The organism is Sinorhizobium prairiense, from assembly GCF_029201645.2.
GTDB classification, from domain to species: Bacteria; Pseudomonadota; Alphaproteobacteria; order Rhizobiales; family Rhizobiaceae; genus Sinorhizobium; species Sinorhizobium meliloti_A.
Map to the genome: position 1 here is coordinate 1,598,658 of NZ_CP104133.1, position 57,671 is coordinate 1,656,328.

Below are 57,671 nucleotides of genomic sequence, written 5' to 3' on the forward strand. Positions count from 1 at the left end.
ATGAGATGGCGGGGCGTTGCCTCGGCAACTGCGGTTTCTCCGGCAAGCTTGGATGCGCCGTAGACGCTGAGCGGAGCCGGTGTGTCGCCCTCTGCATAGCTCCCCTGTTTGCTCCCGTCGAAGACATAGTCCGTCGAGATATGGATGATCGGCACTTCGAGGCATGCGGCCGCCTCAGCGACCGCGCCGGCCCCGAACGCGTTGGTCGCGAACGCCGCCTCCGGCTCGCTTTCGGCCTGGTCGACGGCCGTATAGGCTGCTGCGGAGACGACGAGGTCCGGCCGGCACCGCTCGATCGCCGGCAGGATCGTTGCCGGCTCCGTGAGATCGAGATGCGGCCGCCCGATCGTGACGACTTCCACGCCCGGCCAACGACTAGACCGTTCCACCAGGCTGAGGGCCAACTGCCCCTCGCAGCCGGTCACGGCAATTCTCACGCAACGCTCCGATGCTGCTCGCCGATGCGGGCGCCGGAATAGCGCTCGCGCCGGATCGGCTCCCACCACCACCTGTTTGCGAGGAACCAGTCGACAGTCTCGCTCAGTCCGCCCTCGAAGCTCCGCTTCGGCCTCCAGCCAAGCTCACGCTCGGCCTTCGAGGGATCGATCGCATAGCGCCGGTCGTGACCGGGCCGGTCCGGAACAAGGGTGATGAGGTCCCGATAGCTATGACCGCCCTTTCGCGGCGACCGGGCGTCGAGCAGATCGCAGATGCATTCCATGACCGACAGATTGTTGCGCTCGGCACGGGCGCCGATATTGTAGCTCTCCCCTGGCCTGCCCCGGCTTATGACCAGTTCCAGCGCAGTCGCATGATCGTCGACATGGAGCCAATCCCGCACATTCGCTCCCGAGCCGTAGAGCGGCAACGGCTTCTCCTCGATGGCGTTGATGATCGTCAGGGGATCAGCTTCTCGGGAAAATGGAACGGGCCGTAATTGTTGGAGCAGTTCGAAACGACCACCGGAAGGCCGTAGGTGTGGTGCCACGCACGTGCGAAATGATCAGCTGCCGCTTTCGAGGCCGCGTAGGGGGACGAAGGTGCGTAGCGCGTCTCCTCGGAAAAAATCCCGCGGTTGAACGGAAGGTCGCCGAAGACTTCGTCGGTCGAGACATGATGAAACCGGAAGCGCTCTCGCTCCTCGGTACCGAGGCCCGACCAGTAGGCCAGTGCGGCGTTGAGCAATCGCACCGTGCCGAGGACATTCGTCTCCATAAACGGGTCGGGGCTCTCGATCGAGCGGTCGACATGGCTCTCGGCAGCAAGATGCATGATCGCATCGATCCGCTCCCGGCGCATGATCTGCAGCAGAACCTGTTCGTCGCGGATATCGGCCCGGTAGAAGGCATAGTGCGGATCGCTTTCCACCGCCCGTAGCGATGCAAGGCTGCCGGCATAGGTCAGCTTATCGACATTGACGACGCGCTCGGCCCCGCTTCGGATCAGATGCCGGCAAACCGCCGATCCAATGAAACCCGCGCCACCCGTTACCAAAACTCGCATGGTTTCTCCCCTCATGCGGTGAACTCGAAAACAATGGATTCGTGGAGCAATGGTGCGTTCCTGTCCTTCGCGGACAGTTGCAGATGGTCGGTAGCGGCAGGCCAGCCTATGCCGATCTCGGGATCGTCGTATCGGATCGACCGCTCATGCTCAGCGCTGTAATGCTCGCTCACCTTGTAGAGGACTTCCGTTTCCGGCTCGAGCGTGACGAGGCCGTGGGCGAAGCCGACAGGCACCAGAATCTGGTTCCATTTTTCGGCCGAGAGTTCGAGACCGACCCATTTCGCGAAGGTCGGCGAACCTTTGCGAATGTCGACCACGACATCGAACACCCTGCCTCGAACGACCCGAACGAGCTTTGCCTGCGCCTTGGGCGGGAGCTGATAGTGCAGGCCGCGCAGCGTGCCCGCAGCTGCGGAATAGGAATGGTTGTCCTGTACGAAGGTCTCCGCGACGCCGTTGGCGGCGAGGGTCTCCGCATTGTAGGTCTCCGAAAAGAAGCCCCGCTCGTCGCCGAGCCTGTGCGGGACGATCTCCAGGACCCCGTCGAGGCCAAGGGGCCTTACCTCAAGCATCCGAGAGCTCCCTGACCCGTCGCCGGAGATAGATCGCATAGTCGCTTTTACCGAGCAGGGCGGCACGCTCGAGCACCTGATCCGCCGAAACGTAGCCGAGCTCGAAGGCGATTTCTTCCGGGCACATGATCTTGACGCCCTGCCGGTGCTCGATCGTGCGTACGAAGGAAGCGGCATCGTGCAGGCTGTCGTGCGTGCCCGTATCGAGCCAGGCATAGCCTCGCCCGAGGCGGCAGACGTGAAGGTCGCCGCGCTCCAGGTAGGCCCGGTTCACATCGGTGATTTCCAGTTCGCCCCGCGCTGAAGGTTTGATTGAAGAAGCGATGTCAAGCACGCTGTTTTCATAGAAATAAAGGCCGGTCACCGCCCAGCTGGATTTCGCCCGCTCCGGTTTCTCCTCGATCGTCACGGCCCGTCCGGTCTCTCCGTCGAAACTGACGACGCCGTAGCGCTCGGGATCATCCACACGATAGGCGAAGATCGTGGCACCGCTCGACCGGGCCGCGGCATCGCCGCAAAGCTCGGGCAGGCCGGCACCGTAGAAAATATTGTCTCCGAGGATAAGCGCCACGGAGCTGTTGCCGATGAAATCCCGGCCGATGACGAAGGCTTCGGCGAGTCCGTTCGGCTCCGGCTGCTCGGCATAGGAGATCGCGAGGCCGAACTGGCTGCCGTCCCCCAGCAGCTCCTCGAACAGCGGCCGGTCCCTGGGCATGGTGATCACCAGTATCTCGCGAATACCGGCCAGCATCAGCATGCCGAGCGGGTAATAGATCATCGGCTTGTCATGGACAGGGAGCAGTTGCTTCGAAACCGAGATCGTCACCGGGTACAGCCTGGTTCCCCGGCCGCCCGCAAGGATGATGCCCTTCATGCGCCCACTCCGGTCGAGGCCATCATCTTGCTTGCGCTCCTGCGCCGTCGCCCGGTCCGATCGCCGCGGGGCCGACGGGACTGAGCTTGCCGCAGCGCCAGAGGCTATAGGAAGGCTCGGTGTCCCAGTCGTAATAGTAGGCAGCCGTCAGCCGGCCTGCCTCGATCAGTTCGCCGAAGGTCGCGCGCATGACCTGGATCGCCTCCCCTCGCGATCGATCGTCCACCGGGCAGGAGCGTGCCTTGTTTGCGATCCCCCATTCCGTGACCCAGCAGGACTTGCCGGTTCCCGCGGTCCGGCAGAAATCGAGAATGCTTCTGACCCGCGCTGCAATCGCTGGCGCGGCTTTCCTTCCGGGGTAGATGTGGATGCCATAGGCATCGACCAGACTGTCGATGCCGCGTTGACGAAGGAGCGCGACGAATTCGCCGGGATCGAGCCTTTCCATCCCGCGCCTGTCGGCTTCTGCGGCGCTCATATCCGAGAGACCGGCGGAAATGACGGCTGCGTCGCGGCTATGTACGGTTTTGCGCAGCTCCGATCGGCTGATCTCCAGCGCCTTGACGTAGTTGTCGAGGCCGCGTTCAAACCTTGTCCGCTCCCGTAGCTCGGCGATGCTGCGCGGTGACCGGACGCCCGGCTCTCGATAGACGGCAAGATCGCCGTTGTAGCCGGCATAGTTGATTTCATTTCCCGGCTCGATCGCCACAAGACGCACGCCGAGGGCATCGATGCGTTGAAGCGCTTGCCGCAACTCCCTGCGATACCGAACAAGATCCAAATCCGACAGTCGATAGACGTCCCAGATACGGCGATGGCCCGTTCTCGGTCTGAGGCTCTGGGGATAGTAGCTTTTGTTTCCCAGCTGAATCTCGAGAAGGATGCGCAGACCCAGGCGGTGGGCGATTGCCAGCGCCTCTATGCTCTTGTCCACCGGACGCGAAAGCGAAAGCCGGACATCCGTCGCGCCGCTGGCGGCGATGTCCGTCAGTATTCTCGCCTGGTCGCCCCGGGGCAGCCAGGCGAGATTCATCCGATTGACGCCAATGCGAGCCGCCGAAGCTTCATCGGCATGCGCGGGTGCGGAAAGCGTCAACAAAGCGCCGAGGAGCAATGCTGCTGCTCCTCGCTTCGCCGAAGTTCCGGGCCGCAAACCGCTGCGCACTATCCCCGGAATTGCTCTAGAGCCCGACATGCGCCAGAGCATTGCGGAAGTTGGTCTCACAGGCCGAGTACCGGTCGATGACAGCCTGCGAATCGATCTTGGAAAGGAAGCTGGCAAGATAGGCCTTCCTGTCCGGCTCCCGGTTCCAGACTGCCGCCTCCATGTAGGGGAAGCCGATGAATTCCAGCATTTCCCGCATGCGATCGTCGACCGCGATCATGAGCGACGGTACGCCCGCCTGCATGCCGATGATGCAGCCGTGAAAACGGCGCCCGAAGCAGAGATCGCGCGCGGAGACCCAGCTTCGCCATTGATTGGTGTCGAAGAACACCAGAAGCTCGTGTTTGCGCTGCCATTTCTCCGAATGCTTATAGGCGGTCTGGCCGGTGATGCGCCCGCTTGCTCGGTCGTAGACGGGCAAGTCGTCGTCCACGGGAAGGGAGAGATTGTAGGCGACCACCTCGTCCTGGACGACGTAGCTCGCGACGCTCTCCGGTTTCAGCAGCGCGTGGGCATCGACGATCGTATCGGCCACGCTTCCGAGATAGCCTCCGAAGGCGATCTTCTGGGAGGAAGCGAGATCCGGATTGGCGAGCGCGGCGAGCGAACGCTTCATCTCGGCCGGCGCGAAGAAGAGCGAGGGGCAACCCGTCGGCTTGACGAACTTCATCCCCTGCTCTCTCAGGAACTCGGCCGTGAAATAACCGCGCGTGAGGAAGAAGCTCTCTTTGTTCCTCAGCACTTCCAGGAACTTGAGCGTGCCGGCAGGCAGGTTTTCCTTGAGCCCTTCCCGCCGCTGGATACCGATCCCCATGATCACCACCGGCATCTTCAGTTTCTCGAACACTTCCGCTTCGAGATCCGCCGAGTAGCCCGGGCGCAGGAGGTTGGCCGAAGCGAAGACGCAGATGTCGAATTCCTCGTTGAGGCTTTCATAAGCCTCGTCGGAATTCCTGTTGTTGACGAGATGCCAGAAGGGCAAATAGGTGACGTCATGCCCGCGCAGGGCATGGGCTGCGCCCTCGCCGATCAGATAGTTGCCGGTATTGGCGATCTTCTTGACCTGATCGATCAGTTCCTTCTTGGTTCTGACCTCGTCGAAATAGGGTCTGTGCCGAACCTCCGCGCCGGACACGCCCGAGACGGTTCGCTGCAGATAGGACGGGATTCCCGTAAGCAAGATACGCATCGATTACACCTGAGATTAGAGCCTGCAAACGCTCGCGTAGATTTATTGCCCGATCCCGATCTCCCGGAGAGCCGAGCGGAACGTGCGCTCGCGATCGGAATATCTGTCGACCAGTTCGGAAGCATTGAGCCCGGCCAGGTGGTCGGCGACGAATTCGGCCCGGTTTTCCGCCTTGTCGACCTCGACTGCGTCGATCGCCGGCAGGCCCGTGTAGCCGAGCATTTCGCGCATCCGGTCGTCCACCGCCACCATCAGGCTCGGCACGGCCGCCTGCATCGCGATGATCGAGCCGTGAAAACGCCGGCCGAAATTGAAATCCATGGAAGACGCCCAGGCACGCCACTGGTTCGTATCGAAGAAGGTCCGCACGTCGAAGGGCGTTTTCAGTCTTTCAGTGCCCGGATAGCTCAGTTCCCCGAGCATCGTGCCGGAGGCGGAGTCGTAGACCCGGCCGTCGCCGTTCGCTTCGACGTTCATGTCGAAATGGAGGAACTCGTCCTGGATGACGTATTGGGGCCGCGAACCCTCGGGCGCCAGCGCCGCGGCGTCGACGATGCAATCGTGGTTGGCACCCAGATAGCCGGAGAAGATGGTCCGCGCCTTGCCGACCGGTACATTGGGTAGCTTCTTCAGCGAGGCGCGCATATTGTGCGGCATCAGATAGATGGAAGGGCAGCCCGTCGGCTGCACATAGGAGAAGCCCTGGTCCTTCAGGAAACCGGCGGTTTCGAACCCGCGCGTCAGGAAATAGTGCTCACGCTCCTTGAGAACGTCCAGAAGCCGCTTCGTACCTTCCGGCAGGCTGTTTTCAAGGTCTCGGCGGTTCTGCAGGCCGATACCGAGCATGACGATCGGCATCTTGAGCTTGCCAAGCACTTCCGCTTCGGCATCCGCAGACAGGCCCTTGCGCAGAAGGTTCGCGCAGGTGAAGACGCAGATGTCGAAATTGGCGTTGAACTCGTCGAGTCCGACGCCGTTCTGGCTGCAATTATAAAGGTGCCAGAACGGGACCTGCTTCGCATGCGGGGCAATCGCGCGCAGCGCCCCCTCGCCGATCAGGTAATTTCCCGTATTGCTGATATTGCGAAGCTCCTGGAGAAACTCCTCCTTCGTCTCGGGCTGTTTCTGTCGCTCCGAATAGGAGACGGACAATCCCTGGGCGCCGTTGGCGAGGCGCGTGTAATGACCAGGAATTCCCGTCACGAGGATCCGTGGACGCATGCAATCGACCCTTCTTCTTGAAACCGGCGGGGCCTCAGCCCACGGCCGCAACTCCGGGATTGGATGCTTCGCGCCCACGGATGACCGTTGCGCGCGAAAGCGACGAATTGTTCACGGAACGGTCGCACCAGCCGAGGAACTCGGAGAAAGAGGACGTCCATGAGCGGCGTGCCGCCGTTCTCAGGCACCCCTCCATGAGGGGGCGAGCATCTGACGGTTGTGGGCCACCTCCTCGATGGCCTTTGCCATGTCCCGGACCACCTGCGGATCGGCGGCGGCCTCGATGAGGATGCCGTCCTCGCCGTCGGTTATGAGTTCGTCGACGGCACCGACCGACGTCGCGATCGGCACGCAGCCGAGCTGCTGCGCCTCGGCGATCATCAAGGGAGCGCCCTCCCAGCGCGACGGCATCAGAAGGACATCCGCCCAACCGAGTGCCTTGATCAGATCCTTGGTTGCGAAGACCGGCGGGCGCACCTCGACGCCGAGGTCCCTCAGGCGATCCGTCCACGACAAGGTGGCATCCGCGAGGATTTCCCCGCCGATCGCCCGGGCATCGAAAGGCACGCGCGAAGCCCGCAATTCGGCGAACGCCGCAGCGAGACGGTCGATCCCCTTCTGCTGATCGAGCCGGCCCATATAGAGGACCCGAAGCCGATCGTCCTTGCGTTCGATGCGCCTGACCGACAGCACCTCCGCGAGCACCTTGGGCGGCACGGAGAAGCTCGCGCCGTTGGGGACGGCGAAGATCTTTTCATAGGGAACGCCGAAGCTGTGCAGATAGATCTTGAGTTGCTCCGAGCAGGTCAGGAAGGCATCGTAGCAATGCTCGTGGGCTATCGCCGCGAAGGGCTGGCCGGCGGGCCTTTTGAAGCCGGTATTGTCGACCACGTGAAGGTAGCAGGCCGTGCGCGTGCCCTCAGAGCGCAACCGTGCGATAAGCGGATGCACCGCCATGACGTGATTGTTGATCACGAGGTCGAAGCCGGAAAGCTGACCCTTGAGCGCGGCCCAATCGACGTCGTGGCCCTCGGCGATGAAGTCCTGCCCCAGGAAAGAGCCGGAGCCACCCCAGGCGGGAATGCCCTGGTCCCAGAAGTGAATATAGTCGAAGCTCTGATCGAACTCGTCGATCACATCCATCCTGGATGTGCCGAGCACGAAGAGATGGGTCTCGTAGCCGGCGGCCTTCAGCTCGCGCGAGGCCGCATATACGACCTTTTCGGCGCCGCCGAAGGATGCATTCGGAACAAGCAGGGCTGCGGTCTTCCTGCCCCCCTCGCTATGACCGAGCGGCAACACCGGCGAGCCACCGATCTCGTGGCGAAGCGCCTTGTGGAGGTCGGAATAGGGAACGAGCCGTGCCGGACGCCAGGTCCAGCGTTTGCCGGCGGTCCGCCGCAGCGGACTGGTCGCGATGGCGTTGACGCAGTTGATCATCACCTGCTGGGGCGTGATGAGCGAGCGTCGGGGCAGGCTTCTCGGGAAAGGGAAGCGGACTTTCAGAATTGCCGATGTCGGCCATACCTGCTGGTTGCCGATGGAGGCAAACCAGTCCAGCGCCTTGTTGTGAATGACGTCGCGCACGAGCGAAGTGGACAGGAAGATGAGGTCGGCCGGCGCGTTGTGCTGGGCGCCCGCCTCCAGGAAGACCGGCTCGATCTTGCGCTGCGCCGCATCGTTGCCAAGCTGGACGAAGACCACGTTCGCCTTCTCGCTCAGGCGCTCCAGGTGCGAGAGCACGTTCGGCAGCATCCGTGAGCGCAGCAGCAGGTCAAGCGTGGCGCCGCTTCCGGCGATCAGGAAGGGCGGGAAGTGAACGTTGTCCGGCTCGCCGATGCTCGCCCAGAAGGCTGGAATGATATCGTCGAGACGAAGCCGCTTGGCCGTTTTGGTCGGATCCGTGAAGAACGAAATGGCAGCATCTTCCGTCCGTGCGAAAAGATAGCGCGGGCATTCCTCGTGCTCGAAATCGACCAGCATTGGCCGCTGGAACAGCGCACGGTGACGCTTTCTGAGGAAGCTCACCGAGGCGGCGCGATCGCGATTCGCCTCCTTGAAGCGGCTTTCCGCCCTCAGCCGGTATTCGAAGGTCGTGTCGTGGCACGGCGCCCCACGAAGCCCTGCTCGATGCAGGACAGCCAGAATTCCCAATCCTCGAAACCGTTTTGCCTGTCGTCGTCGAAGCGGACCCCCGCCCGGAACACGTCGATCGAGATCATCGAGCCGGTGTCGCAAATATTGTCCGTGACGCAGTGCAGGAGCCGCGAGTAGCGATTGCCGTAATGAGCGCGCCAACTCACCGAGAACGTGTCGATATTGGTATAGATCCAGCCGCAGCCGCTGGCGCGCAGTTGCCGGTAGAGAGTCTCGATGGTCCCGGGCAAGACGCGATTGTCGGCGTCGAGAAAATAGACCGCCTCGGCTTCCGGCAAATTCGCGAGCACGTAGTCGATCGCGCGATTGCGCGCCCCGCCCGGCCCGGCATTGGCCCCAAAAAGCACATGAACCGCAGGATGGGCCGCCGCATAGAGCAGCAATTGATCGAATGTCTCCTGCCGCGGATCACCATCGACGGACACCACGACTGCCACCCTGCACCCGGCAAGCTTCGAAGCAAGCACGGACTCGATCGCCTCCAGGACGAGGGCCGCATGGCCATAAAGCGGCATTGCCACCACGATCAGGTCCGAGTTTTCCTTATTTCCGGACATTGGACGCCCCTGCGGACTGCTTTACCAATCGGAAGCCGGAGACCTTGAGCCAGGAGAAATCCACCGTATCCGTCACCGCTCGGCTGAGGATCATGAGGTCCATCGGCTCACGCACGGGCTTGTCCAATTGAAAGTTCACGTTGACCGCCTGCTCGGCGGTGACCTCGCGCCAGCCGCTGAAGAAAGCCGACGGCTTGGCAGCCCCCTTGCGTGCGAGCTCCGCCACTTCCGAGCGCGCATTGGAGTTCGCCGGAGCGAGCAGGAAGCTCACGGCCGCGGGTGCGCCCTTCGGGTGATCGATGATCGCGCTTGCGGAGAAGGAGATGGTGCCGGGTTCCACGGCGCGGCCGATCGTGCCGGCGGAGATTCCGCTCGGCAGCGGGTGGCAAACGACCGCATTCTCGTGTTCGAGGAAGCGGACGGTCTGGAACTCGGGAACGACCGGCGTGACCGATACGTCGACGATCTGGCTCAGCAATTCGACCGCCACGCGATAGTCCTCGATGAAATGGCCCTCGAGCAAGGCGGTGGGAGCGATCATGTTCGGCATGCGCGTCGGTTTGACGCCGGGCAGTCCCGTAAAGACGCGGAACGCCAGGGGCCGGAGATCGAGATCAGGATGCGGGGTTTCCGATCTGGCCGTGTACCGCTCGCTCGCGATTGGATAGCCGAGTGAAAGCCCTACAGTCTCCGTGCCGGTCGTGGAGATTCTGAGCCGCAGCGTTCTCGCTGCGCCGCCGCAAGCGCGTGGCAGGGCGAGGAAATTCCAGTTTGCCGCGAGCTGCGCATAGGGGACGGTCCATTCGGCCACGCCCTCGCCGTTCTCGACATAGCCCAGCATGACGACCAGCTCGCCGCCGTCCCTGGGCACGGAATGAAGGTGCAGCGCGATCCCCGCCACGCCAAGACTGGAGACCGGAAGAAGCTGCTCGACACATCCGGTCGCAAGGAGCTGCCCGATGCCCTCGTCCTTCGGGTCGGCATAAGGATCATGGGCGAATATCTCCGCGACCGGCTCCCAGTTGCGGGCCTGAAAGGCATCCTCCAGCGCGCGGTAATTTTCGAGCAGCGTTTCCCGCTCACGCCGGAGAATGGCGAGCTCGGCGGTTACCGACGACGTGAAGCGGGAGAGCCGGCCCACTCCACCCTCCACCAGCGACTGCACGAGCGCAAGGCTCTCCGCCTTACCGCCCACGTCGATCCGCTGGAGCGGTATTTCGGGAATGGTGCCAAGAGCATTGATCGACGCAAGCGCCTCCCGCAGATCGGCCTCACCCTCATCCGAGAAGGCAAGCGCGATCAGAGGAAAGGCGTTCTGCAGGGGGGATCGCGAAGCTGCATCCGGATCGAGAAAATGCACCAGATGCTCGATGTCGCTCCCTTCGAAATTTTCCCGGTCCAGACCGGACGCCACAACGAGCCTTCGCTTCGCCGGCGACTGCCTCACGTTAGAAGACATCAACTCTTGCACGCAGCGACCCCAGAATAAATCGATTTATCCAGAAGATGAAATTGATGGCCTGGAAATATTCTTGCCCCCAGAACCTCACGGAGCGAACCATATCCGTGGATTCCGCAGTGCACAACAATAGATTCTTGGGGTTTTACCCGGTATTTATACTTCAAAAATTGAAGCAATATTCAGACAAACTGCGTTTCTTTCGCTTGCGCAGCATTTCGACCGGTGAGGTTGCCGATCAGCGTCAACTGACGTGCGAGGCAGTCGTCCAACCGGAACCTCTGCTCGACCGTTCTGCGCGCGGCGCCGCGCAGTTCGCGAAAGTTGTCCGGGCGGTTCAATGCCCCGACGATCGTCTCGGCGAGCGCATCCGTATCGAAGAACGGAACGAGAAGACCGTTGCGGCCGGAGCGGATGACTTCCTGAACCGGCGCGGTATCGGAGCCGATGACAAGAGCGCCGCAGGCCATTGCCTCCAGCACCGACCAGGAAAGCACGAATGGATAGGTGAGGTAGAGATGCGCCGCGGATATCTGAAAGAGCTGACGCAGCACGGAATGCGGCACGACGCCGGGGAAGATGAGCCTTTCGCGCGGGACATCCAGAGACGCAAGCAGATGCTCCTTCCACGATCCCCCGCCAGGGGGCGGCGCGCCGTAACTCACCCCATCGCCGCCGACGAAGACGAACAGCGCGTCCGGATGCCGCCGGACGACCTTCGCCGCCGCCTCCAGCGCCTTGGGAAAGCCCCGGTAGGGCTCGAGGTCCCGTGCCACGAAAGTGACGACGGGATCGCCGGCCTTGAGGACGCGCCCGTCCGGCAGCTTCAGCGAAGCCGCCGGGTCGGGGCGGAAACGGCGCGTGTCCACCCCCTCATGGCAAACGGCGATTCGTTGCCGCGCGTCGGCTGGATAGAGGCTCTTCTGCCAATTGGTCGGGCTGATACCGCCATCCATCGCCTCCAGCGACAGCAGCTGCGCGATGTTGCGGAGGCGCAAGCGTTTTCGCGTCTCCGGGTCGGGGCGGTCGTCCGGCGCGAAGCCGACATCCGCCCCATCCGACCGATAGAAAAATTCGCAATAGCCGAGTGCCGGCACGCGCGGCAGGACATCCTTCACGAACATCATGCTGCCCCAGCCTATATGGCCGAGAACGATGTCGGGGGTCTGTCCAAGGCGGCCCATCGCCTCGAAGGTTTCCGCTACCCTGTGCCCGATCCGCACATGATGGTCGGGAACGGCAAGATGGCGCGCTATCTGGGGATTCGGTTGCGGACCGGGTTCCGCCCGATGCCGTACGACCCGGACGGAAGGTATCCGCTGGTCCACGGTCTCCGTCACGAGCGTCACCTCGTTCCCCGCCTCAGCCAGATGTCTTGCCAGGGCGGCGAACTGGCCGAACCCACGGCGGTGTACGAATGCTACATGCATCTTCATAAGCCACCTGTCAGTGATCGATCACACCTGCAGCGCCGCGCGTCCGAACGGACGCGCAAAGCTCGTTGCAACACTTGGGTTTCCTGCATGTTACCGCCCTTGCTCGGTTGCGCTTTGAGGAACATGCAGTGATGGAGCGTCAGATGCCGTAGCGTGCGGCATTCCCCCAGACGAGTTCGAGGCGGTGCAGTGTCTGGAAAGCGGTCTCCAGATTCCGCCGGTCCTGATCGCCATGGCTGAGGGCGCGTTCGTAGCCCTTGGCGGCCTGTCGCAGGCCGGTGCAAAGCTGCCTGCCTTTCTCTGAAAGCCGGATGCGGGCCGAACGCTTGTCACGCTGCGATGCGATCCGGTCGATGTAGTCGCCGTCGGCAAGCTGCTTCAGATAATAGGAAATGTTCGAACCCACATAGTGGCCCCGGTCCAGAAGCTCTCCCACCGAGAGTTCCGCCTCGCCTATGGCCAGAAGAACCATCGCCTGCGCGGGACCGATATCTTCGACCCCGAGTTTCGTCAGTTCCGCACGCAACAGGCCGGAAAACCGGCGGCTTGCGCGCTCCATCACCCGGGCCAGCTCGAAATAGGTGACGAGCGAATCATCTCCGTCACGATCGTCTACAGAGGTATCGAGGCCTTTCCGCTGCGTTTCATTCGCGGGAAGGATTGCAACAGTGTCTCCAAAGTCTGCGAACGGATAGAGTATCCTGTGGTTCATCCCTCTCTCCATTGGGAACGTACTTCCAATTCCGGAATTTACTTCAAAACTTGAAGTAAATTTCACAGCACCCCTGCCCCGAAATTGGGTGCTCTTGAGCTGGCGATGTTTATTGTGTCACACTTATCGCAACAATACTGTGATTTGAGTGAATCTGGACCAGATCGCCCCATGAAACCCGCGAATGCGCTAATTAGAAGATCGCCACATGCGTGATACTGTTCGAAATCGTTTGATTAGCAAGGGCTCCAGTCGGCCAACACCGGCGCAAAACGGAACAATCGCGCCGAAGCTCCTGGTTCTGCGGGCCCGGCGTGTGTTCGTGGTGACGCTTCTTTATGCAGCCCTGCTCAGCGCCTGCATCAACCTCCTCCAGCTCACAATGCCCCTCTATATGATGCAGGTGCATGACAGGGTGTTGAACAGCCAGAGCATGGATACGCTCGTCATGCTGACGATTCTCGCCCTGGGTGCGCTGATCGTTCTGGGCGTGCTCGACTACATTCGCGCCCTCACCTTTCAGGCCATGGGCAGCGCCGTGGTCCGCTGGCTGAACCTGCCGGTCCTGACCGCCGCCGTCCAGGCCTCGGCCGATCAGGGACTTGCGCGCGCGACGCAGTCCCTGCGCGACCTTACCGAGCTGCGCGGCTTCCTCACCTCTTCGGCGGTGAGCGCCCCCTCGACGCCGCCTGGTCGCCCATCTTTCTGGGCGTTCTATTCCTGCTGCACCCCCTCTTCGGGCTGATCGGTGCGATCTCCGTCGTCGTACTCGTCTGTTGCGGCCTTCTCAACGACCTTCTGACGCGCCAGCTCATGAAAGAGGCAAGCCAGGCTAATATTGAGGCAGTGTCGAAAATCGGTGCGACATTACGTCACGCCGAGGCCATCGAAGCCATGGGAATGTTGCCGGCGCTCGCCCACAAATGGCGCGCCGCGCAACTGCACGCGCTCAGCGTGCTGGAGGCCAGTGGGATCAGAAGCAGGGCGATGGCCTCGATCACCCGTTCGCTGCGCTTCGCCATCCAGGTGGCGTCGCTGGGCACGGGTGCCCTGCTGGTGATGAGGCAGGAGATCTCGCCGGGCGCAATGATGGCGACCACCATTCTCGTGGGCCGCCTTCTGCTGCCGTTCGATTCCGTCATCGAGAACTGGCGCCAATGGGTGTTGGCGGTCGCAAGCTGGCGTCGCGTCGAAACGGCACTGAAGGAAGACCTTGCCGTTCGCCAGACCATGCCGACGCCGCGCTCCGAAGGCGACCTCGTCGTCGACAAGCTGGTCTACGCGGTACCGGGCATCGACGTGCCGATCATCAAGGGCATCAACTTCTCGCTCTCACCCGGCGAGGTGCTTGGAATCGTCGGCCCTTCCGCGGCGGGCAAGTCCACGCTGGCGCGGCTTCTGGTCGGCATTCTGAAGCCCACGGCCGGCGGCGTCTTCCTCGACGGCAACAACGTCTACCTCTGGGAACGGAGCTCTTTCGGACAGATCGCGGGTTATCTGCCGCAATCGGTTTCCCTTCTCGAAGGAACCATCCGTGAAAATATCGCCCGGATGGCGGAGAGCGATCCCTACAAGGTGCTCGAGGCGGCGCGGCTCGCCGACGTCCACGACATGATCGGACGACTGCCGCTCGGATATGATACGCCGGTGGGCGATGGTCATCTGACGCTTTCCGGCGGGCAAAGGCAGCGCATCGCGCTGGCGCGCTGCCTTTACGGCCGGCCACGCCTGCTCGTCCTCGACGAGCCCAACGCCAATCTCGATGCCCTCGGCGAGCGCGCCCTCATCCGCGCGATCGACGAGGCGCGCAGCGACGGCGCCATCGTCATTCTGATTGCCCACCGGCCGGCCATCATGCAGGTGGCCGATAAGCTGCTCGTGCTGGAAGGCGGCCGCATCAGCCAGTTCGGCCCGCGAACGGATGTCGTGGCGACCATGATGCCCGGCGAAACAAGACGCGAAGGTACCGCTTTATGAACAAGGAAAAGATCCTGCCGGTTCGCCTGGACCTGCAGCCGCCCGTGAAGGCTGAGAGCCCGGAACGCCGCCTGCCGATGGCCGCGCCGGCTCGTCTCTCCGCGCCAATGCCGGCGCCGGACCTTTCGGAAGACAACACGCATTCGCCGATCCGACGCCTCGTCATCGCCGGGTTGACGACGATCCTCGTCGCTTTCGGCGGTTTCTTCGGTTGGGCGTTCTCGACGGAGCTCAGCAGTGCTTCGGTCACCAGCGGAACGATCGTCGTCGATTCGAAGCGCAAGACGGTCAGCCATTTCGAGGGCGGCGTGCTCGGCCGGATCCTGGTTCAGGAGGGAGATCATGTGGCGCCCGGCCAGCCGCTGATGAAGCTCGAGGATACGCGCGCCCGCTCCGACCTGGAGGCGCTGCAAAGCCGCCGTGTCGGTCTGATCGCAAAACTGGCGCGGCTGCGGGCCGAGCGGGCGGGACTGCAGGCGGTGAGCTTCCCGGCCGATCTTGTCTCCAAGGGCGAGGCTGCCGCGGATGCGGTAACGGCGGAAAACGCGTTTTTCGAGAAGCGGAGCGAGGCCAAGGAGGGCCGTCTGGCAATCCAGCGAAAGACGATCGAGGAATATTCGGAGAAGGCGAAGTCTCTCGCAGCCCAGCTTCAGGCGACCGACAGGCAGATCGAGCTGATGAACGAGCAGCGGACCGCTATCGCGACCCTTGTCGAAAAAGCCTTCGCCCAGCGCTCGAAACTCATCGAAATCGACGCACGGCTCAGCGAGCTCGCCGCGACCCGCGGCGAACTCGCTGGCGACAAGGCCCAGGCGGAAAAGGCGATGGCGGGGGCCGAGCTTGCGCTCATCGGGATCGAATCCGATTTCCAATCGGAGATCGCCGGAGAGATCACCACGGCGCGCCTCGAACTTGCGGAAGTCGAGCAGCGCATCACCGCCGCCGAGGACGTGCTTCGCCGCCTGGAAATCCGCGCCCCCCAGGCCGGTATCGTCGCCAACATTCAGCTGCGGACGCCGGGCAGTGCCGTCACCCCCGGTCAGCCGCTTCTCGACATCGTTCCCGAGGACGAACCGCTGCTTGTCGAGATGCATGTCAGCACACGTGACATCGACAGCATAACGATCGGCTCCAGTACGCAAATCCGCCTGACGGCCTATAACCAGCGCTCGCACCTGCCCCTGGAAGGCAAGGTAACCTATATCGCGGCGGACCAATCGGTGGATGAGAAGTCCAACGTCGCCTATTTCGTCGCACGGGCAGAGGTGGCGCCTGAATCGCTCGCCGCCAACCCGGACATCCGCCTCTATCCCGGCATGCCCGCGGAAGTGCTGATCGTGCACAAATCGCGTTCGGCAATCGACTACCTCGTCGCCCCGGTCTCCGACAGTTTCAACCGGGCGTTTCGGGAGGACTGATCTGTCTAACGCTTGATATCTCCTGGCGTCGTAAATTACTTTAAATTTTGAAGTGCTTTGTCCGCATTCTCGTCAGAATTACTCCTAAAATTATATTGTGCCAATATTGGCACATGGTCGAGTTATGTTTAAGACGCCGCCTTTCCTCCGAATTATCATCGTTTTATTTTACACATCTGTGTTGTGTTCGTAATTATTGCAGTGCACACTCCGGCACGCAATCCTCGGCTCCGTGCCGATGACGCATGCATCAAACCACGAAGAGGAGAAGCAGATGGCCACTTTGGAAGGCGGCGCATACGACGACGCCCTTTTTGGCTCCCGCTTTGACGATTTCATTCGCGCCCATGGCGGTGATGATTTCGTCAACGGAGGCAATGGGGACGACATCATCTTCGGCGACGATGGTGACGACTTGCTGTTCGGCGGCAACGGAAACGACACCGTGTTCGGCGGCGAAGGCACCGACGTTCTCTATGGCGAAAATGGCAATGACATCCTGGTCGGCGGATCGGGTGACGACCTGATCTACGGCGATAACGGCAACGACATTCTCCTTGGGGGCGCCGGCAGCGACTTCCTCCTCGGAGGCAGAGGCGACGACGTGCTGCTCGGCGGCGCCGGCAACGACGTCATCGACGGCGGTGCCGGGTCCGACCTTCTTGCCGGCGGTCAGGGCAGCGATATCTTCGTTTTCGACGGCGGCGGCGGCAACGACGTCATCCTCGACTTTACCCCCGGCGAAGACGTCCTGCAGATATCCAAGGGCATCAACGGCCTCGACGTCACCGCGCCCGAGGATCTCGCTTCGCGTATCACTCAGGTCGGCGGCAATGTCGTCATCGACCTCGGCCATGGCGACACGCTGACCCTGGTCAATGCCGACGCCGAAGACATTCAGGCCCACCCCGAAAACTATTTCACTGTCCACTGATAGTTTGAGACGCGGGACACGGGTGGAAAACCGCAGGCGGCTTTTCATCATCCCGCATTGGCTTCGAACGGTGCGCCCTGCCCTCCTCCCGTGGGGCGCACCATCCAAGAATTAGTCAGAGGAGTGGCGTGTGACGTTTGACGACCGTACGCGGAGCGCCAGCGGCATTTTCGAGGACGCGAAGGCCTTTCGGCTCGGTTCCGACGTGGCTGTATTGATCTCCGACGTTCGCGCCAGGTTGCCGGCCGCAGCCAAACACACGCTGGTCATGCCGGAGCAACCCGTCCCGCTCGTCAGCACGATGCTTCCTCTTGCGGAGGGTGGACAGCGCGTGCTTTGGGCCATGCGCCCGGGTGACGAAGCGCGCCGCGGACAGATTTACATCGAAAGCGACTTCGTTCAGACGATCGTGCTCCGGCCCGTCGGTGAACTTCCGCCCCTCGACGTGGAGGACCTGTTTTCCGCACTCACGCCGGAGGGCTGCGTCAAGTTCCTGAACAATCTGCTCACTGTTTGGCGAAGCGCGTTCCGTCTGTCCAGGGACCCGTTCTTCATCGGCCTCATCGAGGATGCGCTTCAGGCGCTGACATCGAGGCCGGCCCCCGCCAAGATTGCATGCCCGATCAACCAGGGGCGATACCTGCTCGAAACAGCGATAAGCCCCGACTTCGGCGAGATCAGCGCTATCTATGCCCTTGGGGCCAACGCCATCCTGCCACTGGCGTCGCCGGCGCTGATCGGCGCCCAACGCGAGCATAATCTTCGTCCTTGCCATTTCATCGTCGATTCTCCCCGATACCCCCAGTCTTTCGTGCTTGTCGGCAAAAGGGGCGTTGCCGTGCGCGAGCTCTCCTCCGGCAACTCCCATTGCGCCAACCTCCAGGCCTGGTGGGCAGAACGAGGCGATACGCCGGAGCTGCGCGAATACGTCGTCCGCTGGCTCTCGACGACACCCGAGGGTGGACTTGCCACAGCCGTCGACCTCCAGCTGCGGTCGCCGCTCCCTGAAAGGCGGATCGGCAGGTCTGCAATGCATCCTTCAGCGGAGGTGGACCTCGCATTGACGCTTTCCGGCGGTCTGCTTGCCGGGGGGTGGACCCATGATCCGACAGCCACTCTTGCCGGCATCGACTACCTCAAGGAGGACGGCACCGCGATACCGCTCGACGGCAACTGGTACGAGTTTGCCGCCTGGGCACGCGGGGCGGACGAAAAATCGCGAGCCGACGTGACCGGCTTTGTCGCCTGGCTGCCGTCGAACGATCCGCCGAGCGCCCTGCTCCAGCCGCGGTTCCAGATGCGGCTGGCATCCGGTGCTGTGAAACCGCTCGTGCCGAAGCCGCAACCCTTCGACGCTTCGGCACAGCGCAACCGCATCCTGCGCGCCGTCCCGCCGCAGCACGCGATCGACCAGGCTTTCCGGACGATCCTTGCCCCCGCCCTGCAGGACGTGGAACAGAGGTTGGGAAGAGCTTCCAAGGTCGACTACACCAAGGATTACGACCTGCCCGAAAAGGCGCCGTTGGTCTCGATCGTCGTGCCGCTTTACCGTGTTCTCGACTTCCTGCGGTTCCAGCTCTCCGGCATGGCGACCGATCGCTGGCTCGCAAGCAATGCGGAGATCATCTACGTTCTGGATTCGCCGAAGATTCAGGACGAGACGGAGCATCTGCTTGGCGGACTGCATCTCCTCCACGGGTTGCCGATGAAGCTTGTTGTGATGAACCGCAACAGCGGCTACGCGCGGGCGTGCAATGCCGGCGCGCGCTTTGCCCGCGGCTCGGTCGTCGTCATGCTGAACTCGGACGTCGTTCCGTCTGCACCCGGCTGGCTGCAGAAGCTCATCCGGCCGCTCATGGAACAGAGGAGCCTCGGCGCGATCGGCCCGAAGCTGATCTTCGAGGACGGGTCGCTCCAGCACGCGGGCCTCTACTTCGCTCGCGACCAGCGCGGCATATGGCTCAACCATCATTTCCACAAGGGCATGCCCGGCGACTACGGGGCGGCTCAACTTGCCCGCAGCGTGCCCGGCATCACCGGTGCGTGCCTGGTGACGCGCCGGGAGATCTACGAGCTCGTGGATGGATACACGGAGGATTATGTGATCGGCGATTATGAGGACAGCGATTTGTGCCTGAAAATCCGCCGGTGCGGCTATGACATCGCCTACGAGCCGTCGGCGTGTCTCTATCATTTCGAGCGCCGCTCGATCCGCCGCAGCGAAGACTATATGCGCGGGGTCGCCAGCCAGTACAATTCCTGGCTGCACACCGAACGCTGGAACGACGACATCACCGAATTGATGAAAACCGATCTCGGCGGCCGCGACGAGATGCCGGCTCTCTTCGGGATCGGCGCTGCAACGAGGACCGCCGCATGAGCGAGACTGCGCTGCGCCAGGAAAACACAGCTGCCACGGAACTGCCCGCCCGCGACGAGCGCGTGGAGGCGCTGCTCGGGAGCATTCTTCGAAACCGCTTCCTTCCCGAACCTGATCCCGACAGTGTCTTCGTCGGCGACGGTTCCTTCAGGGCGGTGGGCGTCGAATTCCTCGGCCACTTCATCCGGCTGGGGGGACTGCGTCCGGAAAGCCGCGTTCTCGATATCGGCTGCGGCATCGGCCGCATGGCTGTCCCGCTCACCCAGTATCTGGATTTCGAGAAGGGGCGCTACAGCGGGATAGATCCGGTCGAGGGCGGCATCGGCTGGTGCCGCCGTTTCATCACCTCGGTCTATCCGAATTTCGCCTTCCAGCGTGTCGATATTGCCCATGAGCTTTATAATCCGAGCGGAAAAATCAGCGGCAATGCGCTGAAGCTGCCCTATGCCGACGGTCACTTCGATTTTGTGATCATGACATCGATCGTGACGCATCTGCCGCCGGACGAAGTCCTGGTCTATCTGCGAGAGGTCGGAAGGCTTCTGAAACCCGGCGGCCGCCTCTTCATGACCGCATTCGTGGTCGATCACGTCGCAGCGGCCAACGAAAACGGCCGGCGCGACGCGCGGCTTTCCTTCGCCCGCGACGGCGACGGTCCATGCTGGTACGTCCCCGACATGCCACGCCTTGCCGCCGTCGGTTTCGACGACGGCTTTCTTGACGGCGCCCTCGACCGGGCCGGTCTCGCAATCACCTTGAAGGCGCTCGGCGCCTGGCGCGGTAAGGAGGCGGAGCACTACCAGGACATCTTCGTCGCCGAACGCCGAGGAGGCGGCGCGTGAGCATGCGCGTGCTCGTAGCGGCTCACAACCATCCGGCCCTCCACCCGGGAGGCACGGAGATTTTCGCCCACGACCTGTTCGGCGCCTACAAGCGCGCAGGCTGCGAAGCGCTCTTTCTCGGAGCCACGAACCAGATCCACCGCCAGGCGCGGCCAGGCACGAGCTTTCAAGGCATCGGGCCTGCAGGGGACGAGTTGCTGTTGTGGTCCGGACATTTCGACCGTTTCTTCATGAGTCAGATCGACCTCTACGGCGTCGTTCCGGATATTGCGGAGCTGCTGCGCGACTTCAGGCCGGACGTCGTCCATATCCACCATCTGCTCCTGCTCGGCGCGGAGTTTCCGCATATCGTTCGTCGAACGCTGCCGCAGTGCCGGATCGTCATGACGCTGCACGACTATTATCCCATCTGTCACCATGACGGGCTGATGGTGAAAACGAGCGGCAAGGAACTTTGCCATAGGGCGAGCCCCGACGGATGCCATGCCTGCTTCAAGGACATCGCGCTCGACCGTTTCACATTGCGCGAACGCCATCTGAAGGCCCTCTTGAGCGACGTGGACCGGTTCGTATCGCCCAGCCGATTCCTCAAGCAGCGCTTCGTCGATTGGGGGCTTGCGGAGGACAGGATCAGCGTCATTCCCAACGGGCTGCCGGCTCGCGGCGCGCCGGCAGCGGCCCGCCGGATCGGTTCGGATCGTCCGGTCTTCGGCTATTTCGGCAATCTCAACCCCTGGAAAGGCGTGGCAGTACTGCTCCAGGCGGCACGACAGCTCATTTCCGAGGGGCTGGAATTTGAGTTGCGCGTTCACGGCGGCGCACCCTTCCAGAGCGAGAGTTTCGTCGACGAGATCACGCGCCTGTTCCAGGAAACGGCACCGACCGTGCAGCAGCGCGGTCCCTACCGGCGTGAGGACGTCGCCGACCTCGTCGCAGCGGTGGATTGCACGATCGTACCCTCGATCTGGTGGGAAAATGCGCCGCTGGTCATCCAGGAGGCGCAGGCCCTCGGACGGCCAGTCATAGCCGGCAATATCGGCGGCATGGCCGAGATGATCGAGGACGGGGCAAACGGCCTCACCGTTGCGCCCAACGATCCCCGGGCGCTCGCCTCTGCCATGCGCCGCCTCGCGCAAGACGGCGCCTTGGCGCGCCGGCTTTCCGCGCATGCGCGGGAACCGGAGAACATCGACACCACCGCACGACGCTATCTCGAATTGATCGAAGCGATCGAACCGTCACGTATCGAAGCGGCATAAAGGGGAAATCGATGGCTGCTGTTGCCGAGAAATCAAATGCCGCACCGGATCAGGACAATACGAAGCCGATGACCGGCCGGGTCGACGCGATCGACCAGGGGCGCATCTTCGGCTGGGCGTTCGATCCGGCAGCACCCGACAAGCGCCTCACCATTCGCGTCTATCTCGACGGCAGCGTCATCGCCCAGGCGGTCGCCGACCGCAATCGCCCCGATCTCAAGCGCAACGGCATCGGCGACGGCGGCTATGCCTTCGAAATCGCGCTTCCCGAGGCGGCAGCCTCGCGCACCGCCGATCTCAAGGTGACGGCCCTGGACGCACGCGGCACCGAACAGCAGCTGCGCGTTCCGCGGCCCGACGAACAGGCGGCCGAAGCCCTCATCGCCGCGCCGCTCGCCAAGGTTCTCGACAAGCTCGACGTCCTCATGGCGGCTCAGCGGCAATTGCAGGTCTCGCAGCGATCTCTCCAGCGCACGCATAATGACGAGGGCGGCGAAGGCGGGGCCTTGGGGCCTGCCGCCGCCGCCGAGATCGCGCAGCGCCTGAACGATCTCGATGTTCATTTGATGCGGCTCGATGGCGTGGTTGCAGCGATGGAGAAGAACCTCGGAGCGTTGCAGAAGCGGTCGAATGGAGAGTTGAAACCGCTGCTGCTCCTGCTGTTCGTTCTCGCGGGCTTTGCCGCCGGCGCTGCCCTCTCGGTTTTCGCCGGGGCATGAGGAGTACCATGGCCGGAGCAGAACAGGCGCTTCCTCAAACGTCTCAAACAGCCGCGAGGATCATGCGCGGTGGGAGGGTTGTCGCCTGCCCGATCGACGATACGCTGCTGCTCGTCATAGGCGCGGGCGCGCCCGTCGCCGGCCAGGTGCCGGCGCAGATCAACGACGACCCCGCCACCGCGACGAGCGCCTCCATCATTGGTTGGCGCCTGGCTTCGCAGCCGCCAACCGCCACGCACGGGTTCGCGGCGCTGCTGCCCACTAATGACGCCGGCCGGCCGCTTACCACGCTCCGCCTGGGTCAGGAGGGCAGCCCCAGGCGCTATATCTTCGGCCCCCGCACCCTTGCTGTTCGCGATAGCGTGACGGTCCTCGCGGAGCTTGCCGGCACCCAACTGGCCGAGGTGCTGGACCCGCTCGTGGATGCGATGATGCAGATGTCCACCGGTCGGCGTAGGCTTGCGGCAATAGTTGCCCTGATACAGGCCCGAAAGGGTAGCGACGGCTTCCTCGAATTCGTCGGCGAGACCCACGAGGGAGCGATCTTCCTCAGAGGCTGGGCCCGCGCCGCCGATCCCGGCAACGCTCGCGTGATCGTGTGCGGCGAAAATCCGGTCGTTGCCGACTGTGGCATCGCGACCTTCTCCCGGCAGGACATTCCGCAAGGCGGCGCAGGCTTCATCGGTCTGCTGGCGGCAAGCGAACCGCTTCGCGCGCGAGACGTCGAGGGACTCGCCTATCGCGGGCGCGGGGGCTGGCGCTATGCTCCGGTTCATGAGCACCGGCTGATCGGCGGTCCGACGGAGACGCCCGGGCATATCCGCCCCGTGCTGCTTCAGACGCACAGCACCCCTGCCGTTCTGCTCCGGCTGCGTTCGGCCGCCAACAGCTTCGAGGGGCGCGAGACGATCTCCACTCTTCCCGTTCCGGTGCGTCTGGGAGTGGACAATATCTTTCAGGCGAACAGTGGCGCCTTTCTGATCTCCGGCTGGCTCCTCGACCCTGATGAGCATGTCCAGAGCGTCCGGTTGCGCCGTGGACAAAGCGAGATGCGGCTCGACGATCGCTGGACGCGGCTCGAGCGCTCGGATGTGACGGATGCCTTTACCGAAGAGCCGTTGTTCAAAAGCATGCTCGACCGACAAACCCACCCGCACGGTTTCATCGTGTTTGCCGGCGGACTGGGGGCAGATGGTACGGCCCCGCTACACCTGGAGTTGACGCTCAAGGATTCCCGCCGGGCCTTTCTGCCGCTGACACCCGCGCGGCTTCCGCCGCGTCAGGCGGTGCTCCGCCAAATCAAGTCCATCGATCCCGAAAACTGGGGCCTGACGGAAATCGTCGATCGACAGATCGTGCCCTTCCTGTGCGCGTCGGAGAGCCCCTCGCCCGGCATCAAGGCTATCCTCGATGCCGGTGCGTTCGACGAGGCTTCGGGGCCGCCGATCATCGTGGCTGCCGGCCAAGCAGAAGAAAAGGAGCTTGCCCCTTTTCTCGGCCTTCTGGCGCTCGATCCCGAAACACGGCATGCGCCGATCGCGCTCGTGCTGCACTCCGAATGCTTTCGCCGTCAGGCCGACCGGATCAGGCAGCTCGCGCAGTTCTATCGGCTTCCGCTCAGGCTGATGTCGGCGGAAACGGACGATGTCTACGATCTCCTGGAAGCCGGCATTCGCGCGCTTTCGAGCGAGACGGTGGTTCTGCTCGCCGGCTCGCTATTGCCCCGCAGGAGCGGCTGGTACGGCAGGCTGGTTTCCGCTTACGAGGAAAGTGGCGGGATCATTTCGCCCACGCTCGCCTATGAGGACCATTCCGTTCGATGGGCTGGCTCCTGGGCCGACGCACAGTCCGAAAATTCGCTTTCGGGCCGTTATGCCGGTTATCCGTTGAGCGCGGTGACGGGTCTCAAGCTCACCCGGATCGCGGCGGCCTCTTTCGAATGCTGCATCATGCCGCGCGAGGCTTTCCTCGTCGCCGGAGGCTTTGCCGGCAGCTATCTCGGATCCCGGCAAAAGGGGCAGGATCTCGGCTTGAGGCTCAGCCGTTCGGGGATCGAATCCTGGTGGCTGCCCTCGGTGCAGATGCTGGGCTCGGACGAGCCGTTCTCCACCGGCAGCGCCTCCGCGGCTCCTCTCGTCGAGCGGATCGACGAAAGACTGTTTGCGGCCCGATGGGCTCCGCAGCCGCAGGGCGAAGGCAATCGCATCAAGGAGGCTTCCGCATGAGCGAGCGGCTCCGTGTTCTCGTCGTTTCGCATGGACATCCGGCGATGTCGCTAGGCGGGGCGGAGATAGCGTCCCACAGCCTGCACAAGGGCCTGAACACGCTGCCGGGCGTCGAGTCGATCTATCTCGCCCGCGTCGGCCATCCGGTCCCTCGCCACGGCGCCTCAGCACTGATGAGTCTGCGTCTTGCAGTGGACGAAGTGCTCTTCCATGCGGATGATTACGATCACTTCTTCCTGTCCAACGGGGATACGGAGGCGATCCGCCGCGACCTCCTGCGCTTCGTCGGCGATCTGTCGCCTCATGTCGTTCACTTTCATCACCTGATCGGCCTCGGAATGGAGGCGCTTTACGCTCTACGCGAAGCGCTGCCGGAGGCGGTAATCATCGTCACCTTCCATGAGTATCTGTCGCTCTGCCACAATCACGGGCAGATGGTGAAGCGACCATCCGCCCAGCTCTGCAACAGTTCGTCGCCGATCAGTTGCCATGGCTGCTTTCCCGATATCCCGGTTTCCCGTTTCCTGAGGCGCGAGGAGTTTCTGCGCGGCATGCTCGGCCTTGCCGATGCCTTCATCTCCCCGAGCATGTTCCTGGCAAACCGCTATGTCGAATGGGGCATCGACGCGGAAAAGCTCTCCGTGATCGACAACGGCATCGTCATGGGCGAGGCCGCACCGGTACGTGATCTGCCGGTCCCGTCCGCCCGACGGAACCGTTTCGCCTATTTCGGGCAGATGACACCCTTCAAGGGCATCGACGTGCTGGTCGACGCGGTCTCGCGCGTGCCGGAAGAAATCTGGGGCGAGGACTCCTGCCTGATGATCTTCGGCGGTAATCTCGAGCGCCAGCCGACCGAGTTCCAGGAGCGCCTGAAGAAGCTCATCGACGACGCCGGGCGCCGGGTGCGTTTTTATGGCGCCTATCAGAATGCCGATATGCCGAGGCTGATGCGCTCGGTCGACTGGGTCGTGCTGCCTTCGATCTGGTGGGAAAACTCGCCCGTCGTCATCCAGGAGGCCCTGCACCACCGCAGGCCCATCATCTGTTCCGACATCGGCGGCATGGCCGAGAAAGTGCAGGACGGAAGGGACGGGCTCCACTTCCGTACCGGCAGCGTCCAGGATCTCGCCGACCGGCTGTCGGAAGTGCTGGGCAACCCCGAGGCATGGGACCGGCTGCACGCAACGCTGCGGCGTCCGACCGGCCACGGGGAATCGGCCCGCGCGCATGCCGATCTCTATTGTCGGCTGCTGGAGGACAGGCGGAGCTCTCTTGGTGCCGGGCAATATGAAGCGGCGGCACAGGCCTTGGTCTAGCCGCTTGCGGCTCCACTCAAATTGACAGCTGCTCGGGAATTCCCATGCGCGTTTACGCCGACGAAAACCTGGAAGTGATCCATCTGCGAGGATCGTCGCCCTATCTTCTCGTCACCTTCAACGAGATGGAGATGCAGGCGAACGGCAGCCGCTTCTGGGGTCAGCGGTTCTGCGAGAAAGCCGGCATCGCCGCACTCGGCTTCATCAGCCGGCGGCCGAACTGGTTTCCGGCGGCAAGCGTGGTCGCGGCGGTCGAGGCTGCTGCGCCGATCCTTGCTGAAGCGCCGGAACGGATCCTCTACGGCCATTCGCAAGGCGGCTATGCGGCGCTGCGCTATCGCCGGCGTTTTGGCGCAAGCGTCGCCGTTGCTTTTTGCCCGCAGATCTCGATCGATCCGAAGACAGTACCATTCGACAACCGCTTCGTCCGCCACTTCGCTCCGGGGCTCCACACGAACATGGCAATCGCCCCCGACCAGGCGGCCGGGCGCGCCTATCTGTTCTACGACCCCTTTCATGCCGTCGATCGCCGGCACGCGGAGCGGATCGCGGCGATACAGAGCCAGACGCATCTCATCCCCGTGCATATGACCGGTCACGGCACCGTTCGGGCCTTCACCGGGACGGCGCGCGCGCTTTCGCTCATCGAGGCTTGCCGCGCGGACGACCGCGCCGGTTTGCGCGCACTCGCCCGCTCGGCGCGGATCGGCGCCCCGATGCGCCCCTATCAGATCGCCATCGCGGCGATTGCTCGCCACCCTGCCTGGGCCGACCGGTGTCTTCGACGCTTCGGAGAAGGCTTTTCACCTGTGGAGCGGGTAAACTTTCTTTACCATCGGGCCAACCGCCACATCCGCGACGGCGCACTCGAGATCGCTCGCGACATGCTCGCCGAGGCCGTGGCGCTCCAGCCAGGCAATCTCGGCTTTGCCCGCCGCCTCGAGGAACTCGAAGGCCGCATCGCCCGCACGCGCGCCTCGACACGGGATGAGGAAACCTCAGCACCTCTCTTCTCCCGCGCCGTGACATAGCTGGGCTTGTCTCGCCTGGTTGCGACATTCTTCGCCGCCAACAGACAGCCTTCGCCATATAGATCCATTGCAACCTGAGCGTGGTGCCGGTTAACCGGTACGCACGTTTCAATGGAGGAGAGGAAATCGATGGCGGGAGAATTGGAATTCATGAGCCGGGAGGTCGTTTCCGGCCGCCTGTCGAGGCGCGATTTTCTCGGGCGCGCGGCAGCGCTCGGCGTAACGCTCGCCTCGGCCCAGGTGCTGCTCGGCAATGCCGCGCGGGCGAGCGGCCCGGCCAAGGGCGGCATATTGCGGGCCGGGCTCGTCGGCGGCGAATCCACGAACAGCCTCGATCCGGCGACCTGGGCGAGCCAGGTGCCCTACACATTCGGCCGCTGCTGGGGAGAGCAGTTGCTCGAAGTTTCGCCGGCGGGCGAGATCGAGTATCGGCTGGCTGAAGCCTACGAAGCGTCGAAGGACGCGAAGACCTGGGCGTTCACGATCCGCAAGGGCGTGACCTTCCATAACGGCAAGGAACTGACGCCTGCCGATGTCGTCGCCACGTTCGAGCGTCATGCCGACAAGAACTCGAAATCGGCTGCCCTGCCCTTCGTCCAGGAATTCGAGACCATCAAGGCAGATGGCGACAAGGTCGTCATTACGCTGCGCCAGCCGAACGCCGATATGCCGTTCATCGTCAGCGATTATCATCTGATGATCCAGCCGAACGGCGGCAAGGACGACCCGACTGCCGGCATCGGTACCGGGCCCTACAAAGTCGTCGTCAACGAACCGGGCGTAAAGCATGTCGGCGAGCTGCAGGACGGTTACTGGGGAGCGGCCGAGCGCGGTCATGCCGACCAGATCGAAATCACCGTCATCAATGACGCAACGGCGCGCACCGCCTCGCTCCAGTCCGGCGGCGTGCACATCATCAATCGCATCGAACCGAAGATCGTCGCGCTCGTCAAACGCATTCCAGGGGTCACGATCCGCAACGTCCCCGGCAAGGGCCACTATGTCCTGATCGCCCATTGCAACACGGCGCCCTTCGACAACAACGACCTGCGGCTGGCGCTGAAATACGCGGTGGACCGCGAGGAAATGGTCGCAAAGATACTCGCCGGCTACGGCACGGTCGGCAACGATACGCCGATGATCAAGGGCTACCCGCTGTTCGACGGCGATATCGAGCAGCGCGTCTTCGATCCGGACAAGGCGAAGTTCCACTTCAAGAAGTCGGGCCATGACGGTTCGATCCTGCTGCGTACCTCCGACGTCGCCTTCCCCGGGGCGGTCGACGCCGCGCAGCTTTTCCAGGCAAGCGCCGCGAAGTGCGGCATCGATGTCGAGCTGAAGCGCGAGCCCGGAGACGGCTACTGGTCCGACGTCTGGAACAAGCAGCCCTTCAGCATGTCGTACTGGACCGGACGGCCGACGCAGGACCAGGTCTATTCCATCGCCTATCTTTCAAAGGCGGAATGGAACGACACCCGCTTCTTCCGCGAGGATTTCGACAAGCTGATCTTTGCGGCGCGCGGCGAACTGGACGAGACGAAGCGCAAGGTTCTCTATCGCGAGGCGGCAATGATCCTGCGCGATGAGGGTGGTGTGATCGCGCCGATGTTCAACAACTATATCGACGCCACCAGCGACAAGGTCGGCGGCTGGGTCGACGATCCGAACGGCGAACTCATGGGCGGACATGCGCTGACCAAGTGCTGGCTCGCCGCCTGAACATGATCCTTGAAGCAGCCGGCGGCCGATGGCCGTCGGCCTCGCATCGCGCCGGCTCTAAACCTTTGAAACTGCGCACTTGCGGACGGAAACCGTCAGACAGTTTTCCTGGAAGTGCTCTAGCCGCGGCGGCGATGCAGCGAAAGCCATCCGTCCTCGACGAGGCGAGCCTCGACGTCGGTGTAATGCGACAGCATGATATGCGGCATCTCGGCCGCAGCGGCATGCGCCCCGGTGATGACGGCAACCTCGGCGCCCGCGGATTTGCCGGCGAGAACACCCGCAGGCGCGTCCTCGAAAACGAGGCAATCTTCGGCACGCACCCCAAGTCTCTCTGCCGCGAGCAGATAGCCCTGCGGGTCGGGCTTCCCGAACGAGACATCCTCACCGGTCACCATGTGGCGCGGCACCGGAATACCGGCCGCCTCGAGCCGGCGCGCGGCGAGTTCGAGCGGCGCCGACGTAACGATCGCCCACCTTTCCGGCGGGAGTGTCTTCAGGAAGGTGACGGCGCCCGGAATTTCGACAATCCCCTCGACATCGGCAATCTCCGCCTCGGCAAGAATGCGCGCCTCCTGTTCCGGATCGACCGGCAGGCCCAGCGCGCGGATCGTATCGACGGCTCGCACGCCGTGGACGACCTTCATGAGCGCCACGGGGTCTATTCCGTTGCGGAGTGCCCAGGATCCCCAGACCCTTTCAACGACTGCCATCGAGTTGAGCAGCGTGCCGTCCATGTCGAATAGGAGGGCGGCGAAATTCTTCGTGAAGATTGCGGAAGAGGACGTGTCCAAACCGTGTCCCTTGGATTTCGAGTTCACATGCCTTGCAGGTCGGCACAACTATAGCCTGACGCGGCGTTGCACAATGCTAAAGCAATTGCTTTCCGCACGCTTATCGCACTGCCCCGGTTGCAGGGACCTGTGACCTACCGAAGGGGAGTAGGATTAAATCGTGTTGCGTGTTATACAGGCTCGAAACGAGAGCGGCCGATATGCGTACAACCCGATCCCTCAGCATTACCCTGCCGATCGAAATGGCCGAAATGGTCAAAGCGAAGGTGACATCGGGTGAGTATGCCACTGAAAGCGAAGTGATCCGCGACGGTTTGCGTACACTGGCTGCGCGGGACGCTGCGGTGGAACGCTGGCTGCGCGAGGAAGTCGCTGCCGCCTACGACGCCCATAAAGCCGACCCGACACGCGCTGTCCCTCTTGAGGACGGTATGGCACAGGTCCGATCGCGCGTCGCCAAGGGCAAGAGTCGGGCTTGAATGAGGCATTATACCGTTCGCCTGTCACCTGAAGCGCAGACCGATCTGGTGCACATCTATGGGTGTGTCGTCGAACGGTCTGGCTCAACCGATACGGCAGACCGATACATTGAGCGCATCAGCGGGTTGCGCGTCTCATAAGACGCGCGGCGCTTTAGGAAACTTTCCGGAGGACTGCAACCTCTCCTCTCCTCATCCCTGTACTCGTCATAGGGATCCAGCAGCGCCGCGTCTGCGGCGCGGGAAGAGTTCTTTCAGCCCAAGGACTTGGGCTGGCTGGATTCCCGTGACAAGCACAGGAATGAGGAAATGAAACAAGTCGCGGCGGGTAGCCCGAATCTAAACAGGCTCTTAGCTGTATCCATCCGTAACCAGAAAATCGATCGGGCCTCCCGCCCTGTCGTCATCGAAAACGGCGCAGGAGAGCATGCCGCCGAAGACGGCGCCGGAATCGACATTGGTCCTGTTCCCGACGGTGCGCGGATTGCTTCGGCTCGGCGTGTGTCCGTGGCAGACATGCTTGCCCCAATAGGTGCCGGAGTAGTTCGGATCGGTGCGGATCCAGAGGAGGATGTCGTCGCCCTGTTCTTCGAGCCGAATGGTCTCGTCGACACCGGCATGGACGAAAATGCGGTGCCGATCGACGACGAGCGACGGCAGTTCCGCCATCCAGACCAGATGGCTCAACGGAATGGCGCCGCTATAGGAAGCCATCGTCTCCTCCCCCCGTTCGTCAGCCATAGGGACATCTCGGCCTGGCCCTTGCGTGCCGCCAGCAGCATGGCCTCGTGATTGCCCTTGAGCGTGATCCATTCCCAGCCCGCCCTGCGCGGCCCGGCCATGATCCGCTCCACGACGCCGCGGCTGTCCGGGCCGCGATCGACGAGGTCGCCGAGGAAGACCACCCTGCCGCCGGCGACGACGGATTCGATACTGGCAAGCAAGGTTTCGAGTTGTGCGAGGCAACCGTGAATGTCACCGACGGCGAAGGTGAAACGCCGGCTATTCATGAATCGCTTCTCCTTTGCTCGTCCAAGACGGCGCGCTCCTTTCGTCGCTGATAAGAATCGGCCATCTGAGGCCGCCCAGGGTGTCCGAGAGCTTTAGCGCATCGGCCGGACAATCGGAACCGATATTCGGAAAGCCCGATGCGTAGCAGGAACAGAGAGCGCGGACAGGCACAAGACGGCTTTGTTCACCTGGCCCCGGTGCTTTTCAGAGGGATTCGGCAGCGCCGCGTCTGCGGCGCGAAAGAATCGTTTCAGCCCAACGAATTGGCCTGACTGATTCCTGTGACGGGCACAGGAACGAGGGTCACGGGGAGATCCGCGCAAAGACTACCGGTGAGACGATCCCTTCGGAATCGCCGAACTGGTGATCGAGACGGGGTCGCTTGCGGGAAACGTATCTTCGAGACCCTCGTCCAACTGCTCTTCCATGGCGTCCCGGTCATGCGCCTGCCGGGCATTCGCAAGCGCTCCCTCGGGGACCGAAGGAGACCGTTTCGTGCCGGTAATGGCAAGAAGCGTTTCATCCGCCGCGATGGCCGCGGCGAGTATCTCCTTTGCCTGGGAAACGGCATTCAGCCTGTTGAGGCTACCGTCGGCGTTCTGCGGGCAGGAGACGGAGACGACCTCCCCGTTGGTGCCGACGAACTCGACGGTGAAACCCGCCTTGCCGCCGCGCTCGGGATAGACCTGAATTCCGGCGATCTGCATCTGATTCTCCTCTGATGGCCGCCCCGCCGGCTGCGGATGCGAGACCGGCCTGCAGTCTACCAGATTTGGCGAAGGTCGACAGCTTGCCGGTGGGAGAGGCTTATCGGAAAATCACAGAAGGCCGGGCACCCACCTCGCTTCCTGCGACCCGCCGGCGCTTGCTGCGGGTTCGCCATTCTGGGCCGCGTGATATCCCGGCACCGGCTGCTCCTCTTTGCCTGCGGGCCGCGTGCAGGCGGCAAAAGCGTCGAGATCGCGGTCATAGATTCTCGTCTCGACGTCCATCATGCCGAGCACCGTGTGAAACAGGTTGTCGTGCGATTTGGGCTGGTCGGCGTCCTTGGCAAGACAGCCGGCGTCGACGCCCATCGCAGCCTGGTACGGCTTCGAAAACCAGGCGATGAACGGCACCTGGGTCTGTTCCTTCGGGGCGATCACATAAGGCGCGCCGTGGAGGTAGAGGCCGTTCTCCCCAAGCGACTCGCCGTGATCCGACATATAGATCATCGCGCCGGCAATGCGGTCCTGATGCTTTTCGAGGAGCCGCGCGACGCTGGCGAGGATGTGGTCGGTGTAGAGGATCGTATTGTCGTAGGCATTGAGCAGTTCCGCGGTCGAGCAACGCATGAGTTCCGGCGTTCGGCAGTCGGGCGTGAAGCGGCGGAACGCCTCGGGATAGCGAAGGTAGTATGAGGGGCCGTGGCTGCCGAGCTGATGCAGCACGATGACGCTGTTCGACGTCGCCGCCCCGAGTTTCCGGTCGAGATCGCCGAGGAGGATCTCGTCCAGGCATTCGCCGTTGGTGCAAAGCGGGCTGTTCTTGCGGCCGGTCTGGCTTGCGAAGCTGATGAGATCGGCAATCCCCTTGCTGCCGGTATTGTTGTCCCACCAGCTCACCGAGACACCGGCATGCGTCAGCACATTGACGAGATTTTCGGTCGAGCGCGCTTTCCAGTCGCTGTACTGGCTGCGCGGATAGACCGAAAACATGCAGGGAAGCGAGACGGCGGTCGCCGTGCCGCAACTCGTCGTGTTGCGGTAGTTGACGACCCCGAGTGCCTGCAATTCCGGATTCGTCTCGCGTTCGTAGCCGTTGAGCGAAAAGTTCATGGCACGCGCCGTCTCGCCCGCAACGACGACGACGACGACCGGTTTCCCCGCGGCGGCAACGCGCGCGCCCTGATGCGCGTCGGTTCCAAGAGGGTGTACGACCAGATTGCGCTCCCGATAGGTCGAAAGGCCGTAGCGCACGGTGGCAATCAGCGGTCCGGACGGATTGAACCTTTTCATGAGGTCCGTATGTTCGCGCAGCGCGTAGGCCACCGTCGCGAAGTTGGAATAGACGAGGCCTGCGCCGACGAGGAGCGATACGGAGACGAAGGCGAAATTGACCGCGGCCTTCCGCAGGAACCGGCGGTGGCGTACCCTGACCCAGGCGATCAGGATCGAAGGGAGGACGGCGTAGACGAGGAGATGCCGCGCAAGGCTGAATGTCAGCAGGTGGCTGGCTTCGGCCCGTGTCGTAACGGCGGCATTGCCGATCATGTCCCGGTCTATGACGATGCCGAAGGTGTCGGCAAAATACGCGGCCGTCGCCGACACCAGGATGAGAATGACCAGCGCCGGCTTCATCAGGTACTTGAGCGAGAGAGGCGTCAAGATCGCGAAGAGGACGAGGTAGAGTGCCGCTGCGAAGGCAAGCAGGCTCATCCAGGCGTGATCGAAATAGACGTTGGCATGAGCCCAGAACGAGTTGTTGGTCGCCACCAGCAGATAGAGAGCGACGATCGCGCTCAGGCTTATACTGCCAATCTCGGGCCGGGGAATCCGCGGGATCTTCAAGCTGCTCACCTCCAAAGCCGCGCCCCTTGCAGGCATGGTGCGGCGTGACCTTCATGTTCCCTGCACCGTTTGCGATCCAGGGGAGCATGCCCAGTAGCCCGGACGAGCTGTCGGAAAGCTGTCGGCATCGCCGGTACGAGCGGCGTCCCCGCGCCCGGCAGGGATTTCGCAAGTTGGCACCCCGGGAAAAACGTCCTATGGTCCCCCGTCACCGGCGCCAGAAGACTCAGGCTGCGATCCGCATGCGTTTACTCCTCGTCGAGGACAGTCCTCGCCTTACCGAACTCATCAACGAGACCATGCATGACGCGGGTTGGCGGCTCGACGGCGTTTCGACATTGCGCGATGCCGAGGCCGCCATTGCCGCGCGCGAGCACGATCTGGTTCTCCTCGATCTCGGCCTTCCCGACGGCGACGGCCTGCAGCTCCTGCAATGGATCCGGCGGGAGCATGTCGGCCTGCCGGTGCTGATCATCACCGCACGCGGATCGGTCGACGAGCGTATCGCCGGGCTCGACGCCGGCGCCGACGATTATCTCGTCAAGCCGTTTCACCATCGCGAACTTCTGTCCCGCTGCAGGGCGATGCTCAGGCGAAATCCCAATGCGATACAGCCGGTCCTCGAGGCCGGTGCGCTGCGCTATGATCCTGCAACGGCGGAGCTTACCTGCGAGGGCGCCGTTCTGCCGCTTCCTCCGCGCGAGCGCTCGCTGATCGAAATCCTGTTGCGCGAGGTCGGGCGTGTCGTCCCGAAGCGCAGGCTCGAAACGGCCCTTTCGGAATATGGCCAGGAACTGAGCTCGAATGCGCTGGAACTCGCCGTCTCCAGGGTGCGCAAGCGACTGCAGTCGGCGGAAACCGGCGTGCAGATCGAAACCGTGCGCGGCATTGGTTATCTGCTTCGGACGGTTTGATGAAGAGCTGGAACCCGTCGCTCATCGGCATCGTCGCCCGCCGCATCATCGCCTTCTCACTGCTCGCCATGATGCTGCAGGTCGGCGTCGTCTTCGCCGACTACTGGTTCGACGATGACGAGCTCAGCGTCCTGATGCTGCAGGAGGAGACAGACACCCTGTCGACCGCAATCGCGAAGCAGGACGGGGAGCTGACATTCAAGCTCAGTCACGAACTGAAAGAGCGTTACCTGGAACGCGATGGACCGGGTGCGATCTATGTGAGGGTGCGCACCGCTTCCGGCTCGGTGCTCTTCACCAATTGCTCGGCCGAATGTTCGGAGCATTTTCTTCCGCTCGCCGTCAACGCACCGACTTTCTGGAAACGGCTGATCGCACCCGGCAAACCCTTCAGCGTTGCCGGCGGCCAATCGTTCGAGCGTTATGGAGAGATCGTGCTCGTAGAGCTGGCCGTCCTGAAGGACCCCAACGGCTTCATGTACAGCGTTTTGCTGCGCGAGATGTTCGATTCCATGATCGTGCCCATGACGCTGATGTTCTGCCTCGTGATCGGGGCCACGATCTGGTCGATCCGCAGTGCGCTCAAACCGGTGGCAGCAGCGGTGCGGGCGGCCGATGCGATCGATCCGCGCGACGGCAATGCCCGCCTCCCCTCGTCGCGCATGCCGGAGGAGATCGAGCGCCTTGTCGTGGCCGTCAACCGTCTCCTGGCGCGCGTTGCAGATCTCATCCAGGCGCAGAAGGTCTTTTCCTCCTCGATCGCCCACGAGATCCGCACACCGGTTTCGATCGCCAAGATGGAGCTGAGCCGCATCGACGATCCGCGCGCCCGCAATGCGGAGCGCGATCTCGATGCGCTGACCCACATTCTCGAGCAATTGACCTCGCTTGCCCGGGCCGACTCTGTGGACCCCTCGGCCTTTCAGCGCGCCGACCTCTCGGCGATCGGGGCGGAGGTCGCGCAGACGACTGCGCCATTTGTTTTCGACAACGGCAAGTCCATCGAATTCGTAGACCACGGCACACCGCCCGTAAGCGTGATTGCGCCGCTCATCGAGAACATGTTGCGCAACCTGATCGAAAACGCGGTGAAGCATAATCCGCCCAATACGCGCATAGTGCTCGCCTGCGGTCCCGGACCTCTGGTGTCTGTCGAGGACAACGGAAGGGGCCTCGTCGATCTGCCGGAGCACAATGACGATCTCGGCTACGTCAAACGCTCCGGCCAGCTCGGGCTCGGCCTCAAGATCGTTCACCGCATCGGCGAGCTTCACAAAGCGAGGATCGCGGTCGATACGGTTCCCGGCGGAGGGACGAAAATCACCATCGATTTCGCCGCGGCTGCCTAAGGATACCCGCGACGACTTATGTTGACTTCCTCATTCCTGTGCTTGTCACGGGAATCCAGCCAGACCGAGTAATTGGGCTGGATAGGCTCTCCCGCGCCGCAGACACGGCGCTGCTGGATCTCTGTGACAAGCATAGAGATGAGGATGAGGAGAGATTGCTGTCCTCCGAATCCTAAAGCGCCGCGCGTCTTGTGAGATCGCTAAGGGCTGTTGAGATTAGGGCCACCGCCACCGCTTGTTTGATTTCCTCATTCCTGTGCTTGTCACAGGAATCCAGCCGGACCAAGTCATTGGACTGGAAGGACTCTTCCGCGCCGCAGACGCGGCGCTGCTGGATCCCTGTGACGAGCACTGTTGGGGTGGACGGCTCCCAACGGCATCGCAATGTGCCAGAGTGAGTCGTTAAGATCTCAATCGAGGGAGACCGTCCGTGGAGCAGATTATCCGAATTGGCATGGATACGTCAAAGAGCGTTTTCCAGTTGCATGGAGTGAACGCCGCCGAGCAACCGATCCTGCGCCGGAAGCTGACGCGCAAGGAAATGGTGAAATTCTTCCAGAAGGCGGCACCGACCAGTATTGCGCTGGAAGCGTGTGGTGGTTCCCACCATTGGGCCCGACTGCTGCGTTCCTTCGGCCATGAGGTGAAATTGATCGCGCCGCAATTGGCCAAGCCTTATGTCAAGCGCGGGAAGAATGATGCGGCGGACGCCGAAGCATTGTGCGAGGCGATGAGCCGGCCGACGATGCGGTTTGTTCCGGTGAAGACGGCGCAGCAGCAGGCCGCCTTGATGCTGGTTGGCTTGTGCGAGAGGCTGATCCGCAACCGGACACAACTGGCCAACAGCATTCGCGGCTTTGCCATGGAGTTTGGCATCGTCGCGGCCACCGGCATGTGCAGGATCGAACCGCTATTGGAGCGCATAGCGCAGGACCCATCGCTGCCCGTTCTTGCGCGAAAGGTTTTTGCCATGCATGGCGATGAATATCGCGGTCTGCTTCACGAGATAAAGAAGGTGGAGGAAGAGCTGCTGGATTTGCACCGCGCCGATGAATGCAGCCTGCGCCTTGCGCAAATTCCCGGTGTCGGTCCGGTCGGCGCAACGCTGTTGATGCTGAAAACCCCGGATGCCCGGCGGTTCAAGTCCGGCCGGGCGTTTGCCGCCTGGTTGGGACTGACGCCCAAGGATCATTCGACCGCTGGCAAGACGAGGCTTGGGGTGATCACCCGTGCCGGCGACGAGATGCTGCGAAGCGTTCTGGTGGTTGGGGCGACCTCTCTTCTTCAACAGGTCAGAGCCGGCCGAAGCCGGCATGCCTCGCAATGGCTCACCGGACTGCTGCAACGCAAAAAGCCCAAGCTTGTTGCCGTGGCGCTCGCCAACAAGATCGCCCGGATCGCCTGGAAGCTGATGGTAAGCGGCCAAACCTATCGGAGGATGGAAGAGCAGCCGCAGGCCGCATAGAGATTGGCCGCCATGGGCGCGCAACACAAAGCCGCCCGTGTCCGGCTGATGCTGTGAACTTGCAAGAGAACAAGCAGATGGTGCGATCGATCAATTCCCAAGACGCCTGACACGCCGCTCATCCCAATGGCCTTCCAAGGCCGTTGCACTGTTTGGCACAGGCGTTGCGGAAACCATCTTGGCCAGTGGCCCTGTGCGGCCACACCGAAAGGCCGAACATATGGAAGCAAGCGATCCGATCAAAAAATCTGCAAAAAACACTTGCAAGGGGGAGCCGTCCACATAAGGGATGAGGCGAGGAGAGAGATTGCAATCCTCCGAAAAGTTTCCTACAGCGCCGCGCCTCTTATAAGACGCGCAAAGGTCGTTGTAGCCTTTCGAACTGCTGCACGTTTTTGTCCATTGATCGGCTACGATCAAAGGAAACATGGCGTTGCAAGACAGTCACTTCATTTCATTCGATCGATTGACTTAGTCGATTGATTGGCGCATCATCGATGCATGGTCAAGGATGGAAACCGACCCACTGTGCTCCGAGCCGACCGCGGCGACGCGACGCGGGAGAAATTGCTCAACACGGCCATCGACGTCTTCGGACGCTATGGCTTCGATGGCGCGACCACGCGAAAGCTCGCCGATGCAGCGGGCGTCAATCTCCAGGCGATTCCCTATTATTTCGGCGGCAAGGAAGGGCTTTATGTAGCCGCCGCCGAGCACCTTGCGTCGATCATCGGCGGCCATGTCGGCGACCTGCGGAGCATGATCGTCTCCCGCCTTGCCGAACTCGACGCCGAAGGCGCTGCGATGACGCCGATGGAGGCGCGGCATTTCCTGACCCAGATGGTCCAGAGGATGATCGCTCTCTTCGTCAGCAAGGAATCGGAAAGCTGGGCACGCTTCATCATTCGCGAGCAGATGGAGCCGACCGAAGCATTCAAACGCATCTACGGCAGCATCATGGGGCCGATGATCGACATGGCGAGCCGGCTGATCGGCGCGATCATCGAGGACGACCCGGCTTCGGAGCACATTCGTCTGAGAACGCTCTCCTTCGTCGGAAGCGTTCTGGTGTTTCGAATGGCGCATGCAGCCGTCTATGCCCAGCTCGAATGGGAATCTGCCGGACCGAAGGAGATCGAGACATTGCACCGCCATGCCGCCGAACTCGTGGCGGTGCTCGGTGCCGAGAGGGACCGCCGGTCATGAGGAAGGTCGCCATACTCGTTGCAATCGTCGCCGCAGCACTCGCCGGTGCCTGGTGGTTCGACCTGCCGGCGCGCCTCGGCTTTGCGGGTGAGCCGCGGCAGGCGGTGCTCTACGGCAATGTTGACATTCGGCAGGTGTCGCTTGGCTTTCGGGTGAGCGGGCGGATCGCTGAGTTGCGCGTCGACGAGGGCGATAGCGTGAAGGCAGGCGACGTGATCGCGAGCCTCGACGCCGAGCCGTTCCGCCAGGCGCTCGGTGCCGCCGAAGCGGACGCCGAGGCTGCCCGGGCGACGCTGGCAAAGCTAAAGGCCGGGGCCCGCGTAGCCGAAATCGCCCAGGCGAGCGCCACGCATGAAGAACGCCTTGCGGAGCTTGAGAATGCGAAGCTCGCCTATGAACGCGCAAAGCAGCTGCGTCCGAACGGCACGATCTCGCAGGCGGAGCTCGACCAGGCAAACGCCAGCCGTGCAGCGGCGGACGCACGCGCAAGGTCGGCCCGCGAGGCTTTGGTGCTTCTCGAAGAGGGAAATCGCGCCGAGGACATAGCGGCAGCAGCGGCCCAGGCGAATGCCGCGACGGCAAAGGCCGAGAGCGCCCGCATCTCGCTCGATGACACCCAACTTGCCGCCCCGAGCGACGGCGTCATCATATCCCGCGTGCGTGAAACCGGCGCGATCGTCTCGCCCGCCGATATCGTCTACGTGCTTTCGCTGACGGAACCGGTCTGGGTCCGCGCCTATGTCGCAGAACCCGACCTCGGCCGTGTACATCCGGGAATGAAGGTGACGATCACCTCCGACACCGCGCCCGATCGCAACTATGAGGGAACCGTCGGCTTCGTATCCCCGGTCGCCGAGTTCACGCCTAAATCGGTTGAGACACCCGAGCTCAGAACCGATCTCGTCTACAGGCTGCGCATCGTGATCGCCAATCCGGGCAAGGATCTTCGCCAGGGCATGCCGGTCACCGTGCACCTGCCGGAAGCGAAGGAGGCTTCCTGATGCCCGCCCCCGCAACGGAGCCCGGTACGGCCCCGTTCGTTCGGCTGAACGCCGTCACCAAGCGGTTCGGTACCGCGCCCCCGGCGCTCGACGCAGTTGCGGGTGAAATCTTCGGCGGATGGGTAACCGGTCTCGTCGGTCCGGATGGCGCAGGCAAAACGACGCTGATCCGGCTGATGACCGGCCTGATGCTGCCGGATGCAGGCACCATAGAAGTGCTCGGCTACGATACCCGGAGGGATCCCGCCAGTATCCAGGCGGCAATCGGCTATATGCCGCAGCGCTTCGGCCTCTATGAAGACCTGTCGGTCCAGGAGAACCTCGACCTCTACGCCGATCTGCGCGGCCTGCCGAAGACCGAGCGCAGCCGGACCTTCGGCGAGTTGCTCGACTTCACCGATCTTGCCCGCTTCACGACGCGGCTTGCCGGCAAGCTCTCCGGCGGAATGAAACAGAAGCTCGGCCTCGCCTGCGCGCTCCTGCGCAAGCCGCGGCTCCTGCTTCTCGACGAGCCCGGCGTCGGCGTCGATCCGATTTCGCGGCGCGACCTCTGGAAGATGGTCGGAAATCTGAGGGCGGAGGGCATCGCCGTCGTCTGGTCGACCGCCTATCTCGAAGAGGCGGAAGCCTGCGACCATGTTTTCCTGCTCAATCAGGGAAGGCTCATGTTTTCCGGCCCGCCGGCGGAGATGACCGGCCGCGTCGAGGACCGCGTCTTTCGCCTCTCCGGCATCCGCGGCCGCCGCCGCGAAGCGCTTGCGCGCCTCCTCGAAGAGCAAGGCGTGGTCGACGGCGTGATCCAGGGCGAAGCCATACGTCTCGTCATGAAGCAGGGTCTTTCACCGCCGCTCGGCGACACGGCCGATGCCGCTCACGCAGCGATCACCCCGCCCCGCTTCGAGGACGCTTTCGTCGATATGCTCGGCGGAGGTCCCGGCGGCCGGTCGAGGCTTGCGGAAACACAGCGCGAGTTCGCCGAAGACGCCGGCAGACCCGTGATCGAGGCGCGGGGTCTGACGAAACGCTTCGGCGACTTTACCGCCGCCGACAACATCACCTTCGATATTCCACGCGGCGAGATTTTCGGCCTCCTCGGCCCCAACGGCGCCGGCAAGTCGACGACGTTCAAAATGCTTTGCGGCCTCCTGAAGCCGACCGCCGGCGAAGGCCGCGTCGCCGGCTTCGACCTCAGGCGCAACGCCCCCGAGGCGCGCAATCGGCTGGGTTACATGGCGCAGAAATTCTCTCTCTACGGTGATTTGAGCGTCATCCAGAACTTCAATTTCTTTGCCGGCGTCTACGGGCTGTCCGGCGCGAGAAAACGCGAACGCATCGCTCTGATGAGCGAAATCTTCGACTTCCGCACGATCCTCGAGATGTCGGCCAAGGACCTGCCGCTCGGTCTCAAGCAGCGTCTGGCGCTTGCCTGTGCCGTGCTCCATGAACCGGAAGTGCTTTTCCTGGACGAACCGACCTCCGGCGTCGATCCGATCACCCGGCGCGAGTTCTGGACCCATATCAACGGCCTTGTCGAAAAGGGCGTGACCGTGCTCGTCACCACGCATTTCATGGATGAGGCGGAATATTGCGACCGCATTTCACTCATCTATCGCGGCCGCTCGATCGCACTCGGCTCGCCGGACGACATGAAGGCCCGTGTCGCAAGCAAGGATCTCCCCGACCCGACCATGGAGGACGCGTTCATCGCGCTCGTTCAAGGCTCCGAGGCGAAGGAGGCTGCATGAACGCCGAGAGGAAAATGGCGAAAGCGTACGAACCCGCGGGCCGGGCCCGGCGTTTTGCCGCCCTGGTGCGCAAGGAAACCTATCAGGTCGTACGCGATCCGAGCAGTATCCTGATCGCCTTCGTCCTGCCATTGGTCCTGCTCTTCCTCTTCGGTTATGGCGTGTCGCTCGATACGACGCGCACGCGCGTCGCCCTCGTGGTCGAGGAGGCGACCCCGCTCACGCGCGATCTCGCTGCCAGCTTCGAGGCATCGCGCTACTTTTCCGTCGTCACCGGACGCGACCGCAGGGAATTTGAGGACGACCTTGTCCTCGGACGGGTGCGCGGCATCCTCGTGATCCCCGCCGGCTTTGCCGCCGACCACGCGGCGGGGCGCCATCCGTCGGTCCAGGTGATCGTCGACGGCTCCGATCCGAACACCGCCAATTTCGTGCAGAACTATGCACAGGGTGCTGTTGCCAATTGGGAGCGCCAGCGCTTGAGCGAGGGCCGGAGCCCGCCTCCGGCGATCTCCGCCGAACAGCGCTTCTGGTTCAACCCGCAGCTGACAAGCCGCAACTTCCTGGTTCCGGGCTCGATCGCGATCGTGATGACGCTGGTCGGCACGCTGCTCACCTCGCTCGTCGTCGCCCGCGAATGGGAGCGCGGCACGATGGAGGCGATGATGGCGACGCCCGTCTCCGCCGCCGAGCTGCTCGCCGGCAAGCTGCTGCCCTACTTCGTCCTCGGCCTTACGTCGATGACGCTTTGCGTGCTTGTGGCGGTCTTTCTTTTCGATGTCCCCTTCCGGGGATCGGTGGCGGCGCTCTACGCCCTTTCGGCCACCTTCCTGATGCCGGCGCTCGGACAAGGGCTGCTGATCTCGGCCGCGACGAAGAACCAGTTTCTCGCTTCGCAGCTCGCGCTGATCTCGGCCTTCCTCCCGGCCTTCCTGCTGTCCGGCTTCCTCTTCGAGATCAATTCCATGCCCACCGTCATCCAATGGGTAACCTATGCCGTCCCGGCGCGCTACCTCATTCCCAGTCTGCAGACAGTGTTTCTCGCCGGCGATATCTGGCCGATGTTCGCACGCGCCATCACGGTGATGTTCCTGATCGGCTGCATGTTCTTCGCGCTGGCGGCGCGCAGCACCAGAAAGAGGATCGGCTGACATGTGGTGGACGCGGCTGAAAGCCCTGATCGTCAAGGAGCTGCTCGCGGTCCTGCGCGATCCGAAGGGCCGCACCGTTTTGATCGGCCCGCCGATCATCCAGCTCCTGGTCTTCTCCTATGCGGCGACGCTCGAGGTAACTGACGTCGATCTCATGGTGCTCAACCGTGACAGCGGCCAATGGAGCCAGGAACTCGTGCAGCAGATCGGCGGCTCTCCGACCTTTCGCTCGATAGAGCTCGCGAGCAGCCCTCACGAGGTCCGCCTCGCGATCGATACCCAGCGAGTCCTGGCCGCACTGGAGATCGGCCCCACCTTCTCCCGCGATATCGAGGCGGGGAAACCGGCGGAAGTGCAGATGATCCTCGACGGCCGGCGTTCCAACGCGTCGCAGATCGTCTCCGGCTATCTCGGCCGAATCGTCGGCGCCGTCGCGGCCGAAACGCCGGCGGGCAGGCGTGCGGCCTCCGAGACGATCCGGGTCGAGGTCCGCAACTGGTTCAATCCGAACCTCACCTACCAATGGTTCATGGTGCCGAACCTGGTCGCGAGCATCGCTCTCCTGATCGGGCTTATCGTCACGGCGCTGTCGGTCGCGCGCGAGCGGGAGCTCGGCACTTTCGACCAGCTCATCGTGTCACCGTTGCGCACCCATGAGATCCTGCTCGGCAAGCTCATCCCGCCGATGATGATCGGCCTCTTCCACATCACCATCTATATCCTTGCCGCGGTCTTCATCTTCGGCGTGCCGCTGCGCGGCTCTCTGTTCCTGCTCTATGGGAGCGCCATCTTCTATCTCGCCGCCGTCGTCGGCCTCGGTCTCTTCATCTCGGCGCTGTCCATGACGCAGCAGCAGGCAATCCTCGGGGCCTTCCTCTTCATGGTCCCGGCTATGCTGCTATCCGGCTTCGCGACGCCGATCGAAAACATGCCCTCCTGGCTGCAGCCAGTGACGCTTATCAATCCGCTGCGCTATTTCCTGGTGATCGTGAAAGGTGTGTTTCTAAAGGACATTCCCCTTGCCGAAGTCGTCCACCAGACGCTGCCGCTTTGCCTGATCGCGATCGTCACCCTCTCCTGCGCCGCGTGGCTGTTCCGCAGGCGGCTCGAATGAAGACTAAACAAGCCGGATAGGACCGGGGTAGCGGCTGACGACTTCATCGGACGTGACGAGCGTAAGTCCTTCGACGAGAGACTGCGCGATGAGAATGCGGTCGAATGGGTCCCTGTGGATCAGGGGGAGTTGATCAAGTGCCACCGCATGGGTGCCGTCGACCCGCAGTTCCCGGTAACCATTGTCCAGCAAACCTCGACGCAGGAGCCGTGGATCGGCATCGAAGTCCATCCGCCCCAAGCCACGCTTGATCGCGATCTCCCACACGCTCGCCGCACTGAAGTAAAGCGTATTCTCGGAGCTTTCGATAAGAGCGCGGGCCTCTTTCGACAAGCGGCCGGGTACACCGGCCGCCCAGAGGAGAATGTGCGTATCAAAAAGAATATTCATGCGCCAAAAAGATCTGCAACCTCGTCACGGCCCATCTGATCGAAGTCGTCCGGTACCGTAAACTGACCCGCCATGAAGCCGATCCGCTGCACTTTCGCATCGGAAGGCTGATCGATCGGGATCACCTTCACCATCGGCTTTCCCGCTTTTGCAATGATAAAGGGCTGCCCCTGCGCCGCCTTCTCGATCAGTCGCGATAGGTGGGTTTTCGCTTCGTGAATGTTGACGGTTTCCATCGGGGTCCTCGTAATCGAACTTAGTTCACTGAACTTAGTTCAATCCCCATCTCTTTTCAAGGTACCGCGCCGCCAGCCCTTATGCTGTCAGCCTTTAACGAACGCTTCGATGGCGGCGATCTCGTTCTGGCGGATGTCGTGGCCGCCGGAATGCCACTCGAATTCCACCTTCGCCTTCTGCTTCGTGAAGTAGTCCCCGAGCGCCCGTGTCAGCGGGGCCGGGCAGATCGGGTCGCGTTCTCCGGCCGTAATCAGGATCTTGCGGCCGGCGAGCGCGGGATTGTCCTCCGGACGGAACGGGATCAGCGGATGCATGAGCACGGCCTTGTCGAAGAGGCCCTCTTCGATCAGTACATTCGCGAGAATGTTGGCACCGTTGGAATAGCCGAGACCGACAATCTCCAAGGCGTCGTGTTCGCCAGCGAGCGCCTTCACGAAACCCGCCATCTTCTCCGTCGCACGCGCGAGGTCCGCCATGTCGTAAACGCCCTCGCCCGTTCGCCGGAAGAAGCGGGCGGCCCCGTGTTCCGATACGTCGCCCCGCGGCGAAACAACGGTGGCCTCCGGCAGGAGCTGCGCCCCGAAGCCGAAAAACTGGTTCTCGTCGCCGCCCGTCCCGTGAAGTACGAAAAGGATCGGACCGCCGGGCCTGCCGGATTTCAATGTGTGCACATAGCCATGATCGACCATCGATTTCTCCTTTGTGCGCGCGTGGTTGCGAACACTTCTTCTATCTAAAGAAGTGCGCTCCTTCCTGCGCCAGCGGAAGGAGCGTACAGGGTGCTGGCCGCTAGGCGTCCAGCTTCTGCAAATGGCTTTCGAGAACCGGGCGCAGATGCTTGTGCTGCTGCGGCAGCTTCAGCGCCTCTCCCAGATGCGCGATGTCCTCGTCCCGGTCGAAACCGGGCTCGTTCGTGGCGATCTCGAAGAGAACGCCGCCGGGCGTGCGGAAATAGATCGCCCAGAAATAGTCCCGGTCGATCACCGGCGTCACGTGGTAGCCGGTGTCCATCAGCGCCTTGCGCACCTCCAACTGCTTCTCGCGGTTGTCGACGGCGAATGCGACGTGGTGAACCGAGCCGGCACCCTGTGCGGCGCGGCTGATGTTTGGCAGCGTCTCCAGATCGACGAGGCTCGCGCCGTTGCCGCCGGGCACGATCAGCCTGGTTACGCCGTCCTTGCGGTCGAGTTCCTCGTAACCCATGAACTTCAGCAGTTCCGCAGTCGCGCCTTCGTCGCGTAGCCGCATGGCGACCGAGTGGAAGCCGCGAATGGCGTGATCCGAGGAGATGCCGCCTTCGGTCCAGGGCGTACGCGGGTCATCCTCGACCTCGACGAGAGCGAAGCCGTCGCCGTCCGGACCGGCAAAGTTCAGGCGCTTTTCGCCAAAGCTTTCCGTCTGCTTGAGACCGCTTGCACCGAGTGCCGCCAGGCGCTCCTGCCAGAAGCCGAGCGAGCCCCGCGGGATTGAGAAGACGGTCGTCCCGACCTCTCCGGTGCCCGCGCGGCCGCGCGGCATCTGCGGAAAGGGAAAATAGGTCATCACCGTGCCGGGGGTGCCGGTCTCGTCGCCATAGTAGAGATGGTAGACGTCCGGCGAGTCGAAGTTCACCGTCTTCTTGACGCGGCGCAGGCCGAGCGTATCGGTGAAGAACCGGTTGTTCGTGCGGGCGTCGTCCGCCATCGACGTTACGTGATGCAGGCCTTTGATCTGGTCAAGCATGATCCGCTTCCTTTCTGCCCGCGCTTTGCGGGGTGCGTTGATGTCGGTTAGATGCTCTCTGGACGCCGAGAGCGAAAGACCGTTGCGAAAGAACGGATTGTCAATGGGATGTTGACACGACAGGATGACCGTTAACAATTACGACCACAGACCGGAGAGGACTGCCTGCATGGCAGCTTGCCACGCGTCAGAGCGCCATTTAGCATCGCGGCGGCCGGCAACATTCGATCCTGCGGCCAACACCGCGAGCGGGAGGAGGAGCCCGGCCATCCCGTGAAATACCGTCTCGTTCTTGCCCTCCTTCTCCTGCCGGCAGCCGCAGGATTGATCGCCGTCCAGGGAACCGCCGTCGCCACGCGCAGCTATATGCAGGAGGCCTCGTCGCAGGCGAACACGGCTCTGCGGCTGGCGGTTGCGGCCCTTAGCGGTCACCTGAACCGCTATCAGGCCCTGCCCGCGCTGATCGCCGACCATGATGACGTCAAGGAACTGGTCACGCGTCCGCGCGATCGGCGGCTGCGCGGGGCCGTCAATTCGTATCTCAAGGAGATCAACGAACTCCTCAAGTCTTCCGACATCTACGTCATCACACCGGACGGCAACACGATCGCCGCCAGCAATTACGATGGACCGACGAGCTTTGTCGGCGAGAATTTCAGTTACCGCCCCTATTTCCAGGACGCACTCAAGGGGAACCAGTCCCGCTTCTATGCTCTCGGCACGACATCGCTGAAGCGCGGTTACTATTTCGGTGCGCCGGTCCGCGTCAGAGGGGACATCCGCGGCGTGATCGTGTTCAAGGTGGATATCGAAACCATCGAAGCCTCCTGGCAGGGTGGCGAATACCGGATCTTCGTCTCCGACCCCGAAGGCATCATCTTCATGAGCGGCAATCCTGCATGGCTCTATGCCGGGATCCTGCCGCTGACGCCTGATCGGCTTGCCCGGACGGAGGGCTCGCGGCGCTATGCGGACGCCACGCTCCGCCCCCTGCCGGTCGTACAAAGCGAGCTTTCCGGACATCGATTGCTAAAGGTGTCCGAGGGCAGCGAGCGGGAATATCTGGCCCTCTCGCATTATATGCCGGAGGCGGATTGGACCGTGAACGTTCTTACGGACACGGCATCCGTGCGGACCCAGGCCCTGACCACGGTTGCAGCCGTCATGCTGCTCCTTTGCCTCGCCGGCCTGGCGATCGCGATCATCATCCAACGGCGCGCAAGGCTCAGGGAACGCATTCTGATGCAGGAGCAGGCGCAGGAGGAACTCGAGCGCCGCGTCGAGGAGCGCACGGCGGATCTTGCACGCGTCAATTCGCAGATCGAAGCGGAGATCGCCGAACGGCGGCTCACCGAGCAGCAGTTGCGCCAGACCCAGGCCGATCTCATCCAGGCGGGCAAACTCGCCGGCCTCGGGCAGATGTCCGCTGCCCTGTCTCACGAATTCAACCAGCCCCTCGCCGCCGCCAAGACCTATGCCGACAGCGCCGCGCTGCTCATCGAGCGTGGCCGCACGGCCGAGGCGAGCGACAATGTCCGGCGGATTTCGGGCTTGATCGACCGTATGGCCTCGATCAGCCGTCACCTGCGCAATTTTGCGCGAAAACCCAATGAAAAGCTCGGCCCGGTTCGTCTCGACGAGGTGATGCGCGACACGCTGGAGATCGTGGCAGTCCGGTTGAAAGCGGCAGACGCGGAAATGGATACCGATCTCGGCGATGAGCTGGCGGTCCTTGCCGGTTCGGTCCGCTTGCAGCAGGTGCTCGTCAACGTGATCTCGAACGCCGCCGACGCCGTCGAGGGACTTGACGATCGCAAGCTTTCGGTGCGCGCCTGGCGCGAAGGCGGCAGGGTCGTGCTGACGGTGCGCGATCGCGGCGCGGGCGTTGCTCCGGCTGTTGCCGAACGCATCTTCGATCCGTTCTATACGACGAAGGGCGTGGGAAGAGGCCTAGGACTCGGCCTGTCCATTTCCTACAACATCATCAAGGATTTCGGAGGAAGCCTCACCGTGTCGAACCATCCGGAGGGTGGCGCGGTCTTTCGTATCGAGCTTGCGGTTGCCGGAGAAGCCGGGCGGGAGGCAGCCGAATGAGCGAAAGCCGCATCCTGCTCGTCGACGACGAAGAGGAACTGCGTCGTTCCAGCGCTCAGGCGCTGGAACTCGCCGGCTTCCGGGTGGATACGTTTGCCAGCGCCGAGCATGCGCTCGAACGCATCGCCTTCAGCTTCCACGGCGTCGTCATCAGCGATATCCGCATGCCCGGAATGGACGGAATGACCTTTCTGCAGCGCATCCGCGAGATCGATGCCGAACTGCCGGTGATCCTGGTGACCGGACACGGCGATGTGCAGCTGGCGGTCCGGGCGATGCGCGAGGGCGCCTATGATTTCGTCGAAAAGCCCTTCACCGCCCAGATGCTTGCCGGCACCATTCGCCGCGCGCTCGATTGGCGTGGTCTCGTGCTCGAGAACCGCCGCCTGCGGGCGGTTGCGGGCAAACGCGACGACATAGAGCAGCGGCTGCCCGGGCGAAGCCAGGCAATGGTCGACCTGCGCTACCGCATCAGGGCGATCGGCGCCTCCGACGCCGATACGCTGATCATCGGCGAAACGGGAGTTGGAAAAGAAGTCGTCGCCCGCGCGCTCCACGATTTGAGCAGCCGCGCGAGCGGCCCGTTCATCGCCATCAATTGCGCCGCTCTTCCCGAAAACCTGATCGAAAGCGAGCTCTTCGGGCACGAACCGGGCGCATTCCCCGGAGCGCTCAGGCCGCGCTACGGCAAATTCGAGCATGGCCGCGGCGGCACCATCCTGCTCGACGAGATCGGCTCCATGCCTTTCGATCTCCAGGCGAAATTCCTTCGCGTGCTGCAGGAGCGGGTCATAACGCGCCTCGGCTCGAACGAGACCGTACCGCTCGATGTTCGTTTCATCGCGACCAGCAAGGTCGACCTGGAACGCGAGGTAGCAAGCGGCCGCTTTCGTGCCGACCTGCTTTACCGGTTGAACGTCGCAACCTTGAGAGTGCCGACGCTTTCGCAGCGCCGTTCCGATATTTCCCTGCTCTTCATGCAGCTCGTCCGCGAATCCGCCGCTCGCTACGGCCGGGACGATATCGTCGTCTCGCCCGCGCTCGCTTCGGAAATGGCCGCGCGCGAGTGGCCCGGCAACGTGCGCGAGTTGCGCAACGCCGCGGAGCGTCTGGTCCTCGGGCTCGAAGCCGAACGCGAAGAGGTGCTTGCATCGGCGAACGGCCGGCGCCTAGCCGACAAGGTGGCCGCCTTCGAAAAGAGTGTCATCGCCAGCGCTCTCGCGGCCCATGGCGGCGCTTTGAAGCCCGTCTACGAGTCGCTCGGCATTTCACGCAAGACGCTTTACGAGAAGATGCAGAAGTTCGGGCTCGACAAGAAGGCGTTATCGGAGGAGCGGTAGTGCTCCCCCGCACGCGGGGTGAGGGGACGCGGCGGCGGGATGAGGGCAATCCGGCACGAGATTGCCTGCCTCACACGTTGAACGCGGCTCCGATCAGCGTCTTGGTATAGGGCTCCCTCGGCGCATCGAAGATCGCGTCCGTTTCCCCCTCTTCGACGATCCGGCCGTTCTTCATCACGATCACATAGTCGGACATCGCCTTCACCACCGAAAGATCGTGGCTGATGAAGATGTAGGAGAGACCGTGCTTTTCCTGCAGATCGCGGAGGAGGTCGATCACCTGCCCCTGCACCGACCGGTCGAGGGCCGAAGTCGGCTCGTCGAGAATGACGACCTTCGGCTTCAGGATGATCGCGCGGGCGATCGCGATGCGCTGGCGCTGTCCGCCGGAGAATTCATGCGGATAGCGGTTGCGCGAGGCGGGGTCGAGGCCGACTTCCTTCAGCGCTGCGATGGCCCTGCGGTCGCGGTCGGCACGGCTCAGGTCGGGCTCATGCACATGGAGGCCTTCGGTGATGATCTCCCCCACGGTCCGGCGTGGGGAGAGCGACCCGTAAGGGTCCTGAAAGACGAGCTGCAGCTGGCGGCGCAGCGGTCGCATCGCGCCGCGGTCGAAGCCGGAAATGTCGGTCGAGCCGAAACGGTAGTAGCCGCTGCTCGGCAGAAGCCTCAGCAGCGCCCGGCCGAGCGTCGACTTCCCGGAGCCGGATTCGCCGACGATCCCGATCGTCTGACCCTGCCTGAGCCTCAGATTGACGCCGTCGACTGCACGGAAAGCGGCCGAGGCTCCGCGGAAGAGGCCGCCAGGGATCGTATAGTCCACCGCGACATTGCGACCCTCCAGGATGATCGGGGCATTGTCGGAAGGCGGAGGCTTGCGCCCGCTCGGTTCGGCCTCCAGCAGCATCCTGGTATAGTCCGCCTTCGGCCGCTCGAAGATATCGGCAGTCACCCCCTGCTCCACGACCTCGCCGCGGCGCATGACCGCGACCCGGTCGGCGAAGTACTTGACGATGCCGAGGTCGTGGGTGATCAGAACGATCGCCATGCCGAAGCGCCTTTGCAGCGATTTGAGCAGATCGAGGATCTGGGCCTGGATGGTCACGTCCAGGGCGGTCGTCGGCTCGTCGGCGATCAGGATGTCCGGCTCGTTGGCAAGCGCCATGGCGATCATGACGCGCTGGCGCTGGCCGCCGGAAAGCTCGTGCGGATAGCTGTCGATGCGCCGCCCCGGTTCGGGAATGCCGACGAGCTCCAGGAGCTCGAGGACGCGCCTGCGCGCCTCCTTGAAGCTGCCGCCCCGGTGATGGACGATCGGCTCGGCGATCTGGCGGCCGATCGTGTAAAGCGGGTCGAGCGAAGTCATCGGCTCCTGGAAGATCATGGTGATCTTCGAGCCGCGCACCTTGTTCAGTGCCTTCGGTGCAAGGCCCACGAGTTCCTGGCCGCGATAGCGCGCCGAACCCGTCACCGTCCCGTTCTTGGCGAGCAGACCCATGATGCCCATCATGGTCTGGCTCTTGCCCGAACCGGATTCGCCAACAACTGCGAGCGTCTCGCCGGAACGGACGTCGAGATCGATGCCCTTGACCGCTTCGACGGTGCCGTCAGGGGTGGAAAAGTCGACCTTCAGGCCGCGCACAGCGAGAATGGAGTCCTTCATCTCTGTCATGTCAGCGGTCCTTCGGGTCGAGCGCATCGCGCAGGCCGTCGCCGACGAAATTCAGCGAGAACAGCGTCACGACGAAGAAGATGGCGGGGAAGATCAAGAGCCACGGCGCCGACTGTATATTGTTCGCACCTTCCGAGATCAGCGCACCCCAGCTCGTAAGCGGCGCCTGCACGCCCAGTCCGAGGAACGACAGGAAACTCTCGAGCAGGATGACCTTCGGCACGACGACGGTGACGAAGACGATGACCGGACCGATCGTATTCGGGATGATGTGCCGGCGGATGATCTGCCAGTCGGTCAGACCCAGCGCCTGCGCCGCTCCGACGAACTCACGCCGCTTGAGCGCCAGCGTCTGGCCGCGCACGATGCGGGCCATATCCAGCCATTCGACAGCCCCGATCACCAGGAAGATCAGGATGAAGCTCCGGCCGAAGAAGACGACGAGCACCACGACCAGGAAAACGAAGGGCAGCGAATAGAGGATCTCGACCAGGCGCATCATGACGTTATCGACGCGCCCGCCGATATAGCCCGATGTCGCCCCGTATACGACGCCGATGCCGAGCGAAACGAGACTCGCCAGCAGGCCGACGGCGATGGAGATCTGGCCGCCCAGCATCACCCGGACAAGCAGGTCGCGGCCGTTGGAATCGGTGCCGAAGGGGAAATATTCCCGAGCCACCTCGCCCTCGACCTTCAGGGTACGGCCGTCGTTCTCCGTCGCGACCACCTCGGTGTTCTCGAACTCGTTCGCCCGGTCGAAATAGCGTGTGGCGCGAGGATCGATAGGCTCGTCCGAAGTCACCGTGGCGGTGAAGGTCTGGCCTTCGACGTTGAATTCCGTGAGCGTGACGCGTGCACGCGTCGCCACGCCCTCCATCACGTCCTGAAGTGTCGAGGTGTCCGGACGCGGCACGAGGCTGGGGCCGATCGTGACATAGGACGGAAAGACCTGATCGTAGCTGTGAGGCGAAAAAAGCGGCCCGACGAAGGAAAAGAGCGCGATGAGCACCAGCATGACGCAACCGGCCATGGCCGGGCGGTTGCGGCGGAAGCGCAGCGTTGCGAGCTGAAAGAGGCTTCGGCCTCTGGTGTCGGGCATCGATGCCGGGATCTGAGCGATATCAGTCATGGCGAACCCTCGGATCGAGCAGGCCGTAGAGAATATCGACCAGAAGATTGAAGAGGATGACGAAGATGGCGATGAGGATCACGGTGCCCATTACCAGGGTATAGTCGCGGTTGATCGCTCCGAGCACGAAGTAGCGCCCGACGCCCGGTATAGTGAAGATCGTTTCCACCACGGCCGAGCCCGTAAGGAGGGCGGCGGCGCAAGGAGCAAGATAGGAGACGACCGGCAGCATGGCACCGCGCATGGCGTGCGTCACGACCACGGCGCGGGACGGCAGGCCATAGGCTTTCGCGGTGCGGATATGATCCGTATTGAGGGCCTCGATCATCGAGCCGCGCGTGAGCCTGGCGAAGACCGCAAGCTGAGGAAGCGCGAGCGCGATCATCGGCAGGATGAGAAAGCGGAGAGAACCGTCGCCCCAGCCGCCGGCGGGCAGCCACGCGAGCACGATCGCAAAGATCAGCGTCAGCACGGGACCGACGACGAAGTTCGGCACGGTGACCCCGATCGTGGAAACCGACATGACCGCGAAATCCAGGAAGCTGTTCTGCCGCAAGGCGGCGATCGTTCCCGTTATGACGCCGCCGACGACCGCGAGCAACAGCGCGTAAAAGCCGAGCTCCATCGAATAGGGCAGTCCTTTGCCGATCAGCTGCGCGACATTGTTGTCGTGGTAAATGTAGCTCGGACCGAAGTCGCCCGTGACGGCATTGCCGAGATAGGTGGCGTATTGGCGCCAGAGCGGCTGATCGAGGTGATAGGTCCTCATCAGGTTCTCCATCGTGGAGGGCGGGAGAGGACGCTCGAGGTTGAAGGGCCCACCGGGGGCAAAACGCATCAGAAAGAAGGATATGGTGACGACGATGAACAGCGTCGGCACCGCACTCGCCAGCCGGCGAAGGATGAAGGAGATCATTGACTTTGCTCCGGAGGCGACGCGCGGGTGCCCGCGCGTCGCCTCAGTTCGTTATTCGGCGATGCTCAGGAACTTGCTCAGATGCGCATTCGGCGCATTGTCCTGCCAGCCCTTGACCCGTTCCGAAACGAGCCAGAGGTCCGCCTGGGTCAGGAACGGCGCTATCGGCTGCTCCTTCATCAGCAGAGTTTCAGCCTCGTGCATGATCTTCGATCGTGCCGCCGGATCCTGTTCCTCATAGGACTTCTTCATCAGCGCATCGAATTCGGCGTTTTCGAAATGGCCGTAGTTGAAGGTCTTGTTGGTGCTGAGGCTCAGTGCCAGGAAGTTCTCGGCATCGGCGTAATCGGCGACCCAGCCGGCACGCGCGACGTTGAACTTGCCGCCCTCCTGCAGGTAGGCATAGTGCGACGACACGTCGAGATTCACCAGCGAGACCTTGGCGCCGAAGGTGTTCTTCCACATGTCGGCGACCGCCGTCGCGACACGCTCATGGTTGGGATTGGTGTTGTAGCGGATTTCGATGTTGAGCGGCTTGCCGCCCTCGCCGTAACCGGCTTCCTTCATCAACTCGATCGCCTTGTCCTCGCGGTCGAGTTGCGACATGTCGGCAAAGTCGGCCTTGGCGGGATCGCCGTAGCTCTCGATGCCCGGCGGGACCATCGAATAGGACGGCAGCTGCGAACCGCTGTAGATTTCCTTGGCAAGGAAGTCGCGGTCGACCGCCATCGAAAGTGCCCGGCGGACGCGGACATCGCTATAGGGCTCCTGGCGGGTGTCGAAAGCGTAGTAGTAGGTGGCAAGCGTCGGGGAAACGTGCACCTGCTCTCCATAGGACGTGCGCAGGCGCTCGATCTGGTCGGCGGAGAAGTTGTAGGCGAGATCCATTTCCTTTGCTTCGAAACGCCGGACAGAGGCCGCCTGATCGTCGATCGGATAGAAGATCACCTTGTCGAGCTTGACATTGGCGGCATCCCAATAATTGGTGTTCTTCTCCACCGTCAGGCTGTCGTTCGGCACATGCGCCGTCAGCTTGAATGCGCCATTCGAAACCATCACACCCGGTTTGACGAAGTCCGGGCCGTTCTTTTCGACGCTCGCCTTGCTGACCGGAAGCGCCGTCTGGTGTGCGAGCAGTTCCAGGAAGAAGGGCGTCGGCCGTTCGAGGGTAACCTCCAGGGTCTTTTCGTCGACGGCCTTTACGCCGAGCTGGTCGACCGGCACTTCGCCCTTGTTGACCTTTTCGGCGTTCTTGATCGGGAAGAGGATGTTGGCGTATTCGGCCGCGGTCTTCGGATCCTCCACGCGGCGGAAGGAGAAGGCGAAATCCTCTGCCGTCACCGGCGATCCGTCCGACCACTTGGCATCGGCACGCAGTTTGAACGTGTAGACGGTACCGTCGTCCGAAAGCTCCCAGGTTTCGGCGGCGCCCGGAACGATCTTGCCCGCGGCATCGTAGATCGTCAGGCCTTCATAGAGGTCCTTGAGGATGAACTCCTCGATGTTGATGGAGGTGTGGGCCTGGTCGAGCGTCTGCGGTTCGCCGGCATTGCCGCGGTGAAGTACCGCCTCGGCGAGCGCGGGGCTTGCCCCGATGAGCAGCGAGCCTATGAGCGCAGCGGCCCTGAGATTGAGTTTCAGTGAAGCCATTTTTCTTCTCCTTCCCCTCGTTTTGGGTTCATTGATCGCAGGAGAGAAGTGCAAATTTTCAGCGAACGCAAGCGATCTGCCCGGAAAATTGCAGCCTTCTCTTTAAAACGCGAACGCCGATAATCGCTCAGGTTGTATAGGCGTTTGCGACGAATTTCCTCCCTTTCACGACGCAGGTCTGCCGGCCGGCCCCGGCGCGTGGAGATCCACCTGCAACGTTGTAGATCGCTTCGGCATATTGCGCTTCGTTACGGAAGAATGCTCCGAAAGAGCAGTCATGCAACCTTCATGAATTGTAGCGGCACTTTACGTAATATGCATAAAAAATTGCCCCAATCGCTGCAATCTTTTTGCACATCGGCTCCCCCTCACGCGGACGCCGAACGCCGCCACGTTCCGGACCGAACCTGCCGCCGGCCGCGAAAACCCGCGGCTGCTCTGCGGGCACAACTGAGATTGGCAACACCACCAGAGGGCGAAAGTAGCGATTTCTGGCAGGGGGATTTCTCATCCACAGCAATTTGGTCTGACGCACGTCCATCAAGCGACCGGCACGACCGCCGGCCCGGTTGCCAAACGCCCCGCATGAATTATTGTGCGCTTGAACTGGCGCCTGGAGTGGCGCGGAGCATCAGGGAGTTAAGAATGGCATTGATCACATTGCGGCAACTGCTCGACCACGCGGCAGAGAACAATTACGCACTGCCGGCCTTCAATGTGAACAATCTCGAATATATCCAGGCCGTCATGAGGGCCGCGGATGCGACCGACTCTCCTGTCATCCTGCAGGCAAGCCGCGGCGCGCGGGCCTATGCCGGCGATGCGTTTCTGCGCCATCTGATCCTCGGCGCTGCGGAAGAATATCCGCATATCCCCGTCTGCCTCCACCTCGACCATGGCGACCAGCCGTCGACCTGCATCTCGGCGATTACCAACGGCTTCACCTCCGTGATGATGGACGGCTCGCTGGAGAAGGACGGCAAGAGCGTCGCGAGCTACGAATATAATGTCGCCGTCACCGCGGAAGTCGTGAAGATCGCCCATGCTGCCGGCGTTTCCGTCGAAGGGGAACTCGGCTGCCTCGGCAATCTGGAAACGGGTGCCGGCGACAAGGAGGACGGACATGGATTTGAAGGCAAGCTCTCACGCGAGGAACTGCTGACCGACCCCGAGCAGGCCCTCGACTTCGTCTCGAAGACCGGCGTCGACGCTCTTGCGGTCGCCATCGGCACCAGCCACGGCGCCTACAAGTTCACCCGCGAACCCGACGGCGAGATCCTCTCGATCGAGACTATCGCCAAGATCAACAAGCGTCTGCCGAACACCCACCTCGTCATGCACGGTTCCTCGAGCGTCCCCGCCGATCTCCAGGAACTCTTCAACGCCTATGGCGGCAAGATGAAGAAGACCTGGGGCGTTCCGGTGTCCGAGATTCAGAAGGCCATTCCGCTCGGCGTGCGCAAGGTCAATATCGACACGGATCTCCGCCTCGCCTTTACCGGCGAGATCCGCAAGCACCATATCGAGCATCCGGATAATTTCGATCCGCGCAACTATCTGAAGCCGGCAATTGCCCACATGACCGAGGTCTGCAAGGAGCGCTTCGAGGCCTTCCACGCCGCCGGCCAGGCATCGAAGATCCGGGTGCTGCGGTTGCCGGAGATGGCCAAGCGCTACGCCGCCGCATAATTTTCAGATCAGAGCCCCCCTCCGCCTGCCGGCCCCTTCTCCCCGTCCAAACGGGGAGGTCGCGGCAGCGGGTAGAGGGGCCGCGCCTCAGCGCCCGCAACCAGGGTCGATGGACAAGCAGCCGGGCGCGCCCTGCATCCGGCAGTCTGCGCGCGCGCCGCAAACCTCTACCCTCCGCCCCCCTTGCCGGTCTCATGCTCATAGAGCTGGTCCATGCTGAGCGACGCGACGTCCGCCAGTGCGGCCTGGCCCTTGACTCGCCCGGAGCCGAGGACCACGACGTCGTCGCAGAACGAGATCGTGCTCCGGTGATGGCTGATCACGATCGTCGTGCGCCTGCCGGCCCTCGATCTCAACGTCTCGACGATCGCCGCCTCCGACAGGCCGTCCACCGCATTCGTCGCCTCGTCGAGGATCAGGATCGCCGGATCGCGCACCAGCGCTCTGGCAAGCGCGATGCGCTGGCGTTGGCCTGCCGAGAGGCTTGCACCCCTGTAGCCGACGAGCGTCTCATAGCCCTGCGGCAGCTTCTCGATGAAGCCGTGCGCTTCGGCAAGCTTCGCGGCGCGTTCCGCTTCTGCAGGTGTGGCGCTTTGACCGTAGGTGATGTTTTCCAGGATGGTGCCGTCCACCAGTTCGAGGTCCTGGCTGGCGACCGCGATCTGGCGCCGCCACTGAACGGGATCGAGCTCGTCGAGCGGCACGCCATCGACGAGGATGCGTCCTTCATCCGGCTCGACGAAACGGCAGAGGAGATTGACGATCGTCGTCTTTCCGGCGCCGGAACGGCCGATGATTGCGGTGGAACGGCCGCTGCGGATTTCGAAGCTTGCGGAATGCAGCACCAGGGGACGCACCTCGGAACCGGGATACCTGAAGGTCACCCGGTCGAATTTCATGCCCTCGTGCAGGCCGTCGACCGGGGCATTGCCCTGAGGAGGCTTCGGCTTGTCGGAGGAGTCGAGAAGCCAACGCACCTCTTCGAGCGATCCGCTCCAGCCCTGAATCTGGCTCCAGGACATCTGCAGGGCGCGCATATGCGGCTGCAGTCGATATAGCAGCACGACGAAGGCGACGATCACCGGAAAGCTGACGCCGACGGACCAGGCGCTTACCACCACGGCCAGAAACAACGCCGAGTGGAGCACCTCGGTCAGCGGCGGCAGCGCCCCCTGTCGTGACTGGAGCGCAAAGCCGGCACGGCGAACGGCGTCGGACGCGGAATCGAATGCATCCTTCTCGCGTGTTTCCTGGCCGAACACGCGGATCAGCCTTCCGGCATGAACGAGATGCAGCATTCTGGCGGCAAGCTCGCTGTTGAAGGAGGTCACATGGCGGCTTGGGCCCTTGAGCGTCGCGGAGAGCGCTGCATGCGCAAGC

43 protein-coding genes and 4 pseudogenes (2 of these 47 cut by a window edge) are annotated in these 57,671 nt (G+C 62.8%); 23 read left to right on the forward strand and 24 right to left on the reverse strand.

What is annotated here, in order from left to right:
• The 11 genes and pseudogenes from rfbD to N0Q91_RS30830 form a co-directional block, all read right to left on the reverse strand.
• Nucleotides 1-437, reverse strand: partial view of a dTDP-4-dehydrorhamnose reductase gene (gene rfbD, locus N0Q91_RS30780; protein WP_275599158.1) — the 5' end (the start) only. 466 nt of this gene lie to the left of the window's left edge; the window shows 437 of its 903 coding nt (coding positions 1-437); the start codon lies at nucleotides 435-437; the stop codon falls past the left edge of the window.
• A pseudogene (gene rfbB, locus N0Q91_RS30785) lies at nucleotides 434-1,503 on the reverse strand (dTDP-glucose 4,6-dehydratase). The gene rfbD and the pseudogene rfbB overlap by 4 nt, the downstream one beginning before the upstream one ends.
• Nucleotides 1,504-1,514: 11 nt before the next feature.
• Complete coding sequence (gene rfbC / locus N0Q91_RS30790) at nucleotides 1,515-2,078, reverse strand: dTDP-4-dehydrorhamnose 3,5-epimerase (RefSeq protein ID WP_275599159.1); 564 nt, start codon at nucleotides 2,076-2,078, stop codon at nucleotides 1,515-1,517.
• Nucleotides 2,071-2,952, reverse strand: coding sequence for a glucose-1-phosphate thymidylyltransferase RfbA (rfbA, locus tag N0Q91_RS30795; protein ID WP_275599160.1), 882 nt, complete (start codon nucleotides 2,950-2,952; stop codon nucleotides 2,071-2,073). The genes rfbC and rfbA overlap by 8 nt, the downstream gene beginning before the upstream one ends.
• A gap of 22 nt (nucleotides 2,953-2,974) precedes the next feature.
• Entirely contained in the window at nucleotides 2,975-4,066 is a 1,092-nt protein-coding gene (locus N0Q91_RS30800) for a glycoside hydrolase (protein ID WP_275599161.1), read from the reverse strand.
• A 67-nt stretch (nucleotides 4,067-4,133) separates the two neighbouring features.
• Nucleotides 4,134-5,306: a galactoglucan pyruvyltransferase gene (gene wgaE, locus N0Q91_RS30805; protein WP_018098849.1), complete on the reverse strand. Its 1,173-nt coding sequence runs from the start codon at nucleotides 5,304-5,306 to the stop codon at nucleotides 4,134-4,136.
• 42 nt (nucleotides 5,307-5,348) lie between these two features.
• Nucleotides 5,349-6,527, reverse strand: coding sequence for a polysaccharide pyruvyl transferase family protein (locus N0Q91_RS30810; RefSeq protein WP_003529003.1), 1,179 nt, complete (start codon nucleotides 6,525-6,527; stop codon nucleotides 5,349-5,351).
• Between the two features lie 34 nt (nucleotides 6,528-6,561).
• Nucleotides 6,562-9,241: pseudogene (locus N0Q91_RS30815) on the reverse strand (glycosyltransferase).
• On the reverse strand, nucleotides 9,228-10,700 hold the full coding sequence (locus N0Q91_RS30820) for a DUF6212 domain-containing protein (protein ID WP_275599162.1): 1,473 nt from the start codon (nucleotides 10,698-10,700) through the stop codon (nucleotides 9,228-9,230). Before N0Q91_RS30820 ends, N0Q91_RS30815 begins: the two are co-directional and overlap by 14 nt.
• A 182-nt stretch (nucleotides 10,701-10,882) precedes the next feature.
• Nucleotides 10,883-12,136 carry a glycosyltransferase family 4 protein gene (locus N0Q91_RS30825; RefSeq protein WP_275599163.1) on the reverse strand — a complete coding sequence of 418 codons (1,254 nt, stop codon included), beginning with the start codon at nucleotides 12,134-12,136 and terminating at the stop codon, nucleotides 10,883-10,885.
• A gap of 139 nt (nucleotides 12,137-12,275) precedes the next feature.
• Nucleotides 12,276-12,848 carry a MarR family transcriptional regulator gene (locus N0Q91_RS30830; RefSeq protein ID WP_018098853.1) on the reverse strand — a complete coding sequence of 191 codons (573 nt, stop codon included), beginning with the start codon at nucleotides 12,846-12,848 and terminating at the stop codon, nucleotides 12,276-12,278.
• Between the two features lie 208 nt (nucleotides 12,849-13,056).
• Here N0Q91_RS30830 and N0Q91_RS30835 point away from each other — a divergent pair.
• The 11 genes and pseudogenes from N0Q91_RS30835 to N0Q91_RS30885 all read left to right on the forward strand — a co-directional run bounded on the left by N0Q91_RS30835 (nucleotide 13,057) and on the right by N0Q91_RS30885 (nucleotide 28,671).
• Nucleotides 13,057-14,825 (forward strand): annotated as a pseudogene (locus tag N0Q91_RS30835) (type I secretion system permease/ATPase).
• Nucleotides 14,822-16,243: an HlyD family type I secretion periplasmic adaptor subunit gene (locus N0Q91_RS30840; protein ID WP_275599164.1), complete on the forward strand. Its 1,422-nt coding sequence runs from the start codon at nucleotides 14,822-14,824 to the stop codon at nucleotides 16,241-16,243. Before N0Q91_RS30835 ends, N0Q91_RS30840 begins: the two are co-directional and overlap by 4 nt.
• A 274-nt stretch (nucleotides 16,244-16,517) precedes the next feature.
• Nucleotides 16,518-17,177 carry a calcium-binding protein gene (locus N0Q91_RS30845; RefSeq protein ID WP_018098856.1) on the forward strand — a complete coding sequence of 220 codons (660 nt, stop codon included), beginning with the start codon at nucleotides 16,518-16,520 and terminating at the stop codon, nucleotides 17,175-17,177.
• Nucleotides 17,178-17,307: 130 nt separating this feature from the next.
• Nucleotides 17,308-19,557 (forward strand): glycosyltransferase family 2 protein, encoded by a 2,250-nt coding sequence (locus N0Q91_RS30850; protein ID WP_275599165.1) that lies wholly within the window; start codon nucleotides 17,308-17,310, stop codon nucleotides 19,555-19,557.
• The gene (locus N0Q91_RS30855) at nucleotides 19,554-20,399 is read left to right on the forward strand and encodes a class I SAM-dependent methyltransferase (protein ID WP_275599166.1); all 846 of its coding nucleotides are present in this window, start codon (nucleotides 19,554-19,556) and stop codon (nucleotides 20,397-20,399) included. Before N0Q91_RS30850 ends, N0Q91_RS30855 begins: the two co-directional genes overlap by 4 nt.
• The gene (locus N0Q91_RS30860; protein WP_275599167.1) at nucleotides 20,396-21,658 is read left to right on the forward strand and encodes a glycosyltransferase family 4 protein; all 1,263 of its coding nucleotides are present in this window, start codon (nucleotides 20,396-20,398) and stop codon (nucleotides 21,656-21,658) included. Before N0Q91_RS30855 ends, N0Q91_RS30860 begins: the two co-directional genes overlap by 4 nt.
• Before the next feature lie 11 nt (nucleotides 21,659-21,669).
• Nucleotides 21,670-22,377: a hypothetical protein gene (locus N0Q91_RS30865; RefSeq protein ID WP_275599168.1), complete on the forward strand. Its 708-nt coding sequence runs from the start codon at nucleotides 21,670-21,672 to the stop codon at nucleotides 22,375-22,377.
• A gap of 8 nt (nucleotides 22,378-22,385) precedes the next feature.
• Nucleotides 22,386-24,602: a hypothetical protein gene (locus N0Q91_RS30870; protein WP_275599169.1), complete on the forward strand. Its 2,217-nt coding sequence runs from the start codon at nucleotides 22,386-22,388 to the stop codon at nucleotides 24,600-24,602.
• Nucleotides 24,599-25,921: a glycosyltransferase family 4 protein gene (locus N0Q91_RS30875; protein ID WP_275599170.1), complete on the forward strand. Its 1,323-nt coding sequence runs from the start codon at nucleotides 24,599-24,601 to the stop codon at nucleotides 25,919-25,921. The genes N0Q91_RS30870 and N0Q91_RS30875 overlap by 4 nt, the downstream gene beginning before the upstream one ends.
• Before the next feature lie 44 nt (nucleotides 25,922-25,965).
• Nucleotides 25,966-26,952, forward strand: a complete 987-nt coding sequence (locus tag N0Q91_RS30880; RefSeq protein WP_275599171.1) for a hypothetical protein — start codon at nucleotides 25,966-25,968, stop codon at nucleotides 26,950-26,952.
• Between the two features lie 129 nt (nucleotides 26,953-27,081).
• The gene (locus N0Q91_RS30885) at nucleotides 27,082-28,671 is read left to right on the forward strand and encodes an ABC transporter substrate-binding protein (protein ID WP_275599172.1); all 1,590 of its coding nucleotides are present in this window, start codon (nucleotides 27,082-27,084) and stop codon (nucleotides 28,669-28,671) included.
• Between the two features lie 119 nt (nucleotides 28,672-28,790).
• On the opposite strand, the gene N0Q91_RS30890 is transcribed toward N0Q91_RS30885, so the two are convergent.
• Nucleotides 28,791-29,465: an HAD family hydrolase gene (locus N0Q91_RS30890; protein ID WP_275599173.1), complete on the reverse strand. Its 675-nt coding sequence runs from the start codon at nucleotides 29,463-29,465 to the stop codon at nucleotides 28,791-28,793.
• A gap of 200 nt (nucleotides 29,466-29,665) precedes the next feature.
• On the opposite strand from N0Q91_RS30890, the gene N0Q91_RS30895 reads away from it, so the two are divergent.
• Entirely contained in the window at nucleotides 29,666-29,944 is a 279-nt protein-coding gene (locus N0Q91_RS30895; protein WP_275599174.1) for a ribbon-helix-helix domain-containing protein, read from the forward strand.
• 351 nt (nucleotides 29,945-30,295) lie between these two features.
• Here N0Q91_RS30895 and N0Q91_RS30900 read toward each other — a convergent pair.
• The 3 genes and pseudogenes from N0Q91_RS30900 to N0Q91_RS30910 all read right to left on the reverse strand — a co-directional run bounded on the left by N0Q91_RS30900 (nucleotide 30,296) and on the right by N0Q91_RS30910 (nucleotide 33,504).
• A pseudogene (locus N0Q91_RS30900) lies at nucleotides 30,296-30,954 on the reverse strand (metallophosphoesterase family protein).
• Between the two features lie 327 nt (nucleotides 30,955-31,281).
• Entirely contained in the window at nucleotides 31,282-31,662 is a 381-nt protein-coding gene (locus N0Q91_RS30905; RefSeq protein ID WP_275599175.1) for a hypothetical protein, read from the reverse strand.
• Between the two features lie 111 nt (nucleotides 31,663-31,773).
• Nucleotides 31,774-33,504 (reverse strand): phosphoethanolamine transferase, encoded by a 1,731-nt coding sequence (locus N0Q91_RS30910; RefSeq protein ID WP_275599176.1) that lies wholly within the window; start codon nucleotides 33,502-33,504, stop codon nucleotides 31,774-31,776.
• A 242-nt stretch (nucleotides 33,505-33,746) separates the two neighbouring features.
• On the opposite strand from N0Q91_RS30910, the gene N0Q91_RS30915 reads away from it, so the two are divergent.
• From N0Q91_RS30915 to N0Q91_RS30950, 8 genes are all read left to right on the forward strand, one after another.
• On the forward strand, nucleotides 33,747-34,418 hold the full coding sequence (locus tag N0Q91_RS30915; protein ID WP_275599177.1) for a response regulator: 672 nt from the start codon (nucleotides 33,747-33,749) through the stop codon (nucleotides 34,416-34,418).
• The gene (locus N0Q91_RS30920) at nucleotides 34,418-35,767 is read left to right on the forward strand and encodes a sensor histidine kinase (RefSeq protein WP_275599178.1); all 1,350 of its coding nucleotides are present in this window, start codon (nucleotides 34,418-34,420) and stop codon (nucleotides 35,765-35,767) included. Before N0Q91_RS30915 ends, N0Q91_RS30920 begins: the two co-directional genes overlap by 1 nt.
• Before the next feature lie 430 nt (nucleotides 35,768-36,197).
• Nucleotides 36,198-37,232, forward strand: a complete 1,035-nt coding sequence (locus tag N0Q91_RS30925; protein ID WP_275599179.1) for an IS110 family RNA-guided transposase — start codon at nucleotides 36,198-36,200, stop codon at nucleotides 37,230-37,232.
• Between the two features lie 501 nt (nucleotides 37,233-37,733).
• On the forward strand, nucleotides 37,734-38,438 hold the full coding sequence (locus N0Q91_RS30930; RefSeq protein ID WP_275599180.1) for a CerR family C-terminal domain-containing protein: 705 nt from the start codon (nucleotides 37,734-37,736) through the stop codon (nucleotides 38,436-38,438).
• Nucleotides 38,435-39,439 carry a secretion protein HlyD gene (hlyD, locus tag N0Q91_RS30935; RefSeq protein WP_275599181.1) on the forward strand — a complete coding sequence of 335 codons (1,005 nt, stop codon included), beginning with the start codon at nucleotides 38,435-38,437 and terminating at the stop codon, nucleotides 39,437-39,439. Before N0Q91_RS30930 ends, hlyD begins: the two co-directional genes overlap by 4 nt.
• Nucleotides 39,439-41,184: an ATP-binding cassette domain-containing protein gene (locus N0Q91_RS30940; protein ID WP_275599182.1), complete on the forward strand. Its 1,746-nt coding sequence runs from the start codon at nucleotides 39,439-39,441 to the stop codon at nucleotides 41,182-41,184. Before hlyD ends, N0Q91_RS30940 begins: the two co-directional genes overlap by 1 nt.
• Entirely contained in the window at nucleotides 41,181-42,335 is a 1,155-nt protein-coding gene (locus tag N0Q91_RS30945) for an ABC transporter permease (protein ID WP_018098437.1), read from the forward strand. The genes N0Q91_RS30940 and N0Q91_RS30945 overlap by 4 nt, the downstream gene beginning before the upstream one ends.
• A gap of 1 nt (nucleotide 42,336) precedes the next feature.
• Nucleotides 42,337-43,449: an ABC transporter permease gene (locus N0Q91_RS30950; RefSeq protein ID WP_275599183.1), complete on the forward strand. Its 1,113-nt coding sequence runs from the start codon at nucleotides 42,337-42,339 to the stop codon at nucleotides 43,447-43,449.
• A 3-nt stretch (nucleotides 43,450-43,452) separates the two neighbouring features.
• Here N0Q91_RS30950 and N0Q91_RS30955 read toward each other — a convergent pair whose 3' ends face one another.
• The 4 genes from N0Q91_RS30955 to N0Q91_RS30970 all read right to left on the reverse strand — a co-directional run bounded on the left by N0Q91_RS30955 (nucleotide 43,453) and on the right by N0Q91_RS30970 (nucleotide 45,798).
• The gene (locus N0Q91_RS30955) at nucleotides 43,453-43,839 is read right to left on the reverse strand and encodes a type II toxin-antitoxin system VapC family toxin (RefSeq protein ID WP_275599184.1); all 387 of its coding nucleotides are present in this window, start codon (nucleotides 43,837-43,839) and stop codon (nucleotides 43,453-43,455) included.
• Nucleotides 43,836-44,075: a type II toxin-antitoxin system Phd/YefM family antitoxin gene (locus tag N0Q91_RS30960; RefSeq protein ID WP_100670198.1), complete on the reverse strand. Its 240-nt coding sequence runs from the start codon at nucleotides 44,073-44,075 to the stop codon at nucleotides 43,836-43,838. Before N0Q91_RS30960 ends, N0Q91_RS30955 begins: the two co-directional genes overlap by 4 nt.
• 87 nt (nucleotides 44,076-44,162) lie before the next feature.
• Nucleotides 44,163-44,765 carry an alpha/beta hydrolase gene (locus N0Q91_RS30965; RefSeq protein WP_100670197.1) on the reverse strand — a complete coding sequence of 201 codons (603 nt, stop codon included), beginning with the start codon at nucleotides 44,763-44,765 and terminating at the stop codon, nucleotides 44,163-44,165.
• Nucleotides 44,766-44,865: 100 nt separating this feature from the next.
• Nucleotides 44,866-45,798 carry a VOC family protein gene (locus N0Q91_RS30970; protein WP_275599185.1) on the reverse strand — a complete coding sequence of 311 codons (933 nt, stop codon included), beginning with the start codon at nucleotides 45,796-45,798 and terminating at the stop codon, nucleotides 44,866-44,868.
• Nucleotides 45,799-46,071: 273 nt separating this feature from the next.
• On the opposite strand from N0Q91_RS30970, the gene N0Q91_RS30975 reads away from it, so the two are divergent.
• Together N0Q91_RS30975 and N0Q91_RS30980 are read left to right on the forward strand one after the other, a co-directional pair.
• Nucleotides 46,072-47,892 carry a sensor histidine kinase gene (locus tag N0Q91_RS30975; RefSeq protein ID WP_275599186.1) on the forward strand — a complete coding sequence of 607 codons (1,821 nt, stop codon included), beginning with the start codon at nucleotides 46,072-46,074 and terminating at the stop codon, nucleotides 47,890-47,892.
• Nucleotides 47,889-49,232 (forward strand): sigma-54-dependent transcriptional regulator, encoded by a 1,344-nt coding sequence (locus N0Q91_RS30980; protein WP_018098429.1) that lies wholly within the window; start codon nucleotides 47,889-47,891, stop codon nucleotides 49,230-49,232. Before N0Q91_RS30975 ends, N0Q91_RS30980 begins: the two co-directional genes overlap by 4 nt.
• Nucleotides 49,233-49,302: 70 nt before the next feature.
• Here N0Q91_RS30980 and N0Q91_RS30985 read toward each other — a convergent pair whose 3' ends face one another.
• Genes N0Q91_RS30985 through N0Q91_RS31000 form a run of 4 tightly spaced genes read right to left on the reverse strand, consistent with a single transcriptional unit; the run spans nucleotide 49,303 to nucleotide 54,602 of the window.
• Complete coding sequence (locus N0Q91_RS30985) at nucleotides 49,303-50,904, reverse strand: ABC transporter ATP-binding protein (protein WP_100670194.1); 1,602 nt, start codon at nucleotides 50,902-50,904, stop codon at nucleotides 49,303-49,305.
• A gap of 1 nt (nucleotide 50,905) precedes the next feature.
• On the reverse strand, nucleotides 50,906-52,036 hold the full coding sequence (locus N0Q91_RS30990; RefSeq protein ID WP_275599187.1) for an ABC transporter permease: 1,131 nt from the start codon (nucleotides 52,034-52,036) through the stop codon (nucleotides 50,906-50,908).
• On the reverse strand, nucleotides 52,029-52,952 hold the full coding sequence (gene oppB / locus N0Q91_RS30995; protein WP_003529067.1) for an oligopeptide ABC transporter permease OppB: 924 nt from the start codon (nucleotides 52,950-52,952) through the stop codon (nucleotides 52,029-52,031). Before oppB ends, N0Q91_RS30990 begins: the two co-directional genes overlap by 8 nt.
• 51 nt (nucleotides 52,953-53,003) lie before the next feature.
• On the reverse strand, nucleotides 53,004-54,602 hold the full coding sequence (locus N0Q91_RS31000) for a peptide ABC transporter substrate-binding protein (RefSeq protein WP_275599188.1): 1,599 nt from the start codon (nucleotides 54,600-54,602) through the stop codon (nucleotides 53,004-53,006).
• Nucleotides 54,603-55,247: 645 nt separating this feature from the next.
• On the opposite strand from N0Q91_RS31000, the gene fba reads away from it, so the two are divergent.
• The gene (gene fba / locus N0Q91_RS31005; protein WP_100670191.1) at nucleotides 55,248-56,291 is read left to right on the forward strand and encodes a class II fructose-bisphosphate aldolase; all 1,044 of its coding nucleotides are present in this window, start codon (nucleotides 55,248-55,250) and stop codon (nucleotides 56,289-56,291) included.
• 167 nt (nucleotides 56,292-56,458) lie between these two features.
• On the opposite strand, the gene N0Q91_RS31010 is transcribed toward fba, so the two are convergent.
• Nucleotides 56,459-57,671 carry the 3' portion of an ABC transporter ATP-binding protein gene (locus N0Q91_RS31010; protein ID WP_275599189.1) on the reverse strand. The gene runs 581 nt beyond the window's last position, so the window shows 1,213 of its 1,794 coding nt (coding positions 582-1,794); its start codon lies off the right edge, out of view; its stop codon occupies nucleotides 56,459-56,461.

Excerpts from the sequence above, each read along its gene's own strand:
- rfbC (WP_275599159.1), bottom strand. The coding sequence starts at position 2,078 with ATGCTTGAGGTAAGGCCCCTTGGCCTCGACGGGGTCCTGGAGATCGTC.
- rfbA (WP_275599160.1), bottom strand. The coding sequence starts at position 2,952 with ATGAAGGGCATCATCCTTGCGGGCGGCCGGGGAACCAGGCTGTACCCG.
- wgaE (WP_018098849.1), bottom strand. The coding sequence starts at position 5,306 with ATGCGTATCTTGCTTACGGGAATCCCGTCCTATCTGCAGCGAACCGTC.
- N0Q91_RS30810 (WP_003529003.1), bottom strand. The coding sequence starts at position 6,527 with ATGCGTCCACGGATCCTCGTGACGGGAATTCCTGGTCATTACACGCGC.
- N0Q91_RS30820 (WP_275599162.1), bottom strand. The coding sequence starts at position 10,700 with ATGTCTTCTAACGTGAGGCAGTCGCCGGCGAAGCGAAGGCTCGTTGTG.
- N0Q91_RS30825 (WP_275599163.1), bottom strand. The coding sequence starts at position 12,136 with ATGAAGATGCATGTAGCATTCGTACACCGCCGTGGGTTCGGCCAGTTC.
- N0Q91_RS30830 (WP_018098853.1), bottom strand. The coding sequence starts at position 12,848 with ATGAACCACAGGATACTCTATCCGTTCGCAGACTTTGGAGACACTGTT.
- N0Q91_RS30840 (WP_275599164.1), top strand. The coding sequence starts at position 14,822 with ATGAACAAGGAAAAGATCCTGCCGGTTCGCCTGGACCTGCAGCCGCCC.
- N0Q91_RS30845 (WP_018098856.1), top strand. The coding sequence starts at position 16,518 with ATGGCCACTTTGGAAGGCGGCGCATACGACGACGCCCTTTTTGGCTCC.
- N0Q91_RS30855 (WP_275599166.1), top strand. The coding sequence starts at position 19,554 with ATGAGCGAGACTGCGCTGCGCCAGGAAAACACAGCTGCCACGGAACTG.
- N0Q91_RS30865 (WP_275599168.1), top strand. The coding sequence starts at position 21,670 with ATGGCTGCTGTTGCCGAGAAATCAAATGCCGCACCGGATCAGGACAAT.
- N0Q91_RS30870 (WP_275599169.1), top strand. The coding sequence starts at position 22,386 with ATGGCCGGAGCAGAACAGGCGCTTCCTCAAACGTCTCAAACAGCCGCG.
- N0Q91_RS30875 (WP_275599170.1), top strand. The coding sequence starts at position 24,599 with ATGAGCGAGCGGCTCCGTGTTCTCGTCGTTTCGCATGGACATCCGGCG.
- N0Q91_RS30880 (WP_275599171.1), top strand. The coding sequence starts at position 25,966 with ATGCGCGTTTACGCCGACGAAAACCTGGAAGTGATCCATCTGCGAGGA.
- N0Q91_RS30885 (WP_275599172.1), top strand. The coding sequence starts at position 27,082 with ATGGCGGGAGAATTGGAATTCATGAGCCGGGAGGTCGTTTCCGGCCGC.
- N0Q91_RS30895 (WP_275599174.1), top strand. The coding sequence starts at position 29,666 with ATGCGTACAACCCGATCCCTCAGCATTACCCTGCCGATCGAAATGGCC.
- N0Q91_RS30905 (WP_275599175.1), bottom strand. The coding sequence starts at position 31,662 with ATGCAGATCGCCGGAATTCAGGTCTATCCCGAGCGCGGCGGCAAGGCG.
- N0Q91_RS30915 (WP_275599177.1), top strand. The coding sequence starts at position 33,747 with ATGCGTTTACTCCTCGTCGAGGACAGTCCTCGCCTTACCGAACTCATC.
- N0Q91_RS30920 (WP_275599178.1), top strand. The coding sequence starts at position 34,418 with ATGAAGAGCTGGAACCCGTCGCTCATCGGCATCGTCGCCCGCCGCATC.
- N0Q91_RS30930 (WP_275599180.1), top strand. The coding sequence starts at position 37,734 with ATGGTCAAGGATGGAAACCGACCCACTGTGCTCCGAGCCGACCGCGGC.
- hlyD (WP_275599181.1), top strand. The coding sequence starts at position 38,435 with ATGAGGAAGGTCGCCATACTCGTTGCAATCGTCGCCGCAGCACTCGCC.
- N0Q91_RS30940 (WP_275599182.1), top strand. The coding sequence starts at position 39,439 with ATGCCCGCCCCCGCAACGGAGCCCGGTACGGCCCCGTTCGTTCGGCTG.
- N0Q91_RS30945 (WP_018098437.1), top strand. The coding sequence starts at position 41,181 with ATGAACGCCGAGAGGAAAATGGCGAAAGCGTACGAACCCGCGGGCCGG.
- N0Q91_RS30950 (WP_275599183.1), top strand. The coding sequence starts at position 42,337 with ATGTGGTGGACGCGGCTGAAAGCCCTGATCGTCAAGGAGCTGCTCGCG.
- N0Q91_RS30955 (WP_275599184.1), bottom strand. The coding sequence starts at position 43,839 with ATGAATATTCTTTTTGATACGCACATTCTCCTCTGGGCGGCCGGTGTA.
- N0Q91_RS30960 (WP_100670198.1), bottom strand. The coding sequence starts at position 44,075 with ATGGAAACCGTCAACATTCACGAAGCGAAAACCCACCTATCGCGACTG.
- N0Q91_RS30965 (WP_100670197.1), bottom strand. The coding sequence starts at position 44,765 with ATGGTCGATCATGGCTATGTGCACACATTGAAATCCGGCAGGCCCGGC.
- N0Q91_RS30970 (WP_275599185.1), bottom strand. The coding sequence starts at position 45,798 with ATGCTTGACCAGATCAAAGGCCTGCATCACGTAACGTCGATGGCGGAC.
- N0Q91_RS30980 (WP_018098429.1), top strand. The coding sequence starts at position 47,889 with ATGAGCGAAAGCCGCATCCTGCTCGTCGACGACGAAGAGGAACTGCGT.
- N0Q91_RS30985 (WP_100670194.1), bottom strand. The coding sequence starts at position 50,904 with ATGACAGAGATGAAGGACTCCATTCTCGCTGTGCGCGGCCTGAAGGTC.
- N0Q91_RS30990 (WP_275599187.1), bottom strand. The coding sequence starts at position 52,036 with ATGACTGATATCGCTCAGATCCCGGCATCGATGCCCGACACCAGAGGC.
- oppB (WP_003529067.1), bottom strand. The coding sequence starts at position 52,952 with ATGATCTCCTTCATCCTTCGCCGGCTGGCGAGTGCGGTGCCGACGCTG.
- N0Q91_RS31000 (WP_275599188.1), bottom strand. The coding sequence starts at position 54,602 with ATGGCTTCACTGAAACTCAATCTCAGGGCCGCTGCGCTCATAGGCTCG.
- fba (WP_100670191.1), top strand. The coding sequence starts at position 55,248 with ATGGCATTGATCACATTGCGGCAACTGCTCGACCACGCGGCAGAGAAC.